This is a genomic window from Streptomyces sp. WAC04114 (assembly GCF_019733245.1).
Classification (GTDB): Bacteria; Actinomycetota; Actinomycetes; order Streptomycetales; family Streptomycetaceae; genus Streptomyces; species Streptomyces massasporeus_A.
On record NZ_JAIGQA010000024.1, the window covers coordinates 1 to 55757 of the forward strand.

The following is a 55757-nucleotide window of genomic DNA, read 5'->3' on the forward strand; positions in this document are numbered from 1 at the left end:
GGGCGGGCGCGGGCGGTGGCCCGGGCGGCGGGGGCACGATCTCCGCCGTGAATCCCCTGGTGTCGCTGCGGGACAGTCTGAACGCGGACGAGGACCAGCAGGTGCTGTCCGTGCGGACCAAGATGGAAGACGTCTCGGACCTGTATCTGCGGATCGTGTCCCTGGACGACTTCGACGGCACCACCTGGAAGCCGTCCCGGCGCTCCATCACCGCCGTCCCCGACGGCACCTTCCCGGACCCGATCGGCCTCAGCCCTGACGTCGAGCGCACGGAGATCGACACCACGATCTCGGCAGCCGACTGGTACGCCCAGGACTGGCTGCCCATGCCGTATCCGCCGAGCGGCGTGCGCATCAGCGGCAACTGGCGGTACGAGCCGCAGGGCATGACGCTGGTCGGCGATCACGGGCAGAACACACGAGGCCTGACGTACCAGGTCAAGAGCCTGGACGTGCGGCCGACGGCGGAGCAGCTCGCCTCGGCGGGACCGCCGCCCGCGGACGTCGAGGGCGACTTCACCGAGCTGCCCGACTCGCTGCCGTCGGTGGTGGGCCGCACCGCCCGCAAGGTCACCGCGGGCGCCGCCGACCCGTACGACCAGGCGGTCAAGCTGCAGGACTTCTTCGCCGTGAACGGCGGCTTCGAGTACGACACGCAGGTGCAGGTCGGCAGCGGCTCGCAGGCGATCGCCCGTTTCCTGAAGGACAAGCAGGGCTTCTGCGTGCACTTCTCCTTCGCGATGGCGGCGATGGCCCGCTCCCTGGGCATACCGGCCCGCGTCGCGGTGGGCTTCGCGCCCGGTTCCCCGCAGGCGGACGGCTCGGTGTCGGTGGGGCTGCGGGACGCGCACGCCTGGCCCGAGCTGTACTTCGAGGGCGTGGGCTGGACCCGCTTCGAGCCCACTCCGAACCGCGGCTCGATCCCGTCGTACACCGTGCCCGACAACGCCGACAGCTCGGCGCCCGACCAGGCGCGTCCGTCCGAGTCGGCGTCCACCGCGCCCTCCGCGGCGCCCTCGGCGCGCGAGTCCTGCACACCGGAGCAGAAGAAGCTGGACGGCGGTTGCGCGAGCGAGTCTCCGCAGGCGGCGCTGCCCTCGGACGGCGACGGCCCGAAGTGGTACGCGTTCCTGGTGTGGGCCCTCGCCGGTCTCGCCGTCCTGGCGCTCCCCCTGGCGCCGATGCTGTGGCGGCTGCGGACGCGCAGGGCCCGGCTCGGGGCGCACGGCCGCGGCGAGGCGGACGCGGCACCGCACACGCTGGCCGTCTGGCAGGAGCTGACCGACACGGCGTGGGACTACGGCATCACGCCGGACGAGTCGCAGACCCCGCGCAAGGCGGCCGCCCGCATCGTCCGCCTCGGCAACCTGGACGCGACGGCAGCGGCCTCGGTGCACCGGGTGGCGAACGCGGTGGAGCAGGTTCTGTACGCACCGCATCCCCGCCCGGTGGCAGGTCTCACGGACGATGTCCGCCGGGCGACGGCGGGCCTCGGCGCGGCGGCCGGCCGTCCGGCGAGGCTCCGCTCGCTGCTGGCTCCCCGCTCCACCGTGCGGGTGGTGTGGTCGGCGTCGGCCTGGTGGACGAGGGTCCGGGAACGGGCGCCGGCGCTGCGGCCGACGTGGCGGAAGGCATCGGGGCAGCAGGGCTGAGCGGGCAGCGGTACACGCGGCGGAGGCCGGTCGGTGGTGCGGGCGCACCGGCCGGCCCTGCTGTGTCCGGGCCAGGCGAGGGCTGCCCGCGACCTGCGCGGGCATGCGTCAGGGGGTGACCACCGGATCGGTGGTCACCCCCTGACGTACGTGTTCACGTAGTCCTGGAGAGGCTGCGCGGAGGGTTAATGGCCGCCCTGCTCGTCGCGGCGCTTCTGCCAGCGCTGCTCGATGCGGTCCATTACCGAGCGGCGCTGCCGACCCTGTCGGCGAGCCTGGTGACCCGCGGCACCGCCGGCCTGTTCGCCCGGCTTGGGGGCCTTGCGCCAGCCGGTCACGGCGAGCACCGCACAGCCCAGCATGACGAGGAAGCCCACGACGCTGAGCCAGACCTGCTTGGCGACCATTCCAGCCATGAGGAGCGCGATACCTACGAGGAAGCCCGCGACCGCCTGGTAGACCCGTCGCCGGGTGTACGTGCGCAGCCCGCTTCCCTCAAGCGCTGTCGCGAACTTGGGATCTTCGGCGTACAGCGCTCGCTCCATCTGCTCGAGCATGCGCTGCTCGTGCTCCGAGAGCGGCACGGAGTCCTCCTCATCGTGCAGTCGCCGGGGGCGACCCGGGGGGTCTCTTCAGGATAGGCAGGGAATCGCCCCCGTGAAACCCGCCCCTCTGCGCCAACTGACCAACCGGAACCCGCCATGGCCGGTCCCGGCTCGCTGAGGCTTCCATTCCCCGGCGGCCGACCCGTCATGCCGGAACGGTCTCCCTCGATCATACGGCGCGCCGCCCCCGTTCGGGGGGCCTGTGGCGTACTCCATGCGCAGCCAAGGCGCTGATCAGCGGCGGTACCTCACGAAGCGGCTCAGGCCTCGGCAGCCCCACCGGTCTCGTCCGCCCCACCCGGCACAGCGGCCTCACCGGTCTCACCCAGCACGTGCAGCTGCGTGGCCACCGAGTGGAACGCGGGGAGCTCGGCCGCGGCCTCCTCCAGCTTCAGCAGCGCGTCCAGGGCTCCGGGCTCGGTGTCCACGAGGACGCCGGGCACGAGGTCGGCGAAGACCCGCACGCCGTGCACGGCACCGACGCGCAGGCCCGCACCCTCGACCAAGCCGGTGAGCTGCTCGGCCGTGAAGCGGCGCGGCACGGGGTCACCCGCGCCCCATCGTCCGTTCGGGTCGTCGAGCGCCTGCCGGGCCTCCTTGAAGTGCCCGGCGAGGGCGCGGGCCAGCACGGCACCGCCGAGGCCGGCGGCGAGCAGGCTGAGGACACCCTCCGCGCGCAAGGCCGCCACCGCGTTGCGGACGCCTTCTGCCGGGTCGTCCACGTACTCCAGGACGCCGTGGCACAGCACCACGTCGTAGCCACCGCGCTCGGCCACGTCGAAGAGGCCGTGGGCGTCGCCCTGGACGCCCTTGACCCGGTCGGCGACGCCGGCCTCGGCGGCGCGGCGCTCCAGGGCGAACAGCGCGTTGGGGCTCGGGTCGACGACGGTGACCCGGTGGCCGAGACGGGCGACGGGCACCGCGAAGTTGCCGCTGCCGCCTCCGGTGTCGAGGACGTCCAGCGACTCCCGACCCGTGGCCTTGACCCGGCGGTCGAGGGCGTCCTGGAGGACCTCCCAGACCACGGCGGTACGGAGTGCGGCGCGGGGGCGCATCGGGTCCGACACGGCAGTTGACTCCTCGGCGCGGCACCGCCTCTTGCACGGCGGCGCGAATGGTGCGTCTCCCCCGGCCCCGGCCTCGGGGAGGGAAGACTTCAGGCGTCCCCCACCCTATTGCCTCGGCCACGGCGTCCGGATGACCCGGCCCCGGGATGCCGCGCGGGTGAGGCGGGCCCGGTCCCGGGATTACCCCGCGGGTCAGGCGGGCCCGGTCCCAGGAACCCCCGCGGGTCAGACCGCCCCGGTCCCAGGAACCCCCGCGGGCCAGGCCGCCCGGGTCCCGGGAGCCCCCGCGGGTCAGGCCGCCGGGCCGCGTTCGGCGCACGTCTCAGCCCGCGTCCGGCATGTCCCTCCCCGTGCCGGGGTCCTCCGGCCGGTCCTGGTCCGGGCGGGGCTGCGGAAGGACCGGCTGGAGGACCAGCATCCGCTCGACGAGGCGCAGGAACATCGCCACGTCCCGTATCAGGTCGTCCGCGTCCCGGCCGGTGGCCGCGTCCTGGATACCGGCCTCGGCCCGGGCACGACGGCGGGCGCCGGAGGCGAACAGCGCGCTCCACTCGGTCAGTTCGGGAGCGATCTCCGGGAGCACTTCCCAGGCGCTGCGGATCTTGGCCCGGGCCCGGGGGGAGGTCTCCGGACGCCCCCGGGCGGCGAGCACCGCGGCGGCGGTGCGCAGGGCAGCGAGGTGGGCCGTGGCGTAGCGCTCGTTGGGCGTCTCCAGGGCGGTGGCCTCGTCGAGGCTCGCGCGGGCCTGGGCGAGCAGGTCGAGGGCGGCGGGAGGGGCCGATGCCCGGCGCAGTACGGGGTGCACGTCGCTCGCCGGGCCGGTCAGTGAGGGGGCAGGGCCGGTGGCGCGGCGCCGACGGGCGGCTGCTGCGTGATAGCTGGCCATGACGAACCTCCTGTCGTCTGGGTGACGGCACGTCCCGTCACGGAGTGCCGTATGTGACCCATCGTGAGGTATGGCACTGACAATCCGTTCTGACCTGCCGTTTTGCTTCGTTCGTAGGTTCGGAGTAGTTTTTGCACTGACCAGTCAGTTCAAATTCAGGGGAGACTCGTGGGGGAACAGGCGGGAGGGGTGCGGATCGTCGCCGACGGCCTCGGGATCAAGGGGCCACGGGGGTGGGCGGTCCGCGGGATCTCCGTCGACGCCGAGCCGGGTGCGCTCATCGCGGTCGAGGGCCCGTCCGGGTCCGGCCGTACGTGCCTGCTGCTCGCGCTGACGGGGCGGATGAAGGTCTCGGAGGGCACGGCCGCCGTGGGCGACGCGCGGCTGCCGAAGCAGATGGCGGCGGTGCGCGGCATCAGCGCGCTGGCGCACGTCCCGGGGGTCACCGACCTCGACCCGGCGCTGACCGTCGCCGAGCACCTGCGGGAACGGGCGCTGCTCCAGCGGCGGTTCGGCGCCTCACTGCGCGGACTGCTGCGGCCCCCCGGCGAGCGGGCGGCCGAGGCCAAACGGCGCGTGGAGGCCGCGCTCGAAGCCGCCGGGCTCGACCTCGAGGCACTGCCCAAGGGGCCGCGCACGGCCGTCCGGGACCTGGAGCGCCTGGAGGCACTGCGACTGTCGGTGGCGCTCGCCCTCGTCGGGGGACCGCGGCTGCTCGGCATCGACGACACCGACCTCAAGCTCTCGGACGGTGAACGCGGGGAGGTCTGGGCGCTGCTCAGGTCACTGACCGACGCCGGGACGACGGTCGTGGCGGTGTGCAGCGAGGCTCCCGAGGGCGCCGTCAAGGTCTCCACCGCGGACAGCCGCGAGGAGCCGCCCGCGCAGGACGAGGCAGACCGGGCCGAAGAGACCGACCAGGCCGAAGAAGCCGACCAGGCCGAAGAAGCCGAACGGGGAGAGGAGAAGGCCGGTGCGTTCACCGAAACTGGCCGCGCTTGAGCTGCGCCGCTTCGGGCGGGGGAAGCTGCCGCGCGCCGCGCTCGTCGCGCTGCTGGTGCTGCCGTTGCTGTACGGCGCGCTGTACCTGTGGTCGTTCTGGGACCCCTACGGCCGCCTGGACAAGATCCCGGTGGCGCTGGTGAACGCCGACAAGGGGGCGACCGCCGACGGGAAGAAGATCACGGCGGGCGACGACATCACCAAGGGCCTGCACGACAGCAAGACCTTCGACTGGCAGGAAGTGAGCGCCGACGAGGCCCGCAGGGGCGTCGAGGACGGCAGCTACTACCTGTCGCTCACCCTGCCCGCCGACTTCAGCGAGCGGATCGCCTCCAGCTCCGGCAACACCCCGGAGACCGGAGCCCTCCAGGTGCGCACGAACGACGCGAACAACTACATCGTCGGCCAGATCTCCCGGACGGTCTTCGGCGAGGTGCGGCAGGCGGCGTCCACGAAGACGTCCCGGTCCTTCCTGGACAAGATCTTCGTGTCGTTCTCCGACATCCACGGCAAGACCGTGAAGGCGGCGAAGGGCGCCGACCGGCTCAACGGCGGCATCGACAAGGCCGAGAAGGGGTCCAAGGACCTCGCCGACGGCCTGAAGGACGCCAAGGACGGCAGCGGCAAGCTCTCCACCGGCCTGAAGAAGCTCCACACCGGCGCGGGCGACCTGGAGGACGGCTCGAAGCAGGTCGCCGAGGGCACGCAGAAGCTCGCCGACCGGGTCAACGGCACCGCCGACAAGGTCGGCCCCTTCCTGAAGGGCAACGAGAAGACCATCGGTGACACCGCCCAACTGGTCGCCGACTCCTCCGGGTTGATCCGCAAGCACCTGGACACCCTGGTGAAGACGGCCCCGACCGCCGCCAAGGGCGCCCGCGCCGCGTCCGGCACGCTGACCGACGTCTACGCCCGGCGCTGCGACGACCCCGCCCTGCCCGACGCGGCCTGCTCCGACCTGAAGAAGGCCAAGGACGCCGCCGCCGACGTGACCACCATCGCGGACGACCTCAACACGCTGATCGCGGACCAGGACGGCGACCTGGACAAGCTCGACAAGAACCTCGCCACCCTCCAGAAGCAGTCGCAGGCCCTCGCGGACCGCGCACCGCATCTCTCGGAGGACCTCGCCGACGCCGTCAAGAAGATCAACAAGCTGAACGACGGGGCGGCCGAGGTCGCCGCCGGTGCGAAGAAGCTGCACAAGGGGATCGGCACGGCCAAGACCGGCGCCGTCGACCTGGACAAGGGCGTCGGCAAGCTGAAGACGGGCGCGGACGATCTCAACGGCGGCATCTACAAGCTCGTCGACGGCTCCGGCAAGCTCGCCGGCGGTCTGCACGACGGGGCGGAGAAGATCCCCGACTACGACGAGCAGGACCGCGACCGGCGCACCGAGGTCATGGCCGACCCCGTGCGGCTCGCCTCGCACGACATGCACAAGGCTCCCAACTACGGCACCGGCTTCGCCCCGTACTTCATCCCGCTGTCCCTGTGGGTGGGCGCGATGGTGGCGTACATGCTGATCGCCCCCATGAACCGGCGGGCGCTCGGGGCGGGCGCACCGGCGTGGCGGATCGCGCTGGCGGGCTGGCTGCCGGTGGTGGCGATCGGGGTGCTCCAGACCGTGGCGCTGATGTCGGTGCTGCACTGGGCGGTCGGTCTGGAGATGGCGCGGGCGGCCGGGACCGTGGGCTTCCTGTTCCTGGTGACGGCGTGCTTCGCGGCGATCGTGCAGTGGCTGAACGCGCGCTTCGGCGCGGCGGGCCGGATCCTCGTCCTCGCGCTGCTGATGCTCCAGCTGACCTCGGCGGGCGGCACGTACCCCGTCCAGACCAGCCCCGGGTTCTTCAACGCGCTCCACCCGTTCCTGCCGATGAGCTACGTCGTCGAGGCACTCAGGCGGCTCATCACCGGCGGTGGACTCGAACCGGTGTGGCACGCGTGCGTGGTGCTGACGGCCTTCACCGCGGGCGCGCTCGCGCTGACCGCCGTGGCGGCCCGCCGGCGCCAGGTGTGGACGCTGGACCGGCTGCACCCGGAGCTGAGCCTGTGAGCCCCACCGTCACCTCCCCTGGAGAGGTTCCTGTGACAATCAGGACCATGGAAAGCAGCAGTGCCGCGTCGGGCGGCAGCACGCGCCGCGAGGCCACCCGGCAAAAGCTCTACGAGGCAGCCGTCACGCTCATCGCCGAGCAGGGGTTCTCCGCCACCACCGTGGACGAGATCGCCGAGCGTGCGGGGGTCGCGAAGGGCACGGTCTACTACAACTTCGCGAGCAAGTCCGTTCTCTTCGAGGAACTGCTGCGGCACGGAGTGAGTCTGCTGACCGCCTCCCTGCGGGAAGCGGCCGACCGCACCGCGCGGGAGGGCGGCAGCAAGGTCGACGCCCTGGACGCGATGATCCGGGCGGGGCTGGTCTTCATCGACCGCTATCCGGCCTTCACCCAGCTCTACGTGGCCGAGCTGTGGCGCACCAACCGGACCTGGCAGTCCACGCTGATGGTGGTCCGGCAGCAGGCCGTCGCGGTCGTGGAGGACGTGCTGCGCGACGGTGTCGAGGGCGGTGAGTTCAGCGAGGAGATCGACATCCCGCTGACGGCGTCCGCGCTGGTCGGCATGGTCCTGGTGGCCGCTCTCGACTGGAAGTCCTTCCAGGCGGAACGCTCCCTGGACGACGTCCACGCGGCACTGTCCCGGCTCCTGCAGGGGCGGGTCAGCGGCTGCCGCTGAGCGGAGCCGCGCCCCACATGTAGAAGCAGCACATGTGAAAGCAGCACATGTGAAAGCGCCGGTCCGATGTGGCCGCGTCCCCCGCGGGCCACCTCGAACCGGCGCCTTCCGTGCTCCCCCGTGCGTCCCCCCGCACGACCCCCGTTCGGTCGTCCCCCGGTTTCCCCCGTGCCTCGCTCCCGCCGACACCGCCGGCGGAAGGAGCGGATCGTGGGCCGGCTCCGTTCCGGCGCCCCGTGTCGCCGGTGCCGGAGCCGTGCCCCTCTCCGTGCCTCCACTCTCTCGTCCGCGCGGGACGTCCCCCATCCGCGCGCGTACTCAACTCAGCGGCTAGGTAGGCGTACTCACTCCTGCGCACGGGGCCCCACGACGCACCGCCGCCGCCTGGTCACGTTCGCCTCCGTGCCCGTACTCGCAAGACCACCGGCCGGGGTTGTCGGTGGCGGCCGATAAAGTCGCCGGCATGGCACGGATTGCGGTGATCGGCGCAGGCATGGGCGCGCTGACGGCTGCCGCCCGGCTGGCCGTGGCGGGCCACCGGGTGGCGGTGTACGAGCGGACGGACACCTACGGCGGTGCGCTGCGCCGCTTCGAGCGCGAGGGCTTCTCCTTCGACACGGGCCCCGGTCTGCTGCCGCTGCCGGCCGTCTACCGCGACCTGTTCGTCAAGACGGGCAAGGAGCCGCTGGAGTCCTGTGTCGATCTGGTCCAGGTCGACCCGTCGTCGCGGCACGTGTTCGCGGACGGCACCGAGGTGTCGCTGCCGAACGCCTCGCGCGCGGGGGTCGTGGCCGCCCTGGACGAGGCGCTGGGCGCGGACGCCGGGAAGCGCTGGGGCGACTTCCTGGTCCGGGCCCGCGAGGCCTGGGACCGGACCCGCCGGCCGCTGCTGGAGGAGCCGCTGTGGCCGAACTGGCAGGTGCTGGCCGCGCGTGAGCCCTACCCGTCGGTGCCCCACAAGCGGCTGCTGCGCACCCGCCGGGCCGCCACCCTCGCCGAGATCGGCGCCTGGGAGCTGCGCGACGCCCGGCTCACGGCGCTCCTGGAGAGTCACGCCCTCGGCCATGGCCTGGACCCCCGGGTCACCCCGGCGAGCGCGGCCGTCCTGCCGTACATGGAGCACGCCTTCGGCACCTGGTACGTGCGCGGCGGCCTGCGCGAGCTGGCGCGGGCGGTGTACGAGCGGTGCCTGGCGCGCAGGGTCGAGTTTCACTTCGGCGCCGACGTCACCGGTGTGCGGCAGAAGGACGGCCGGGCGTCGGGGGTGGAACTCGCCGACGGGTCGGTCGCGGAGGCGGACTTCGTGGTGGCCGGTGTCGCACCGGGCGTCCTGGAGCGGCTGACGGAGGGGACCCCGCTGCGGGGCGACGGCGAGGTGCTGCCGCAGCCCGCCGCGGCCAGCCGGCTGACGGTGCTGCTCGCCCTGCGCGGCGCCCGCCCCGAGGGCACGGCTCACCGCACGGTGGTCCATGCGCGCGACCGTGACGCGGAGCTGGACGCCCTCTTCGGCACGGCGGCGCGGGACCCGCACCCCACGGTCACGGTTCTGCGGCCCGACGACCCGCGACTCGCCCCGGAGGACCACGAGTCGGTCACCCTGACGACGGTGGTGCCCGCCCGGCTCGACCGGTCCGGCGACGATCTGACCGACCATGTGATCACCGTCGCCGAGCGGGCCGTCCCCGGCCTGCGCGACCGGCTCCTGTGGCACGAGGTGCGCACCCCGGCCGACATCGCGGACGCGACGGGCGAAGAGAGCGGGGCGGTACCCGTGCCGGCCCTGGCGGCGGCCGGCGGGCGGCTGCTGCACCCGTCCAACAGCACGCGGGTGCCCGGTCTGTTCACCGTGGGCGGCTGGACCCACCCCGGCGGCGGACTGCCGCACGCGGGCATGTCGGGCGCGCTGGTCGCGGGACTGATCGTGGAGGGGCCGGAGTTCCGCGGCTCTCAGTGAACGTGCCGCCCCAGGGGGGTCCGGGCTTCAGAAACGGTACTGCTCGTCGTAGCCGTTCCCCTGCGGCTGCTGCCCGCCGCCCTGGTACGGGTACGGCTGCTCCGGCGGCAGTTCCTGCCCGTACTCGTCGGTGTTGCGCTGCTGCGGGACCCACACCCCGCCGGGCGGGGTCTCGCCGCCGTAGGTGCCGGTGTACTGGTCCTGGGTGTAGCCCTGCTGGCCGTAGTACTGCTGGTCACCGTACGTGGTGTCGTAGGAGCCCTGGCCGTAGTTCGAGGAGCCGATGTACGGGTCGGAGTAGGCGGCGTACTGCTGCTGGCCCGTGGCGTCGTAGCCCTGCTGCTGGCCGTAGCCGGAGTAGTCGTAGGAGTACGACTGGTCGGCCGCCTGGGTCGCGTACTGGTCGTGGGGCTGCTGGCCCGCGGCCTGGTACCCGTTGCCGTAGACGCCGTAGGAGCCGGTGTCCTCAGGCATGGGCTGCGGCTCGTAGACGGCCGTGGTCTCGGCGGCCGTCGGGTCGTGGGCGGGGCGGGCGGGGGTGAAGACGTCGTCGCGGTCGTAGTCGTCGTCCTGACGGTGGGCGGCAGGGTCGCGGCGGTAGGCGCCGGCGGCCTCGTCGTCGTAGCCGCCCTCGGCCTCCAGGCCGGAGACCTCCAGGGTCGGCTCCTGGCGGCCCCGCTCACCGCGGCGGCGCTTGCTGCCGCCCAGCGCGGGCGCGTTCATCGCCCAGCCGGACGCGAAGCCGCTGCGGAACGACAGGGTGACGTACGTCTGCCCGACCGCGAAGGCGGCCGCGCCCAGTCCGATCACGACGACCGACGGAATCAGGACACCGACGACGACACCGAGGAACCCGGCGAAGGCCAGCAGACGCCAGCGCAGCCGCGCCTTGTACTGCAGCAGCACCTCGCCCAGCAGCCACAGCGCGACGATGCCGAACGCGATGTAGAGGACCGTCCAGCCCATGTACGCCCCTCTCCCAGTGGCCGTTACGCAGTGTGTCGTATACCGGTGCGAACGGTCTAGGCCTGCGATGAGTGGTGCAGGCCCAGGTTCTCGTAGATCTCGAGTGTCGCGGTGGAGTTGTTGAGCGTGATGAAGTGCAATCCGGGCACGCCCTCGGCGAGCAGCCGCGCACAGAACTCCGTGGCGAATTCGATCCCAATGGAGCGTACAGCGGCCGGATCGTCTTGTGCCGCGAGGATCCGCTCTTTCAGGGCGGGCGGGAACGCGGCGTTGGTGAGCGACCCGATCCGCTCCAGCGTCTTCACGCTCGCGATCGGCATGACCTCGGGGATGATCGGGGTGTCACAGCCGGCGGCCGAGACCCGGTCGCGCAGCCGGAGGTAGTCCTCCGGCTGGAAGAACATCTGCGTGATGGCGTAGTCCGCGCCCGCCCGGCACTTGTCGACGAAGTGGCGGACGTCGGCGTCCCAGTCGGCGGAGCGCGGGTGCATCGCCGGGAAGGCGGCGACGCCCACGCAGAAGTCGCCGGAGGCCTTGATCAGCTCGACGAGTTCGGCGGCGTAGGCCAGGCCCCGGGGGTGCGGCACCCAGTCGCCCATCGGGTCGCCGGGCGGGTCGCCGCGCAGGGCGAGCATGTTGCGGATCCCGGCGTCGGCGTACTGGCCGATGATGTTGCGCAGGTCGGCCACCGAGTGGTCGACCGCGGTGAGGTGGGCGATCGGGGTGAGGGTGGTGTCGGAGGCGATCGCCTCGGTCGCCTTGACCGTGCCCGCGCGGGTGGAACCGCCCGCGCCGTAGGTGACGGAGACGAAGTCGGGTGCCACGGCCTCGACCCGGCGCAGCGCGTTCCACAGGTTCCGCTCGCCCTTCGGGGTCTTGGGGGCGTAGAACTCGAAAGAGTAGGTCGTTTTGCCGGTCGCGAGCATGTCGCGGACGGTGCGGGCGTGGTCCGACCTGATGGATGCGGTGCCGAGGGCCATACCGGCAGGTTAGCCAGGGGTGGTCGGTCCCCCAACCGGGGGCCGACATTTGCCCGGATTGTCCGCTTGTTGTCCATCCCTTGGACAAACCGTCGTAACTACGCCCCCCGCAGTCGCTTCGCGAACTCGGCCGCCGCGGCCCCCGGGTCGTCGGCCTCGGTGATCGCCCGTACGACGACCACGCGCCGGGCGCCCGCTGCCAGGACCTGGTCGAGGTTGGAGAGGTCGATGCCTCCGATGGCGAACCAGGGGCGGTCGGTGCCGAGGCCGGCGGTGTGGCGGACGAGGTCCAGGCCGGGGGCGTGGCGGCCGGGCTTGGTGGGGGTCGGCCAGCACGGGCCGGTGCAGAAGTAGTCCACGCCCTGCTGCACGGCGGCCGTGGCGGCCTCGGACTCGGCGTGGGTGGAACGGCCGATCAGGACGTCGTCGCCGAGGATCGCGCGGGCCGCGGGGACCGGGAGGTCGCCCTGGCCGAGGTGCAGGACGTCGGCGCCGGCGGCGTGGGCGACGTCCGCCCGGTCGTTGACCGCGAGCAGCTTGCCGTGCCGGGCGCAGGCGTCGGCGAAGACGGCCAGGTGCTCCAGCTCCTCACCGGCCTCCATGCCCTTGTCCCGCAGCTGCACGATGTCGACGCCGCCGGACAGCACGGCGTCGAGGAACTCCCCGAGGTCGCCCTGCCGCTTGCGCGTGTCGGTGCAGAGGTAGACCCGGGCGTCGGCGAGCTGGGCCCGAGCGGTGGCGGCTGCGGTGCCGGTCATGCGTGTCCCCCAGGGTGTCGGTGGCGTGCGGGTGCGCACGCGCCCGCGGATCGGTGGCTTCCGGGTGCGGGAGCGCCCCTGTTCCGGAGCGCCCCTGTCCTGCCGCGAACGCCTCGGGCACCCTACGCCCGCCCCCGGGCCCGGATACGCCCGGGCGGAAGGGACGCGAGTCACCCCGGGCCGTGACCCCACGGGCCACGGCCCCCACGTCGGGCGGTTGTTCAGGTCCGGCCCCGCACACACGGCACCGGACGGTTGTCCCGTCGCAGCCGGGTCAGACCGCGAGCGCCTGGGCGCGGCGCTTCACCTCCGTGCCGCGATTCTCGCTGAGCGCCTGCGCAGGGGTGCCGGGCAGGCTGTCGTCCGGGGTGAAGAGCCACTCCAGCATCTCTTCGTCCGTGAAGCCGTCGTCCCGCAGGAGCGTCAGGGTCCCGGACAGGCCCTTGACGACCTTGTCCCCGTCGATGAAGGCGGCAGGGACGTGCAGCGCGCGGTTCTCACCACGGCGTACGGCGATGAGCTGGCCGTCCTTGACCAGCTGCCGCACACGTGTCACCTCGACGCCGAACTGTTCGGCGATGTCGGGGAGGGTGAGCCAGGCGGGGACGAGAGCTTCGATCTTTGCGTCAATCTCGGTCACGGGATCCAGCCTGCCATTTACCACTGACAGTCGGAAGTCGGCGCGGTCCGGCCGGGCGGCCGCGCCCCCCCGTCGGCACCGCCCCGCGGCCCCGCGACGGCCCGGTCACCTACGCCGTGGCCGCCTTCAGGGGTCTGGCCGGATCCCTCAGCAGCACCGGGTTCATCGGCACGCCCGAATCGATCAGGCGGCGGCCCTGCGCCAGGTCCCGGGGCCTGCCGACCGCCAGCAGCGCGACGAGCCGCTCCCCGCGCAGCCAGCACACCGTCCAGGCCGGTCCGGAGGGGTCGCCCCGCCACAGGGTGGTGTCCGCGTCCGCGTGGTGCCCGGCGTACTGGACGAACCGCCCGAACTGCTCGGACCAGAAGTACGGCACCGGGTCGTACACCGCCGGCGCCTCCCCCGCGGCCCGGCCGACAATGTTCCGGGCCACCGTGCGCGGCCCCTGGAGGGCGTTGTCCCAGTGGTGGACCAGCAGCCGCTCGCCGTAGCGCCCGGAGGGGAACGAGGCGCAGTCGCCGACCGCGTACACGTCCACAGCGCTGGAGCGCAGGTGCTCGTCGGCCACGATCTCGCGATGGGCGCCCAGCTCGACCCCGGAGCCCGCCAGCCAGGCCGTCGCGGGACGGGCGCCGATGCCGACGACGACCGCGTCCGCGGGCAGTCGCGAGCCGTCGTCGAGGAGAACGGCGCCGGGCTCGACGTGCGCCACGCGCGCGTGCGTCCGCAGGACCGCGCCCGCGTCGGCGTACCAGCCGGCCATCGGGGCGGCGACCTCGGCGGGCAGTGCCCCGGCGAGGGGCCGTTCGGCGGCCTCGAGGACGGTCACCGCGCAGCCCGCCTCGCGCGCGGCCGTGGCGAACTCCGCGCCGATCCAGCCCGCGCCGACGACCACGATGTCGTGCCGGCGGGCCAGCACCGGCCGCAGCCGCTCGGCGTCGTCCAGGGTGCGCAGCAGGTGCACGCCGGGCACGCCCTCCGCGCCCGGCAGCCGGACCGGTTCGGCGCCGGTCGCCACGACCAGGACGTCGTAGGGCACGGGCCCGTCCTCGGTGTCGAGCTCGTGGGCGGCGGGGCGCAGGCCCAGTACCTCGCAGCCGAGCCGCAGTTCGATGCCGAGGGCTTCGAAGTCGACGTCGAAGGCGGAGCCCTCGGACTTGCCGAGCAGGACGGCCTTGGACAACGGGGGCCGGTCGTAGGGCTGGTGGGGCTCGGCGCCGATCAGGATCACGTCCCCGGCGAAACCCTGCTCGCGCAGGGCGACGGCGGTCTGCACCCCGGCCATGCCCGCGCCCGCCACGACGACGCGCCGCGGCGCGGACGAACCTGGTTGCTGCGTCTGCTCGCTCACCTGATCACCATAGACACCTGACGAATTGTCAGTCAGTGCTCATGCGCCGTGACCTGCTCCACAACGCTCGTGCCCTCACCCCGCTGGGACTCCCACTCCCAGGTCTCCTCCAGCCGCACCCGCCCGTCGGGCAGCTCCACGACCGTCGAGACGCAGTGCCCCGAGGACGTGGTGCCGTCCCGCTTGAGCTGGACGTACCGGAAGTCCAGCCGGTCACCCTTCCGGGTACCCACGAGATGCCCGCGTACGACGTCGCCGCCCGTGTACTCGGCCCAGATCTCGCCCTGCCGCTCGTGGTAGGTGAAGCGGGTGCGGGTGCCCACCTGACCGGGTGCCTGGTCGGCGACCGGGGCGAGGACGAGACCGTCGAGGGATCGGGCCATGGTCGGAGGCTCCCTTACTGCGGGATACGGCATCGGGCTAGGGTGGCCAACGTAAAGCACTCGCGGGAGCCCGGACGCACCGGGCTGAGAGGGAGGCTGGCGGCCTCCGACCGTACGAACCTGATCCGGGTCATGCCGGCGAAGGGAGGGGCTGGACGCCCATGTCGCCTACGTCCACGTCCGCACCGTCGGACGTCCTCGTCATCGGGGGCGGGATCATCGGCCTGGTCACGGCCTGGCGGTCCGCGCAACGCGGGTTCACCACCGCCGTCGTGGACCCCGAGCCCGGCGGCGGAGCCGCACAGGTGGCGGCCGGCATGCTGGCCGCCGTCACGGAACTGCACTACGGCGAGCAGACCCTGCTCGGCCTGAACCTCGTCTCGGCCCGCCGCTACCCGGACTTCGCCGCCGAGCTCACCGAGCTGACCGGCCAGGACCTCGGCTACCGCCGCTGCGGCACGCTCGCCGTGGCCCTGGACGCCGACGACCGGGCCCACCTGCGCGAACTGCACGCCCTGCAGCAGCAGTCGGGGCTGGAGTCGCAGTGGCTGTCGGGCCGCGAGTGCCGACGCCTGGAGCCGATGCTCGCGCCGGGCGTGCGCGGCGGGCTGCGGGTCGACGGCGATCACCAGATCGACCCGCGGCGGCTGGCCGGGGCGCTGGTCGCCGCGTGCGAGCGGGCCGGCGTGGTCTTCCACCGGACGTGGGCGGAGCGGCTGACCGTCGTCCGGGACCGGGCCACGGGTGTCGTCCTGGCCGACGGGAGCGCGGTGGCAGCCGGGCAGGTGGTGCTCGCTGGGGGCAGCCTCAGCGGGCGGCTCGCGGGCGTTCCGCAGGACGTGCTGCCTCCCGTGCGGCCGGTGAAGGGGCAGGTCCTGCGGCTGACCATGCCGCGGCGGCACGGGCCGTTCCTGAACCGGACCGTGCGCGCGGTGGTGCGCGGCAGCCACGTCTACCTGGTGCCGCGCGCGAGCGGCGAGCTCGTCGTCGGGGCGACCAGCGAGGAGCTGGGCTGGGACACCACCGTGACCGCGGGCGGCGTGTACGAGCTGCTGCGGGACGCGCACGAACTGGTCCCGGGCATCACCGAGCTGCCGCTCACCGAGACCCGGGCCGGGCTGCGGCCCGGCTCACCCGACAACGCGCCGCTGCTGGGCCCGACCGGTCTGGAAGGGCTGCTGCTGGCCACCGGCCACTACCGCAACGGCGTCCTGCTCACACCCGTGACCGGCGACGCCATGGCGCACGTCCTGGCGACGGGCGAACTCCCCGAGGAGGCGCGCCCCTTCACGCCGAAGCGCTTCAGTCCCGCCACCGCACTCTCGGAGCAGCCCGCATGAACATCTCCGTCAACGGGGAGCCCCGGGACGTCCGGCCCGGCACGGCTCTCGACACCGTCGTGAGGTCGCTCACCGCCTCGCCCTCGGGCGTGGCCGCCGCCCTCAACGAGACCGTCGTCCCGCGCACGCAGTGGCCCGCCACGCCCCTGGCCGAGGGAGACCGCGTGGAAGTCCTCACCGCCGTCCAAGGAGGCTGACCATGGCCGACGATCCGTTCTCCCTCGGTGGTACGTCGTTCAGCTCCCGTCTGATCATGGGCACGGGCGGAGCGCCCAGCCTGGATGTGCTGGAGCGGTCGCTCGTCGCCTCGGGGACGGAGCTGACGACCGTCGCGATGCGCCGGGTGAACGCCTCGGTGCACGGCTCGGTGCTGTCCGTCCTCGACCGGCTCGGTATCCGGGTGCTGCCCAACACGGCGGGCTGCTTCACCGCCGGCGAGGCCGTCCTCACGGCCCGTCTGGCGCGCGAGGCCCTCGGCACCGACCTGGTCAAGCTGGAGGTCATCGCCGACGAGCGCACGCTGCTGCCGGACCCGATCGAGACACTGGAGGCGGCCGAGACCCTGGTCGACGACGGGTTCACGGTGCTGCCGTACACCAACGACGACCCGGTGCTGGCCCGGAGGCTGGAGGACGTGGGCTGCGCTGCGATCATGCCGCTGGGGTCGCCGATCGGCTCCGGCCTGGGGATCCGCAACCCCCACAACTTCCAGCTGATCGTGGAGCACGCGCGCGTGCCGGTGATCCTCGACGCGGGCGCGGGTACGGCCTCGGACGCGGCGCTGGCGATGGAGCTGGGGTGCGCGGGTGTGATGCTCGCCTCGGCGGTGACGCGGGCGCAGGAGCCGGTGCTGATGGCCGACGCGATGCGGCATGCCGTGGAGGCGGGGCGGCTGGCCTATCGGGCCGGGCGTATTCCCCGGCGGCACTTCGCGGAGGCGTCGTCGCCGACGGAGGGAATGGCCGCCCTGGACCCGGAGCGGCCCGCTTTCCAGTAGGGGCCCGTCCACACGTCACAGGTCGGCTGCAGTCGCGCCCCGAAATCGGGCGGGGCGGGAGAGCTGTCGGTGTCGGCTCGTACACTCGCCTGCGTGGACACGACCCTTCAGGACCCCTTGGTCGGGCAGGTGCTCGACGGCCGGTATCGCATCGATTCGCGGATCGCGGTCGGCGGGATGGCCACGGTCTACCGGGCCGTGGACACCCGGCTCGACCGGGTCCTCGCGCTCAAGGTGATGCACCCCGCGCTCGCGGTCGACGCCTCGTTCGTCGAGCGGTTCATCCGCGAGGCGAAGTCCGTGGCCCGGCTGGCCCACCCGAACGTGGTGCAGGTCTTCGACCAGGGCACCGACGGTTCGTACGTGTACCTGGCGATGGAGTACGTGGCGGGCTGCACCCTGCGCGACGTGCTGCGCGAGCGCGGGGCCCTGCAGCCGCGCGCCGCGCTGGACATCCTGGAGCCGGTGCTGGCCGCGCTGGGCGCCGCGCACCGCGCCGGGTTCGTGCACCGCGACATGAAGCCCGAGAACGTCCTGATAGGGGACGACGGCCGGGTGAAGGTCGCCGACTTCGGGCTCGTCCGGGCCGTGGACACGGTGACGAACACCACCGGCACCGTCCTCGGCACGGTCTCGTACCTCGCGCCGGAGCAGATAGAGGACGGCACCGCCGATCCCCGCGTCGACGTGTACGCGTGCGGCGTGATGCTGTACGAGATGCTGACCGGGGACAAGCCGCACGACGGGGACTCACCCGCCGTGATCCTCTACAAGCACCTGCACGAGGACGTGCCCCCGCCCTCGGCCGCCGTGCCCGGCATGGCGTACGAGCTGGACGAGATGGTGGCCTCGGCGACGGCCCGCACCCCGGCTGTCCGCCCCTACGACGCGGTGGCGCTGCTCGCGCAGGTCCGTGACGGACGCGGCCGGCTGAGCGAGGACCAGCTGGACGCGATGCCGCCGCAGGCGCTCGCCGTGGACCACGACAACGGCGACGACCGGACGACCGTGCTCCCGCGTGCCCTGACCACCCCGCGCCCGCTGCCGGTCGACGAGGACGACGAAGCCTCCGGGGCCGCCCTCAACCGCACCAGCCGCCTCGCGTCCCCGCCGCCGCCCCCGCCGGCCCGGCGCCGCCCGGGCTCCCGGCGCGGCCCGGCGGCGATCGTCGTCGCCGTCCTGCTCGTGCTCGGCCTCGGCGCCGGCATCTGGTACATCAACTCCGGCCAGTTCACCGAGGTCCCCCCGCTGCTGGCGAAGACCCAGGAGCAGGCCGAGGACCGGCTGCAGGACGCCGGTCTCGAGCTCGGCAAGGTGAAGCACGCCTACAGCGACACCGTCGAGCGCGGCCAGATCATCAGCACCGACCCCAAGGCCGGGACGCGCATCCGCGGCAACGACGCGGTGGGCATCACCGTCTCCGACGGCCCAGAGACCGTGCGGGTGCCCGCCCTGGCCGGCCAGAAGCTGGACAAGGCGCGCGGCCTGCTGAAGGAGGACGGGCTGGAGCCGGGCATGATCACCCGGGAGTTCAGCGAGGACGTGCCGCGCGGCTCGGTGATCACCGCCCGCCCGGCGGACGGCACGAAGGTGCGCGCGGGCACGGGTGTCGCGCTGGTCGTCAGCAAGGGCGCCCGCATCGACATCCCCGACGTCACCGGCTCGGACGAGGCCGACGCGAGGTCCGAGCTGACGGAGGCCGGCCTGAAGGTGAAGATCGCCACCGAGCGGGTCACCTCCTCCGAGTACGACAAGGGCCAGGTCGTCCGCCAGTCGCCGGCGTCCGGCGGCCCCGCGGCCGAGGGCGACACCGTGACGCTGACGCTGTCCAAGGGCCCCGAGATGATCGAGGTCCCGGACGTGGTCGGCGACAGCGTCGACGACGCCCGGCAGGCGCTGGAGGGCGCCGGGTTCGAGGTCGACGAGGACCGCGGGCTGTTCGGCATCTTCGGCGACGAGGTCAAGAGCCAGTCCGTCGAGGGTGGCCAGAGCGCGCCCAAGGGCTCGACGATCACCATCAAGATCAGGTGACGACGGCGGGCGGGAGCCCGTGGACGGAGCAGGGCCGGACGCATGACACCCTGAACGGGTGAACAGTCAGCTGTCCGGCGCCTCCCGCAACCCGGTGGGCGGCCATGTCCCCGTGGCCGGTGGGCTCCATTCCGTAGGCCTGTCGTACGCCCGTGACCTCAAGGCGGAGGCCGTCCAGGTCTTCGTGGCCAACCCGCGCGGCTGGGCCACGCCGACCGGAAACCCCAAGCAGGACGAGGCGTTCCGCGCGGCGTGCGCGGCCGAGTCGGTCCCGGCCTATGTGCACGCTCCCTACCTCATCAACTTCGGCTCGCACACCGAGGCGACCGTGGAGCGGTCGGTGGAGTCGCTGCGGCACTCGCTGCGGCGCGGGCGGGAGATCGGCGCGCTGGGCGTGGTCGTGCACACCGGCAGCGCGACCGGCGGCCGGGAGCGGTCGGTGGCGTTGAAGCAGGTACGGGAACACCTGCTGCCGCTGCTGGACGAGCTGACCCACGACGACGACCCGTTCCTGCTGCTGGAGTCGACCGCGGGCCAGGGAGCCTCGCTGTGCTCGCAGACGTGGGACTTCGGCCCGTACTTCGAGGCGCTGGACGCCCACCCGATGCTCGGCGTGTGCCTGGACACCTGCCACATCTTCGCGGCCGGGCACGACCTGACCGGCCCCGCCGGCATGCACCGGACGCTGGACCTGCTGGTGGACACGGTCGGCGAGGGCCGGCTGAAGCTGATCCACGCCAACGACTCCAAGGACGTGGTCGGCGCCCACAAGGACCGGCACGAGAACATCGGCGTCGGCCACATCGGCGAGGACCCGTTCCGGGCCCTGATGACGCACCCGGCGACCGAGGGCGTGCCGCTGATCATCGAGACGCCGGGCGGCAAGCAGGGGCACGCGGCCGACGTGGAACGGCTGAAGAAGCTGCGCGACGGCTGAGACCGTCAGCGACGGCAGAGCCGTCAGAGGTCGGGGCCGTCCCCGGGCAGCTCCTGGTAGGAGTAGCGCTGCTCCTGCCAGGGGTCGCCGATGTTGTGGTAGCCCCGTTCCTCCCAGAACCCACGCCGGTCGGCGGTCATGTACTCCACGCCGCGCACCCACTTGGGGCCCTTCCAGGCGTAGAGGTGGGGAACGATCAGGCGCAGCGGGAAACCGTGCTCGGCGGTGAGCAGCTCGCCGTCCTTGTGGGTGGCGAAGAGGACCTGCTCGCCGGCGAAGTCGGACAGCCGGAGGTTGGAGCTGAATCCGTACTCGGCCCACACCATCACATGGGTGACGTCGTCCGCGGGCGGGGCGAGGTCGAGGAGCGTGCGCGCGGGGATGCCACCCCACTCGGCGCCCAGCATGCTGAACTTCGTGACGCAGTGCAGATCGGCCACGACGGTGGTGTGGGGCAGGGCCGTGAACTCCTCGTGGGTCCAGCAGTGCTTGCCGCCGTCGGCGGTGGCGCCGAAGACCCGGAACTCCCAGCGCTCGGGCCGGAACTTGGGGACGGGGCCGTAGTGCGTGACCGGCCAGCCGCGTTGCAACCGCTGTCCCGGGGGCAGGTCGGGCTGCGTCGCTCCTGCTGGATCGCGCCCTTCTCCCGATTCGTGTTCCAGCGGCTGACCCATGACTCCATCCTGACAGACCCCGGGTGATGCCCCTGACCGGGCCCACTCCGAAATGGGACAAACTCGACTAAGCATGCCCTTACTTACTAAGTGGAGACTTACTGGACGATCTTCTTCACCAGTGGAATCATGCGGCGCAACCTGCCAGTTCCCCCGCGCGGAAGGAGCCTCTGCGATGCAGGGCGACCCCGAGGTCCTCGAATTCCTCAACGAGCAGTTGACCGGCGAGCTGACGGCGGTCAACCAGTACTGGCTGCACTACCGGATCCAGGACAACAACGGCTGGACCAAGCTCGCCAAGTACACGCGTGAAGAGTCCATCGATGAGATGAAGCACGCGGACAAGATCACCGAGCGCATCCTCATGCTGGACGGCCTGCCGAACTACCAGCGACTTTTCCACGTACGGGTCGGCCAGACGGTCACCGAGATGTTCCAGGCGGACCGGCAGGTCGAGGTCGAGGCGATCGACCGGCTCAAGCGCGGCATCGAGGTGATGCGCACCAAGGGCGACATCACGTCCGCGAACCTCTTCGAGTCGATCCTCGAGGACGAGGAGCACCACATCGACTATCTGGACACGCAGCTGGAGCTGATCGACAAGCTCGGTGAGGCGCTGTACATCGCGCAGCAGATCGAGCAGCCGAGCTAGCCGGGGTCAGGCGGCGTCTTCGAGGTCCGAGAGCACCGGCCGGCCCTGGTCGGCCAGGTCACGGCGAGGGCAGGCTCCCCTGCCCAGGATCGCCTGGATGCGGCGCACACAGGACCCGCAGTCGGTGCCCGCCTTGCAGGCGGAGGCTATCTGGCGGGGGGTGCAGGCGCCGCCGTCCGCGTGCTGCTTGACCTGCTGCTCGGTGATACCGAAGCAACTGCAGACGTACACGCGGTCCACCTCCCGACGGGTCGTTCTCGGATGTGCCGTCCCCGTTGATCGGTGAGGCTAACCTAACCTTACCCGTCGGGTCCGGAGCGCAAAAGTGGCCAGGGGCGCGGATCGTGTGATCCGCGCCCCAGTCCATGCTCCGGTAACAGGCGGACCCGTTACTGGTCCCTGTACATCTCGGCCACGAGGAACGCCAGGTCGAGCGACTGGCTGCGGTTGAGCCGCGGGTCGCAGGCCGTCTCGTAGCGCTGGTGCAGGTCGTCGACGAAGATCTCGTCGCCGCCGCCCACGCACTCGGTGACGTCGTCGCCGGTGAGCTCCACGTGGATGCCGCCCGGGTGGGTGCCGAGGGCCTTGTGGACCTCGAAGAAGCCCTTGACCTCGTCGAGCACGTCGTCGAAGCGGCGGGTCTTGTGCCCGGAGGCCGCCTCGTAGGTGTTGCCGTGCATCGGGTCGGTGATCCAGGCGACGGTGGCACCGGAGGCGGTGACCTTCTCGACCAGCTCCGGGAGCTTGTCGCGGACCTTGTCGGCGCCCATGCGGACGATGAAGGTCAGCCGGCCCGGCTCGCGGTCCGGGTCGAGACGGTCGATGTACTGCAGCGCGTCCTCGGCCGTCGTCGTCGGACCCAGCTTGATGCCGATCGGGTTGCGGATCTTCGAGGCGAACTCGATGTGCGCGTGGTCCAGCTGCCGGGTGCGCTCACCGATCCACACCATGTGCCCGGAGACGTCGTACAGCTGCCCCGTGCGCGAATCGACCCTGGTCAGCGCGGACTCGTAGTCGAGCAGCAGCGCCTCGTGCGAGGCGTAGAACTCGACCGTCTTGAACTCCTCCGGGTCGGCCCCGCAGGCGTGCATGAAGTTCAGCGCCTGGTCGATCTCGCGGGCGAGCTGCTCGTAGCGCTGGCCGGACGGGGACGACTTCACGAAGTCCTGGTTCCAGGCGTGCACCTGGCGCAGGTCCGCGTAACCGCCGGTGGTGAAGGCGCGCACCAGGTTCAGCGTGGAGGCGGACGCGTGGTACATCCGCTTGAGCCGCTCGGGGTCCGGGACGCGCGCGGCCTCGGTGAAGTCGAAGCCGTTGACGGAGTCGCCGCGGTACGTCGGCAGCGTCACGCCGTCGCGGGTCTCGGTCGGCTTGGAGCGCGGCTTGGAGTACTGGCCGGCGATCCGGCCGACCTTCACCACCGGCACGGACGCGGCGTACGTGAGCACGGCGCCCATCTGGAGCAGCGTCTTCAGCTTGTTGCGGATGTGGTCGGCGGACACCGCGTCGAAGGCCTCGGCGCAGTCGCCGCCCTGGAGCAGGAACGCCTCTCCCTTGGCGACGGACGCCAACCGGGCGCGCAGCTGGTCGCACTCGCCCGCGAAGACGAGCGGCGGATACGACTCCAGCTCCGCAACGACTGCGCGCAGAGCCTCGGTGTCGGGGTACTCGGGCTGCTGCGCCGCGGGCAGGTTTCGCCAGGTGTTGCCAGCACTCGCGCTGGTCTTAGCGTTCACGGTCACGACCTCAACATTACGGGGTCGTGTCGGGCGTCCTGACCCATGCCCAGCAATTGAGACACGGCGTACGTTCCTCGGACGTGGGGTAGGGTGCGTCGCATGTTCGCGCATTCGACCCAGACCTGGTGGTGGACCGCTCATCCGGCGGCCCGCTGACTGCGCGTACTCAAGACTTCGCGAAGGCCGCCCGAGGGGCGGCCTTCGGCGTTTCCCGGGGTCCGTTCCTCTCTCACCGAGATGGAGTACGGACCCATGAACCTGCTCGGCTTGCTGGACGACCCCCGTCCGTTCGCCCTGCTGCGCCGGCGCACCCCGGGCCACGACCAGGAGCTGGTCGAGGTCCTGGTCGGCCCGGTCGCCCCGCACGACCGGCTCGCCGACCTGCCCGACCGGAGCCTCGCCCTGGTGCCCTTCCGGCAGATCCGTGAGCGCGGCTTCGACGTCCGCGACGACGGCACGCCCCTGCTGGCCCTCACCCCCGAGGAGTCGTACGGGGTCTCGCTGGCCGAGGCCCTGGAGCAGCTCCCGGCGCACGAGGTGCGCGTCGAGGACGGCGGTTTCGATGTCGCCGACGAGGAGTACGGCGAGATCGTCGGACGCGTGCTGCGCGAGGAGATCGGGCGGGGCGAGGGCGCGAACTTCGTGATCCGGCGGACCTACGAGGGCGAGATCCCCGGATTCGGGCGGGCCGACGCGCTGGCGCTGTTCCGGCGGCTGCTGGAGGGCGAGCGGGGTGCGTACTGGACGTTCGTCGTGCACACCGGGGACCGCACGCTGGTCGGGGCCAGCCCCGAGGTGCATGTGCGGATGTCCGGCGGCACGGTCGTCATGAACCCGATCAGCGGCACCTACCGCTACCCCGCCGAGGGGCCCACCCCCGAGCACCTGCTCGGCTTCCTCGCCGACGGCAAGGAGATCGAGGAGCTGTCGATGGTCGTCGACGAGGAGCTCAAGATGATGTGCACCGTCGGTGACATGGGCGGCGTCGTGATCGGTCCCCGGCTGAAGGAGATGGCGCACCTCGCGCACACCGAGTACGAGCTGCGCGGGAAGTCCTCGCTGGATGTGCGGGAGGTGCTGAAGGAGACCATGTTCGCCGCGACCGTCACCGGCTCGCCGGTGCAGAACGCCTGCCGGGTGATCGAGCGGCACGAGAGCGGCGGGCGCGGGTACTACGCCGGGGCGCTGGCCCTGATCGGCCGGGACCCGGGCGGGTCCCAGACCCTCGACTCCCCCATCCTGATCCGCACCGCCGACATCGACGCGGGCGGGCATCTGCGGGTGCCGGTCGGCGCGACCCTGGTGCGCGGCTCGGACCCGGCGGGCGAGGTGGCCGAGACGCACGCCAAGGCGGCGGGGGTGCTGGCGGCGCTGGGCGTGCGGCCAGGAAGGGCGCGCGAGGAGTCCGTGCGACCCCGGCTGGCCGACGACCCCCGGGTGCGTGCCGCGCTCGACGGACGCCGGGCGTCGCTCGCGCCCTTCTGGCTGCGGATGCAGGAGCGGTCCGAGAGGCTCACCGGGCACGCCCTGGTCGTCGACGCCGAGGACACCTTCACGGCGATGCTCGCGCACGTGCTGCGGTCGGGCGGCCTCGAGGTGTCCGTCCGGGGTTACGACGAGGACGGGCTCCGGGAGGCGGTGCTCGCGCACGAGGGGCCCGTCGTGCTCGGCCCGGGGCCAGGGGATCCGGCCGATCTCACCGATCCGAAGATGCGGTTCCTGCGCTCGCTCACCGCCGAGGTGATCCGCGGCGAGAACCACGGCGTGCTCGGCGTCTGCCTCGGGCACGAGCTGATCGCCGCCGAGCTGGGGCTGGACATCGTGCGCAAGGACGTGCCGTACCAGGGGGCGCAGACGGAGATCGAGCTGTTCGGGCGGCGGGAGACCGTCGGCTTCTACAACAGCTTCGTGGCGCGTTGCGACGACGAGGAGGCGCGGGAGCTGGCCGCGCACGGGGTCGAGGTCAGCAGGGCCGCGAGCGGGGAGGTGCATGCCGTGCGAGGGCCGGGGTTCGCCGGTGTGCAGTTCCACCCGGAGTCGGTCCTGACACTGAACGGCACGGCTGTGGTGCAGGAGTTGACGGTCCGGGTGCGCAACACGACCGTGTAGTCGTCCGGGGGCTGTCGCCCCCGGACACCCCCCTTCCCGGTCAGCCGAAGAAGACCCCGACCTCCTCGTACAGCGCCGGGTCCACCGTCTTCAGACGGGCCGTGGCGTCCGCGATGGGGACGCGGACGATGTCCGTGCCGCGCAGGGCGACCATCCGGCCGAAGTCGCGGTCGCGGACGCAGTCGATGGCGTGCAGCCCGAAGCGGGTGGCGAGCCAGCGGTCGAAGGCGCTCGGGGTGCCGCCGCGCTGGACGTGCCCGAGGACCGTCGTGCGGGCCTCGTTGCCCGTGCGCTTCTCGATCTCCTTGGCGAGCCACTCGCCCACCCCGGACAGCCGGACGTGCCCGAAGGAGTCCAGGGACTGGTCCTTGAGGACCATGTCGCCGTCCCTGGGCATCGCCCCCTCGGCGACGACCACGATCGGCGCGTACGACGCCCGGAAGCGGGAGGTCACCCAGGTGCACACCTGCTCGACGTCGAAGCGCTGCTCGGGGATGAGGATGACGTTGGCGCCGCCGGCCAGGCCCGAGTGCAGGGCGATCCAGCCGGCGTGCCGGCCCATCACCTCGACGACCAGGACCCGCATGTGGGACTCGGCGGTGGTGTGGAGCCGGTCGATGGCCTCGGTCGCGATGCCGACGGCGGTGTCGAAGCCGAAGGTGTAGTCGGTGGCGGACAGGTCGTTGTCGATCGTCTTGGGTACGCCCACACAGGGCACGCCGTGCTCGTCGGACAGCCGGGCGGCCACGCCCAGGGTGTCCTCGCCGCCGATGGCGATGAGCGCCTCGACCTCGAGAGCGGCGAGGGTCTCCTTGATCCGGCGGATGCCGTTCTCCACTTTCAGCGGGTTGGTCCGCGAGGAGCCGAGAATGGTGCCGCCGCGCGGCAGGATGCCGCGCACGGCGGGGATGTCGAGCCGGACGGTGTCGCCTTCCAGGGGTCCTCGCCAGCCGTCCCGGAAGCCGGTGAAGTCATAGCCGTACTCCTGCACGCCCTTGCGGACGACGGCCCGGATGACGGCGTTGAGTCCGGGGCAGTCGCCGCCTCCGGTCAGTACTCCGACGCGCATGGAACAGTCCCTTCGCCGCAGATGTCTGACGAAGGGTCAGTGTGACGTGCGCCTCACTCGTCGTCGAGGCCACGCTCTATCGCGTACCTGACGAGTTCCACGCGGTTGTGCAGCTGGAGCTTGCCGAGGGTGTTCTGGACGTGGTTCTGCACCGTGCGGTGGGAGATGACCAGGCGCTCGGCGATCTGCTTGTAGCTCAGGCCCTTGGCGACCAGGCGCAGCACCTCGGTCTCGCGGTCGGTGAGCCGGGGCGCCTTGGGTTCGTCGGTGTCGGGGGCGGGGCCCGGCTCGGAGGCCAGCCGGCGGTACTCGCCGAGGACCAGTCCGGCGAGGCCGGGGGTGAAGACCGGGTCGCCGACGGCCGTGCGGCGGACCGCGTCCTGGAGCTCTCCGGTGGAGGCGGACTTGAGCAGATAGCCGGTCGCGCCGGACTTCACGGCCTCCAGGACGTCGGCGTGCTCACCGCTCGCGGAGAGCACCAGGACGCGCAGGGCGGGGTTCGCGGCGACGACCTCCTTGCAGACCTGGACGCCGGGCTTGGCAGGCAGGTTCAGGTCGAGCACGAGGACGTCGGGTGCGGCGGCCTTGGCGCGGCGTACGGCCTGGTCGCCGTCGCCGGCGGTGGCGACGACCTCGAAGCCCGACTCGGCGAGGTCGCGGGCGACGGCGTCGCGCCACATGGGGTGGTCGTCGACGACCATGACCTTGATCGGCTCCTGCCGGTCCGCGCTGGTCTCCGTCATCGCTGCTCCGCCTTCCCCCGTGTGTCCGTGGCGTCCTTCGGTACCTTCAGCTCGACCTCCGTGCCCTGGCCGGGCACCGAGATCAGTTCCGCGCTGCCGCCCAGGTCGCGCAGCCGGCCGCGGATCGACAGGGCGACGCCGAGCCGTCCCTCGCCCTCGGCCTGCACGAGCCGCCCCTCCGGGATGCCGGGTCCGTCGTCCCGGACGGTGACGATCACCTCGTCCGGCTCGTCCTCGACCAGGATCCAGGCGCGGGCGTCCTCACCGGCATGCCGGCGGACGTTGTCCAGGGCCGCTCCGACGGCGGCGGCCACCTCCCGGGCGGCGGCCGGTGCCAGCGACACGGGCGCGCCGGGCTCGGCGAGGCTGACGCGGGCACCGGCGTACGGCGCGAGCAGGGCCCGCAGGTCGACGGGGCCGCCCGGCTCCGGCTCCGGCTCCTCCTCGACGGCCCGGACGAGGGCGCCTTCGGCGGCGTCCTCCGAGACCCGCGAGACCGGGACGAGCCCGCCGGAGACCAGGGTGCGCAGCGCGACCTCCTGCTCACCGGCCATCCGGCCCAGCTCGGCCGCCTCTCCCCCGATCACGGCCCCGCGGCGCTGCACCATCGCCAGCACCTGGAGCACGCTGTCGTGGATGTCCCGGGCCAGGCGCTCCCGCTCGCGCGTGGCGGCCTCGATCTCCAGGGCGCGGGCGAGGGTGCGCTCGGAGGCGCGGGCGACCTCGACCACGTAGCCGATGGCGACGGAGGCGATGCAGACCAGGATGACGTTGTGGACGGTGTCGCGGGCCGGGCTGCCGCGCTCGGCCAGGTTGGCGACGGCGACCAGGGAGGAGGCCAGGGCCGCCCAACGCCAGCCGCCCTTGAGGGCGAAGGCCAGGACGGAACCGGCGGTCCATATCGACGGCAGGGTCGGGCCGCCCGCCTGGACCCGCTCGTGCGCGTCGGCGACGGTCGTGAGCAGGATGCCGGTGACGGCCATGGTGAGGTCGGCGGCGAGGAACGGCTTGGTGCAGCGGGCGGCGTTCGCGACCCGGGGCAGGGTGGCCAGGGTCCAGCCGCACAGCACGGCGAAGTAGGCGACCGCAACCCAGGGGCGGACGAACTCGTCGTAGGCGGTGGCGAACAGGCCGACCGCGTACAGCATCGTGAGCACCCGGTAGGCGGTGAGCGCACGCCACAGCGGCTGCTCGACCGACATCCTCATGACACGCTCGCGCTTGGCCATCTCCCCCTGCCCCCCGGCGAAGCCCCGGCTAGGGCTCGGACCGCCGCTGCTCCGTCTGCTGTTCCTTCTCGGCCCGTTCCTTCTCGGCCTGTGCCTTCCGGGCCTTTTCCTTTTCGGCCTGTTCCTTCTCCGCCCGCGCGAGAGCGGCCTTGGCCGCCTTCTCGGCTTCCTTCTCCGCCTTCGCCGCTTCCGAGAGCTGCCGCTTCATGGCCGTCGCGTACATGTCGACGTACTCCTGGCCGGAGAGCTTCATGATCTCGTACATGACCTCGTCGGTCACCGCGCGCAGCACGAACCGGTCGTGCTCCATGCCCTGGTAGCGGCTGAAGTCCAGGGGCTTGCCGATGCGGATGCCGGGGCGCATCAGCTTCGGCATGACCTTCCCGGGCGGCTGGATCTTCTCCGTGTCGATCATGGCGACGGGGAGGACGGGCGCGCCGGTCGCGAGCGCCACGCGCGCGAGGCCGCCCGGCTTGCCCCGGTAGAGCCGCCCGTCGGGCGAGCGCGTGCCCTCCGGGTAGATCCCGAACAGCTCACCGCGCTCCAGCACCTCTATGCCGCTCTTGATGGCGGCCTCACCCGCGCCGCGCGCACCGGAGCGGTCCACGGGGAGCTGCCCGACTCCCTTGAAGAAGGCGGCCGTCATCCGGCCCTTCACCCCGGGAGTGGTGAAGTACTCGGCCTTCGCGATGAAGGTGACCTTGCGGTCGAGGACGGCGGGCAGGAAGAAGGAGTCGGAGAACGACAGGTGATTGCTCGCCAGGATCGCCGCGCCCTCGGCGGGTACGTTCTCCAGGCCCTCCACCCAGGGCCTGAAGGCGAGCTTCAGCGGACCCCCGATGGTGACCTTCATCGCGCCGTACAACAACCGAGTGCCTCCTGTATGTGTCGATCAGACCATAACCCGGAGCGCCGTCAAAGGCTCCGACGGCCCTGGTCGGTGTCAGTGCGGTCGCGTACGGTGAAGGTCCCGCGAACGACGTGCGACCCCTTCCATGACGTTCCGTGACATTCCGTGATCGTGTCAGTCCCTTCTCACGACCAGGAGGCCGAAGGTGCCGGTCCTTGCCGGAGCCGAGCCGTTTCACCACGAGGGCGGAGAGGTCGCCGTCCTCCTCTGCCACGGCTTCACCGGATCACCGCAGTCGCTGCGCCCCTGGGCGGAGCACCTCGCCGAGCACGGCATGACCGTCTCCCTGCCGCTGCTGCCCGGGCACGGCACGCGCTGGGAGGACCTGCGGATCACGGGCTGGCAGGACTGGTACGCGGAGGTGGACCGTGAGCTGCGCCTGCTGTGCGAGCGCCGCGAGACGGTCTTCGTGGCCGGTCTGTCCATGGGCGGCGCGCTGGCCCTGCGGCTGGCCGCGAAGCACGGCGACGCCGTCCGCGGTGTCATGGTCGTCAACCCCGCCAACAAGGTGCACGGCCTGGCCGCGCACGCCCTCCCCGTGCTGCGCCACCTCGTCCCCGCGACGAAGGGCATCGCCAGCGACATCGCCAAGCCGGACGGCAGGGAGCTCGGCTACGACCGGGTGCCACTGCACGCGGCGCACTCGCTGCGGCAGTTCTTCCAGGCCACGGACCGCGAGCTGCCGCAGGTGACCCAGCCGGTGCTGCTGATGCGCAGCCCGCAGGACCACGTGGTGCCGCCCGTCGACTCCGCCCGGATCCTCAGCCGCATCTCGTCGACGGACGTGAAAGAGGTCATCCTGGAACAGAGCTACCACGTGGCCACGTTGGACCATGACGCGGACCGGATCCACGAGGAGAGCCTCGCGTTCATCGGCCGCATCGCGTCCGGCCTCGGCAAGGAGCCCGGGCTCGGCAAGGAAGGGACGACCGCAGGTGGCTGAGCACGACTCCGACCGCGAGGGCCGGGAGCCGGACGAGAAGGGCGTCCCCTTCGACGAGGAGGCCGCCTGGGCGGCGATCGTCGCCGGGTACGGCGAGGAGCCGCCGGACCCGCCGGGCGCCAAGCCGTTCAAGTCGATCGAGGACCTGGCCCTGCCGGCGAGCGGGCCCAACGAAGCCGGGATCGACGGCGACCGGGGCGACACGGCCGTGAAGTCCGGGGACGCCGTCAAGCCCGCCGAGCCGCAGGAGGCCGAGAGTCCCGGGGACGCGCCCGTGAAGCCCCTGGGCGGGTCGGTGTCCTTCGCGCCCGGCGTCGGTCCGCGTGACTACACCACGCCCGAGCCCGCCGAGGACGACTTCGACGAGGACGACGAAGGCCACTTCGTGCCCCCGGAGCCGCCCCCGCTGCCCACCGCCGACCCGACCTCGAAGTTCGCCTGGCTCGGCGTGCTCGGCGGTCCGGTGCTGCTCCTGCTGGCCGTGCTGCTCGGCTGGGACATGACGTGGTGGCTGACCACGCTGGGGATCGGCGGGTTCCTCGGCGGGTTCGCGACGCTGGTGATGCGGATGCGGACCGACGACGAGGACGACGACGACCCCGGGCGGGGTGCGGTCGTCTAGGCGCCTTCTGCGGAGATCGTCAGGAGGCCCCCGATGAAGCCGGCACCCTGAGGGCGGCCAGGACCGGAAGGTGGTCCGTGGCCGCCCTCAGGTCTGCGTCGGACACCCCCGGCTGCCCGGACGGCACGCCGCAGCCCAGCACCTCGATGCCGGCGGTCGCGAAGATCGCGTCGATGCGCTGGTAGGGGTCGGCGGGGGTCCAGGTGTGCTCACCGCCCCAGGGCGCCGCGGCCCGGCAGTCGGTCAGCCGGCCGGCCAGCCGGCGGAAGGCCGGGCCCTCGGGGCGTTCGTTGAGGTCTCCGCCGGCGATCGCGTGCTCCACGCCCAGGCCGGCGAGCCGGTCCAGCAGCATGCCGGACTGCTCGTAGCGCTCGTCCTTCTGGAGGGACAGGTGGCAGCTGAGCACGCCGAGGCGGGCGCCGGCGATCCGGAGGACCGCGGTGGCGAAGCCGCGGCGGTGCAGGCCGGGGGTGGGGGGCAGGAGGATGTCCTCCGTGCGTTCGACGCTCGCGCGGAGCGAGCTGAGGATGGCCGGGCCCGTGGTGGTGGCTCCGCCGGTGACGATGACGAGGTCGGAGGCATGGGCCAGGCGGGCGAGTTTCTTGCGCCAGCGGAAGAAGCGGGGGGCTTCCTGGACGAGGACGAGATCGGGCTCGCAGGCCTTGATGACGCGGGCCAGGGCGTCGGTGTCGTCCCGCATGGAGCGGATGTTGTAGCTGAGGACCCTGATGACTGCGGAACCGTCGGGTTCTGTACGCGAGTTGGGGAGCAGCGACATGTGATCAATTTACGCCCAAAGGGACGGGGCGCGGGGATCGTGCGCGAGTGCCGGTTGTTCGTGGCTGGTCGCGCCCACGCGGCATAGCCGCACGTTGATACAGCCCCGCGCCCCTGAAGCGCGTCTGCATGAACAGGTCGTCTACATGATCGGGTCGGGTTCCCTCGCCAGGTCCGCCGCGCCCACCAGGCCCGCCTTGTTGCCCAGTTCCGCCGCGCGGACCTCGGCCACCGGGCGCCAGTTGCCGCCGACCAGCCAGCGCTTGTAGGACTTGCGGATCGGGCCGAGGACCAGTTCGCCCTCGTCGGAGAGGCCGCCGCCGACGATGAAGGCGGAGGGGTCGAAGAGGGAGGCCAGGTCGGCGAGGCCCGCGCCGACCCAGCGGGCCAGTTCGCGGTAGGAGTCGACGGCCACCCGGTCGCCCTGGCGGGCCGCCACGGAGATGTGCTTGCCTTCGATGCCGTCGGGCGCGCCGTTGCCGAGGGCCAGCAGGGTCTCGGCGTTCTCGGGGGTGGCGTTGGCGCGCTGCTTGGCGTACCTCACCAGCGCCCGGCCCGACGCGTACTGCTCCCAGCAGCCCTGTGAACCGCAGCCGCACATCAGGCCGTCCGGCACCATCCGGATGTGGCCGAACTCCGCGGCCACACCGAAGTGCCCGCGGCGCAGCTTGTTGCCGATGATGATGCCGCCGCCGAGGCCGGTGCCCAGCGTGATGCAGATGACGTTGCGATGGCCCTTGCCCGCGCCGAACTTGTACTCGCCCCACGCCGCGGCGTTCGCGTCGTTCTCCACGACCACCGGGAGGCTCACGCGAGCCTCGACCTTTTCCTTGAGCGGCTCGTTGCGCCAGTGGATGTTGGGCGCGAAGTAGACCTCGGAGCGCTGCCGGTTCACGTAGCCGGCGGCACCGATGCCCACGCCGACGATGTCGTGACCGACGCGTGCGCCGTCCACCGCCGAGGCGATGGCGTCCACGATGCCCTCAGCCGTGCCCGGGGTCGGCACCTTGTGGGTCGAGAGGATGTTGCCTTCCTCGTCGACCACGCCGGCCGCGATCTTCGTGCCGCCGATGTCGACGCCGATGGTGAGTCCCATGAATCCCTCAGTTTCGGTCGAGCCCCGCTACGGCCAACGGTACCCGAGCCCTGCCCCGGGGTTCGCTGTCGTCCGCACGGTGGGCACCCTGGGCTGCCGCACCGGGGCCGCCGCTCGGCCGGGGGCCGGCGACTCAGTCCAGGTCGATGCGCTCCCCGGGGCCGGCGTCGTCGCCGCCGTCCCGGCGTCCGCCCTGGTCACGGGGGTCGCCCTGGTCGTCGCGGCCGGTCCAGCGCCGCTCCTGGGCCTGCACGGCGGAGCGGTAGGCCGCGAGCAGTTCGTTGCCGGCCGCCGCCAAGTGGTCGAAGACGTCCGGATTGCGTTCGATGACGGGTTCGACGGCGTCCTTGGCCTGCTGGACGACCTGGCGTACGACCTGCTGGGCAGCGGGCCCCGCGACCGCGCCGAGCAGGGGGGACTGGACGCCGGACAGCTTCTCCGCGACGGCGTCGACGAGCTTCTTCAGTTCCTCGGCGGCCGACCCCGGGGGCGTGCCGTGCTCGGCGCGGCGGCGGGCCTTTTCCGCCTGGAGGTCCTCGGCGCATGCGGTCGCCCAGGCGTCGGCGTCGCTCGCCCGCACCTCGTCCGCGGCCTCTTCGCGGGCGGCGTCGGACGGGGGGAGCTCTTCGCTCATGACGGACTCCTGACTACGGTTCGTCCCTACGACGTTACCCGAACGGGCGTACCTGGTTCACGGGCCGGGAGCGGCCGTGTCCGCCCGGTTCCGCCCCGCTGTCTCACCGGCCCTGCGGCCACAGCTTCGGGTCGGGCGCGAAGCGGATCCGCAGCTCTCCGTCGCGCAAGGCGGCTCCGTCGACGGTGCAGCGGCGCAGCACGGAGGGCAGGGGGACGACCCGGCGGAACCGCCCCGCCGTGACGACGAGTTCGTCGCCGCGCCGGACGAGGTCCAGTTCCTCGCGTATGGCGCCGGGCAGCGGGATCTGCCAAACGAGCACGCCGTCCTCGCCGAGCCGGTCGGTCACCGGCCAGTCGGCGGCGGGGGCCGCCTGTGCGACGCCGGGCACGGCGAGGGCGGTGAGGTCGTCGGCGCCGCGCGGGTCGTGTCCGAGGTGGGCGACGGAGCACACGTCGTGGGACTCCCGCCACTCCTCCAGCGTCTTGCGCTGCTGGGCGACCGGGCCGGCGAGCCAGGTGTCCGGGGACGCCTCGGGCAGGACACGGTTGGCGACCACGACGTCGGTGGCCAGACCGCGCAGGGCGAGGCCGAGGCGGGCGGTGCGCAGCGCGTCGGCACCGGCCGGGCCGGGCTCGGCGACCAGCCGTACGACGGTGCCGCGGTCGGCGACGACCGCCTCGACGGCGGCCAGTTCCAGGTCCCAGCGGGCCGCCGTCTCGTAGAGCCACTCGGCGGGCATGGGGACGCCGGCGAGGCGGCCGAGGACGGGGCGCAGGGCGCGGGCGGCCTGCCGTTCGGGCGGGAGGAGGCGGCGCAGGTAGCGGCGGAGTTCCTCGGGCAGGGCGAGGAGGGCGAGGGCCTGCGGGGCCGGGGGGAGGTCGACGACGAGGGTGTCGTACTGCTCGGACAGCGCGGCGTCCCTCAGGGCGCGCAGCAGGGCGAGTTCCTCGGCGCCGGGCAGGGGGGTGAGTTCCTCGGGGTCGAGGCGGGAGGCGCCGAGCAGGTCCAGGGCGGAGGAGGCGCGGTCCTGGAGGGCGACGAGGTCCCGGCGGAAGTCCTGCGCGGCGTCGGGGCGCCAGGCGGTGAGGTGCGGGGCGGCCTGGACCGGGGCCGGGCCGGTCGTCACTCCGAGGGCGGCACCGAGGCTGTCCGTGCGGTCGGTGCCGAGGACGAGGGTGCGGTTGCCCTCGGCCGCTGCGGCCAGGGCGGTCGCGGCCGCGAGGGTGGTACGACCGCTGCCGCCGGGGCCGGTGATCAGGATGGTGCGCATGGGGCTGAACGGTACCCGGGGGTTGCCGATCCGGGAGTGCGGGGAACTGCGCGACCAGCCACGACGAGCCCGCACCCAGCACGGGATGCGGGCCCCTGCGGCGCGGCTCCTACCTGCCCGCTTCGACCCGCTTCTTCAGCCCCGCCAGCGCCCGGTCGATGATGACCTTCTCCGCCTTGCGCTTGATCATGCCGAGCATCGGGATCTTCACGTCCACGGTCAGCAAGTACGTGACCTCCGTGCCGCCCGCGCCGGACGGCTTGAGGATGTAGGAGCCGTCGAGGGACCGGAGCATCTGGGACTTCACCAGCGTCCAGGACACCTCGTTCTCGCCGGTCCAGGTGTAGCCGAGGACCTGGTCGTCCTTGATGGCGCCCGCGTCCATGACCAGGCGGACCTGCTCGGCGCGGCCCTGGGCGTCGGTCTTGAGGACCTCGGCCTCTTTCACCTCACCGGTCCAGTCCGGGTAGCGGGCGAAATCGGAGATGACCGCCATGACGTCGGCCGGGGCCGCCTCGATGGTGATGCTCGAGCTGGTGTGTTCCGCCATCGCCGTGGCTCCTCCAGATGCGGGCCGGTATGAGGTCGTGCGCAGGTGCGTGCAGCGTGAAGGCTACCGCGCACGGGACCCGTGGATCTCACCCGACCTGGGGCGTCCTCACCACTCCAGTGCCCAGGGCGTTCCGGTCGACGCGAAGTGCCCCACGTTCACGCACTCGGTCGCCCCGATCCGCATCCGCTTCACCAGCGGCTGGTGGACGTGCCCGAAGAGGGAGTAGCGGGGCCGGGTGCGGCGGATGGCGTCCAGCAGGGCGCGGCTGCCGCGCTCGAAGCGGCGGGCGACGGTGTCGTAGACGAGCTCGGGGACCTCGGGCGGGATGTGCGTGCAGAGCACGTCGACCTCGCCCACGGCCTCGATCTTCGCCGCGTACTCCTCGTCGCTGATCTCGTACGGTGTCCGCATCGGTGTGCGCAGGCCGCCGCCGACGAAGCCGAAGACCCGGCCGCCGATCTCGACGCGCTCGCCGTCGAGGACGGTGGTGCCGGGGCCGGCGTACTCCCGCCACAGGGGCGGCATGTCGACATTGCCGTAGGTGGCGTACGTCGGAGTGGGGAACGCGGCGAACAGTTCGGCGTACTGCTTGCGCACCGCCTCCTCGATCACGGTGGCGCGGTCTCCCTGGAGGCCGGCCCACAGCGAGGCCCCGAGCACCCGGGCCTCCTCGAATCGGCGGGCGGTGCGCAGCGCGACGATGCGGTCGGCGTTCTCGACGCCGAACAGGTCGGGGAAGATGCCGCGGGAGTGGTCCGCGTAGTCGAGGAAGAGGACGAGGTCGCCCAGGCACACCAGGGCGTCCGCGCCCTCACCGGCCCTGGCCAGGTCGCGGGCGTTGCCGTGCACGTCGCTCACCACGTGTACGCGCGTCCGGTGGTTTCGGGCTGGTGTGGGTGCCATGACGATCAAGCGTAGGCGTGTGCGGCAAAGGTGAACAGTGGCGGCCGGGCCTGCGGTTACTGGCCAGTAAGTTAGTCCGTGGACTACTGTGCGCGAAGGAATACCCAACTGTGTGACGCAGCGAACATCTCGACGGGACCCCCTGTCGGAGAGCCATACCGGCGGGTAACGTCCGGGCAGTCCAGTCGTGCTCTGCATTTCAACAAGTGAATGCCTGAGCACCTCCCCGAGCCTTGGACCGCACCGTCGCAGCACACACCGTCGTGGCGCCGGCGCCCTATGAGGAGCAGCAGTCTTGCGCGAGTTCAGCCTTCCGGCTTTGTACGAGGTCCCTGCGGACGGAAATCTGACCGACATCGTCCGCAGAAACGCCGCGCAGCACCCGGACGTCGCCGTCATCGCCCGCAAGATCGGCGGCACCTGGCAGGACGTCACGGCCACCGAGTTCCTCGCCGAGGTGCACACGGCCGCGAAGGGGCTGATCGCCGCCGGGGTCCAGCCGGGCGACCGGGTGGGCCTGATGTCCCGCACCCGCTACGAGTGGACGCTGCTGGACTTCGCGATCTGGAGCGCGGGCGCGGTGACCGTGCCGGTGTACGAGACCAGTTCGCCGGAGCAGGTGCAGTGGATCCTCGGCGACTCGGGCGCGACCGCCTGCGTCGTGGAGTCGGACGCCCACGTGGCCGCGATCGAGTCGGTGCGCGACTCGCTGCCGGCGCTCAAGCACGTGTGGCAGATCGACGGCGGCGGCGTCGACGAGCTGGGCCGGCTCGGCCAGGACGTCACGGACGAGACGGTCGAGGAGCGCGGCTCGTTCGCCAAGGCCGACGACCCGGCGACCATCGTCTACACCTCGGGCACCACCGGCCGCCCCAAGGGCTGTGTGCTCACCCACCGCAGCTTCTTCGCCGAGTGCGGCAACATCGTCGAGCGGCTGCGTCCGCTGTTCCGCACGGGCGAGTGCTCGGTGCTGCTCTTCCTGCCGCTCGCGCACGTCTTCGGCCGGCTGGTGCAGATCGCGCCCATGATGGCGCCGATCAAGCTCGGCACGGTCCCGGACATCAAGGACCTCACCGACGAGCTGGCCGCGTTCCGCCCGACGCTGATCCTCGGTGTGCCGCGCGTCTTCGAAAAGGTCTACAACTCGGCGCGCGCCAAGGCGCAGGCCGACGGCAAGGGCAAGATCTTCGACAAGGCCGCCGACACCGCGATCGCCTACAGCAAGGCGCTGGACACCCCCTCGGGCCCGTCCTTCGGCCTGAAGATCAAGTACAAGGCGTTCGACAAGCTCGTCTACAGCAAACTCCGCGCGGTCCTCGGCGGCCGCGGCGAGTACGCCATCTCCGGCGGAGCCCCGCTCGGCGAGCGCCTCGGCCACTTCTTCCGCGGCATCGGCTTCACGGTCCTGGAGGGCTACGGCCTGACCGAGTCCTGCGCGGCCACCGCGTTCAACCCCTGGGACCGGCAGAAGATCGGCACGGTCGGCCAGCCGCTGCCCGGCTCGGTGGTGCGGATCGCCGACGACGGCGAGGTGCTGCTGCACGGCGAGCACCTGTTCAAGGAGTACTGGAACAACCCCGGCGCGACCGCGGAGGCGCTGGCCGACGGCTGGTTCCACACCGGTGACATCGGCACTCTCGACGAGGACGGCTACCTGAGGATCACCGGCCGCAAGAAGGAGATCATCGTCACCGCGGGCGGCAAGAACGTCGCCCCGGCCGTGATCGAGGACCGCATCCGGGCGCACGCCCTGGTCGCGGAGTGCATGGTGGTGGGCGACGGGCGGCCGTTCGTGGGCGCGCTGGTCACCATCGACGAGGAGTTCCTGGGCCGTTGGTGCGCCGACCACGGCAAGCCGGCGGGTTCCACCGCGGCGTCGCTGAGCGAGGACCCGGACCTGCTGGCCGCGATCCAGGCGGCGATCGACGACGGCAACGCCGCGGTGTCGAAGGCGGAATCGGTGCGGAAGTTCCGCATTCTGTCCTCCCAGTTCTCGGAGGAGTCGGGCCACCTGACCCCTTCGCTGAAGCTGAAGCGGAACGTGGTGGCGAAGGACTACGCGCACGAGGTCGAGGCGATCTACGCGAAGTGACCTCCCGGTCGCCCTATGGCGCGGTGTCCTCGGCGAGGACCCGCGCCATCGTGCGTTCGGCGAGCGCGGTGATGGTCACGAAGGGGTTCACCCCGAGCGACCCGGGCACGAGCGAGCCGTCGGTGACGTACAGCCGGGGGTATCCCTTGACCCGCCCGTAGTCGTCCGTCGCCCTGCCCAGCACGCAGCCGCCCAGCGGGTGGTAGGTGAAGTCGTCGGCGAAGACCTTGCTCTTCGAACCGAACAGGTCGTAGCGGTAGATCGTCGCGTTGGCCGCGTTGATCCGGTCGAAGAGCTTCTTGGCCATGGCGACGGAGACCGCGGAGTGCGCGGCCGTCCAGCCCAGCCGCAGCCGGCCGGAGGCCGTGTCGTAGGAGAAGGACGCCCGTTCCGGGTTCCTGGTGATCGCCAGGTACAGGCTCACCCAGTGCTCCAGTCCCGTCGGCAGCGGGGCGATCTCGGCGAACACCGGGTTGGCGGTGTTGGCCCAGTCGTCGATGCCCATGACCGGCATGGTCGACTGGTTCGCCCCGACCGTGTCCCACAGGTGGTTGGCCCGGCCCAGCATCACGTTGCCGTTGGTGCCCCAGCCGGCGCCGACACTGGCGTCGAGGCCGGGCAGGGTGCCCGTCTCCCGGGCGCGCAGCAGCAGTTCGGTGGTGCCGAGGCTGCCGCCGCCGAGGAAGAGGTACCTGCAGCCGTACTCCTTGGCCTGGACGACCCGGCCGGTCTCGTCGACGCGGTCGGCCGTCAGGACGTAGCTCCCGTCCGGCGCGCGGCTGACGGCGCGCACCTTCTCCAGGGTGTGGATGGTGACGTTGCCGGTGCCGAGCGCGGCGGCGAGGTAGGTCTTGTCGAGGCTGCGTTTGCCGTGGTTGTTGCCGTAGATGACCTCGCCGCCGAGTGCCGACCTCGGGGCGGTGCCGGCCGCCTCGCGCTGCATGTGGCCGAAGTCGTAGACGCTCGGCACGAAGGTGGTCCGCAGACCCGTCCTCTCGGCGTGCTTGCGGGAGACGCGGGTGAAGCGGTACCACTCCGTCGACTCGAACCAGGCGGGGTCGACGGTGTTCACACCGAGGGCGGCGCGGGCGCGCGGGAAGAATGTGCCGTACATCTCGTCGGCGTCGACGGTGGGGAACTGCTCGGTGAAGTACGACCGGGGCGGGGTGACCGCCATGCTCCCGTTGACCAGCGAACCGCCGCCGACGCCCCGGCCGACGTACACGGACATCTGGTCGAAGTGCACGCGGTCCAGGACCCCGGGGTAGGGGTCGATGTCCCGGTTGACCACGTCCAGCCACAGGAAGCTGGACAGGGGTGCCTCGGTGCGGGTGCGGAACCACATGGACCGCCGGTCGGGGGCGCTGGTGGTGCAGAAGACCTTGCCGTCGGGGCCGGTGGTGTTCCAGAGGCGGCCCATCTCCAGGACGATCGTGCGGATGCCGGCCTGGCCGAGACGGAGGGCGGCGACCGCTCCGCCGTAGCCGGAGCCGACGACGATGGCCGGGGCGGTGTCGACTGCGTCGGGCTGGGAGGCTCGGGCGCTGTCGAGGCCGATGCGGGTGAAGCCGAGGGTGGCTGCGGTCTGGAGGGCTGCCATGCCGAGGATTTGACGTCTTGTCAGCTGACGCTGCATCAGTTTTACTGTCATGCGCGCAGCATCGGCGGAATTTGCGGTTCCGCCTAGTGGGGTGCGCCTAGATCCTTGACGGCGGGTGCAGGTGGTCCGTGGTTGTTCGCGGTTGTTCGCGCCCACGCGGCGGAGCCGCACATCGATACAGCCCCGCGCCCCTGAGGGGCGACTGCACTACAGCAGGTCCTTGAGGCGCTCCGCGAGCAGGTCCCAGCGCCACTTCTCCTCGACCCATTCCCGGCCCCGCTCCCCCATCCTGCGGCGCAGCTCGGCGTCGCCGAGGAGGGCGGTGATGCGGTCGGCTGACTCCTCCGGGGAGCCACCGCGCACCACCCAGCCCGTTTCGCCGTCCAGGACCGCGTCCGGGGCGCCGCCCGAGTCGCCGGCCACGACCGGCAGGCCCGTCGCGGAGGCCTCCAGGTAGACGATCCCGAGGCCCTCGACGTCGAGGCCGCCGCGGCGGGTGCGGCAGGGCATCGCGAAGACGTCGCCCGCGCCGTAGTGGGCGGGCAGCTCCGACCAGGGCACGGCGCCGGTGAAGCGGACGGCGGAGGCGACACCCGTCTCGTGCGCGAGCCGCCGCAGGTCCTTCTCGTAGGGGCCGCCGCCGACGATCAGCAGGACGGTGTCCGGCTCGGCGGCGAGGATGCGGGGCAGGGCCCGGATCAGGGTGTCCTGTCCCTTGCGTCGCACCAGCCGGGAGACGCAGACCACCACGGGCCGGTCCGTCAGGCCCAGCCGGGCCCGCACCTCGTCGCCGCCCGAGCCGGGATGGAAGGTCTTCTCGTCGACGCCGGGCGGCAGCTGCGCCATCCGGTCGGCGGCCCCGGGCGTCAGGGCGGGGGCGATGCGCGAGCGGGTGTACTCGCCGAGGTAGGTGATCGTGTCCGTGGCGTCGCCGATCCGGCGCAGCAGCTGCCGGGCGGCGGGCAGCTGGGCCCAGCCGGCCTCGTGGCCGTGCGTGGTGGCGACCAACCGCTCGGCGCCCGCACCGCGCAGCGCCGGGGCCATCAGGCCGAGCGGGGCAGCCGCCCCGAACCACACCGAGGCGCAGCCGTGCTCCCGCAGCAGACCGACGGCCCGCCGGGTGGCGCCCGGCGTCGGCAGCAGCATGGTCGTGCGGTCCCGTACGACCGTGAAGGGCTGCTCGGCGTCGAAGGCGCGGGTGGCCTCGACGCCCTCCCGGGTCCGCTTCCAGGTCGAGGCGTAGACGACCAGCTGCTGCGGGTCCAGCCGCAGCGCCATGTTGTGCAGGAAGGCCTGGATGCCGCCGGGCCGGGGCGGGAAGTCGTTCGTCACGATCAGGGTCTTGCGCACGCCGCCGACCCTACCGAACCGCCCTCCTCGCCCTGTGCGGCAGCGCGTATGGCACGCTCACAGCTGACGGGCCCATCATGGCCCCCTCGACACGGCAGGCGAACGGGCAGGGATCACGACGTGAAGACGACGGGCACGGGGCGGCCCCTGGTATGGCTGCCGGTCCTCTGGTGTCTCACGAGGCTGGTGCTGCTGCTGTTCGTCCTGAAGGTGTACGTCTTCCCGGGCCCGGACGTGACGAGCGACGTACAGGTGATCTACCAGGGCTGGTTCGACGTCCTGAGCACCGGAACGTTCCCGCTGAACGACGTCACCTGGCAGTACCCGCCCGCCGCCGCGCTGGCGATCCTCTCCCCCGGCCTGCTGCCCTTCCTGGACTACGCGACCGCGTTCTACGTCCTGGTCTGCGTCACCGACCTGGCCGTGCTTGCCCTGATGACGTACGCGGGCCGCCGCCCGGGCCGGTCGCTGCGCGGCGCCTGGGTGTGGGTGATCGGCGTCCCGCTGCTCGGGCCGACGGTGTACGCCCGCTACGACGTGATGGTCACGGCCGTGGCGATGGCGGCGCTGCTCGCGGGCGCCCGGCACCCCAAGGCGATGGGGGCCCTGGCCGCCTTCGGTGCGCTGCTGAAGGTGTGGCCCGCGATGCTGCTGCTCGCCGCGCGCCGGCGCAGCGCCTGGGTGTCGGCCCTGGTGACCGGCCTCGTGGTGACGGGGGTGTTCGCGCTGGCCATGCCGGGCGCGTTCGCGTTCCTGACCTTCCAGCGCGACCGGGGTACCGAGGTGGAGTCGCTGGGCGCGCTGGTCTTCCACGTCGCCCGGCACTTCGGCTGGCAGGGCGAGGTGAAGCTGAACTACGGATCGATCGAGTTCCTCGGGCCGTACGTGAGCGAGGTGAGCACCGGCGCGCTGTTCCTGACCGGGGCGGCCTTCGGCTGGCTGGTGCTGTGGCGGCTGCTGGCCCGGCGGTTCGAGGAGCACACACTCGCCGACGCGGCCTTCGTCGCCGTGCTGATGTTCACCACCACCAGCAGGGTGATCAGCCCGCAGTACATGGTGTGGCTGGTCGGGCTGGCGGCGGTGTGCCTGTATTTCCCGGGCAGCCGGATGCGGCTGCCGGTCGCCCTGGTGCTGGTGGCGTGCTTCGTGACGGTGCTGGAGTTCCCGTACTACTTCGCCAACGTGGTGGCCAGTGACGGCCTCGGCCTCACCCTGCTGTTCCTGCGCAACGGCCTGCTGGTGGTCGCCACCCTCCTCGCGGCCCGCGCCCTGTGGAAGGCGACGGTGCCGCGCACGGTCCCCGCCCGCCTGCCGTCTCAGTCTGCCGCCCGCGCCGGGGAGACCCCCGTCTCCTCCTGAGCCGGGTCCCGCCGGAACAGCACCCCCGCCAGGGCGCACTGCACCGCCGTCGCGAGCGCCAGCGCGAGGCACACCCCCGGCAGCCCGAGCCCCGTCAGGCCGTACGCGAGGCCCAGCTGCACCGCGGTCCCGAGCACGGTCACCCGCAGCAGCACCGCGGCGCCCCCACTGCCCTCGAAGACCCCGCCGAGCGCGATGAGACAGGCCATCAGCACCAGGTAGGGCCCGACACAACGCAGGAACAGCACCCCCTGGTGCGCGACCCCGGGCCCGGCTCCGAAGGCGGCCATGAGCCACGGGGCGCCGACGGCCAGCAGTACGGCCGCGCCGAGGCCGAGGGCGCCGGAGAGGAGCACGGTCTGCCTCCCGATCGCCCGCCGTCCGTCCTCTCCCGCGCCCCGCGTGTGCGCGGTGTGGATGGCGGCGGCCTGACGGACTGCGTAGAAGGCCATGGTCGCCACGTACATGACCTTGTAGGCGATCGCGTACCCGGCCACCGCCGTCACCCCGAGCCGCGCCACGATCGCGACCAGGACCAGGGCTCCCGTCTGCCGCACGGTGAAGTCGGCGGACATGGGCAGACCGGTCGACAGGGTCCGGCGCAGGGAGGCGGCCGGGGACTCGCCCGGCGCGGCCCCGCGGGCCTCGCGCAGCAGGGCGTTGCGCCGGATTGCGAGGAGCCCCGCCCCGAGCGCCACGCACCGGGACAGCACGGTGGCGGCCGCGGCGCCCTGGACGCCGTGGAGGTGGATGAGGAGCGGGTCCAGGGCCAGGATCAGGCCGCCTGCCAGCAAGGCGAGCCGCATGGGGGTCCGGGTGTCGCCGGTGCCCTTGAGGATGCCGTCGACGAGCTGCTGGGCGAAGAAGACGGCCATGCCCGGCATGGACAGGGTGAAGTAGGAGACGGCGAGCGGGAGGGCGGCGCCGTCCGCCCCGCCGAGCACCAGCCGGGCCAGCGGTTCGCCGGCGATCAGGCCGCCCGCCACCACCAGGGGGGTCACCAGCGCCCACAGCGCCCATCCGCCCCGTACGGCGGCGCGCACCGCCCCGGGGTCGCGGGCACCCCTGGCGTGCGCCACCAGCACGGTCGTACCGGAACCGAAGACCAGGGCGATGCCGAGCAGCACGTTCTCGGTGTTGGTCGCCACGGCCACGGCAGCCACGGCCGGACCGCCCAGCCGCGCGACCCAGACGGTGTTGATGATCCCCGCGGCGACGGAGGTGAGCAGCGAGAGGTAGACGGGGCCTGCGAGCAGCAGGAGGTGCTTGCGATGGGCGTTCACGATGACGGTCCCCCCAGTTGTGATCATCGAAACGAGCTATATCGATTCGAGGTATCTCGTTAAGAGGTAGCATGCGGTGTCGACCACCCGCAAGGAGGACCATGCTGGAGCTGTCGATCCTGGGCTTCCTGGCCGAGGAGCCCCTGCACGGCTATGAGTTGAAGGAGCGCATCAAGGCGCTGACCGGCCATGTCCGGCCGGTGAGCGACGGCGCGCTCTACCCGGCGATCACGCGCCTGGTCGGGGCGGGCCTGCTCGACCAGCGCACCGAGCCGGGCGCGAGCGCCGCCCCGCGCCGGATCCTCGCCCTCACCGGAAAGGGACGCGAGGAACTGCTGGAGCGGCTGCGCCACCCCAAGCAGACCGAGATCACCGACCAGGTCCGCTTCAACACGGTCCTCGCCTTCCTGCGCCATCTGCCGGACCGGCACGAACAGGCCGCGGTGCTGCGCCGGCGGCTGGAGTTCCTTCAGACCCCGACGAGCTTCTTCTACACGTCCGGCAAGCCGGTCCGCGCCGAGGAGGCCGAGGACCTGTTCCGCCAGGGCATGCTCCGGGTGGCCCGGGCGACGGGCGAGGCGGAGCGGGCGTGGCTGCGGGAGGCCGTCGAGGTGCTCGACCGGCCGGAGTGAGGCGGGGACCGGCCGGAGTGAGGCGGAGACCGGCCGGAGCAAGGCCGTCGGCGACTCGGGCCCGGGTCAGCCCAGTTGCTCCCGCAGGTACGCCCGCCACTCCCGCGTGAAGGTGTCCGGCGTCGTCCCCAGCACCTCCCGCATCGCCTCCTCCACCGCCCCGGCCCGCTCCCGGTGCTCCCCGACGGCCCGGTAGAACGCGCCGAGCCGGGCTTCACCCCAGCGGTCGGAGATCATCCGGCAGGCCGTCCAGCCGCTCTCGTAGGAGCGGGCCAGGCGGTTCGCGTCGCCGGTGAAGCCGAAGTCCTCGTCGTCCGGGAGGGCGGTCGGGACCCGGTCCTCCGCGACCGCCCGGGACAGTTCGGGCGCGGCCTCGACGGGGGTGCGGCCGACGGCGCGGTAACCGACCCAGTCGGCGTACCCCTCGGAGAGCCACAGGGGCGTGGCGGCCGTGGTGCGGGCGCGGGTGGCGACATGGGTGGTCTCGTGGGTGACGACGACCTGTTCGCCGAGGCCCCCGAGGAGCGCGAACGCGTCCGGGTTGACGATGATCCGGTCCGCCGGCGACCGGGTCCGGGGCCCTGTCTCTCCGGTGGTGACCGCCGCGATCCCGCGGTAGGAGGAGGCGGGCGAGCCGAGCAGACCGGCCATCCCCTCCAGGGACTTCGGCACGAGCAGGACCACCCGCCGGTTCCAGTCCGTGCCCCACGCGTCCGACACGGCCGGCACCGCACGGTCGGCCAGGTCCGCGAAGTCCCGCAGCGACTGTCCGGACTGACCGACGCCGAGCACGAGACTGCGCCGGCCCCGCACAAGGTGTACCGCCCCCTGGTCCCACAGCTGCTGCGCGGACTTCTTCGCGGGCCGGTCGGTGACGACGGACCACCGCCCGTCCGCGTCCCGGCTCATCCGCAGGGTACGCCCGGTGGTCACCGGCGCCTCGTCGTACCCGGCGACGCGGTAGGACAGTTCGGCGTCGGCGGTGGCGGTGTCGCCGGTGCGGCGCACCGCGGTCACCCGGTACGACCAGGCGGCCACGGGCACCTCGCGCAGGTTGGCGAAAACCGTTCCCGCGCCCGTCCGTTCGTAGGCCCGCGCGTCGCGGTCGACGACCGCTTCGGCCCGCCGGTCCAGGAGCCGCTGCACGTCGGCCGTGGCACTGTCGGCCGCGGACCGCCCGCCGCACCCGGCCAGGGCGACGAGCAGCACGACGAGCGCCACCAGCGCGGACCCCGACCTTCGACCAGCCACGTTCCCGATCGTACGGGCGCCGGGCCCCGCCGGTCAGACCCTGGTGACCGACGAGACGGGCATCATCCCGACCGGGTCGTAGCGCACGGGCGCACCGGGGTAGGGCGCGTGGATGACCTGGCCGTTGCCCATGTACATCCCGACGTGACTGGCGTCGCCCCGGTAGACGACCAGGTCACCGGGGCGCGCCTCGGACAGCGGAACCTGCCGGCCCGCGTAGCGCTGGGCCTGCGAGGTGCGTGGCAGGGAGACCCCGGCCTGCGCGTACGACCACTGCATCAGGCCCGAACAGTCGAAGCCGGAGGGCCCGTTGGCGCCCCAGACGTAGGGCTTGCCGAGTGCGCTGCGGGCGGCTGCGACGGCGGCCGAGCCGCGTGCCGAGGCGGCGGTGGCGCCGCCGAGGTCGGGCATGCCGGGGCGGCCGGCTCGGGAGGCGCGGCCGTAGGCGTCGCGTTCGGCCTCCGGCAGGGAGTTGAGCAGCCGCCGGGCCGTGGCGAGCTTGTGCTCCACCGTCTTCTTGTGGGCCGCCACGGCCTTGCGGCTGGTCTCCAGTTCGCGGAGCTTCCCGGCGGCCTCCTCGCGGTCCTGGGCGAGTTCGCGCAGGGCGCCCTGGAGTGCCTTCAGCTCACCGGCCTGGTGGGCGGTGAGACGGTCGAGCCGGGAGGCGTGGTCGAGGTAGTCGTCCGGGTCGTCGGACAGCAGCAGGGCGAGGGACGGGTCGATGCCACCCGAGCGGTACTGGGCGCCGGCGAGCGAAGCGAGGGACTCCCGCAGGGAGTTGACGCGCTCCTGCTGGCGGGCGATGCGGTCCCGGGCGATGCCGGCCTCGGCACGCAGCTCGTCGGCGCGCTCGTCGGCCTGGTTGTACGCCTCGGTGGCCTTCTCGGCCTGCTCGTAGAGGCGGTCCACCGTGGCCCGGGTGTCGTCGTGCGGTGCGGCGGCGACCGGTACCGCGCCCAGGGCGGCGGCCGTGACGGACAGGATGCTGACCGCGGCACCGGCGCCCCGGTCGAACCCGGACGGTGCAAGGCGGCGATGGGACCCCACGGGAAGCCGCTCTCCTTCCGCTGGCGGACATGGAACGCGGCAGACAGTAGCCCCGCGACCGGGGGCCGCCAACGACCATCCGTGGGTATCCAGCAGTGCGCCCCGCCGCTGACGCAGGTCAGCGGCGGGGCGTGGCCTCACTCGGGGCTGCCGTGATTCGCCCGAACGGCGGACACAGTGTCCTGATCTCGAGGGCTCCTGGAGCCGGTCGTCAGACGCGGACGCCGAACATGAACGGGCCGCCGATGGTGTCCATCGACTCGTAGCGGACGACCGTGCCGGTACGCGGGGCGTGGATGATCTGCCCGTTGCCGGCGTAGAGGCCCACGTGGTGCAGGTCGTTGAAGAAGAAGACCAGGTCACCGACCTTGAGCTGGCTGACCGAGTAGATCTTGGTGCCGGCCCCGGTCTGGGCCTCGGAGGTGCGCGGGATCTGGACACCGGCCGCGGCGTACGCCCGGGAGGTGAGGCCGGAGCAGTCGTAGGAGCTCATGCCCGTGGCGCCGTAGACGTAGGGCTTGCCGAGCTGGCTCTGGGCGAAGGCGAAGGCGGCGGCGGCGCGGCCCGAGCCGGGCGGGGCGTCGGCGGTGAGGGCGTCGCGCTCGGCGGCCCGGCTGGCGCGGTTCTCCTCCTCCTTGAGCTGCGCCTTCTCCGCGGCGGTGAGGGTGTTGAGCAGCTTCTGCGCGGAGGCGAGCTTGCCCTGGACTTCCTTCTTCTTCTTGCCGAGTTCGGTGCGGGTGGAGGCAAGGTCCTTGAGCTTCTCGGAGGCCTCGGCGCGCTGCTGGGCGAGTTCGCGCTGCTTGTCCTGGACCTTCTTCAGCGCCTCGACCTGCTGGCTGCTCAACTGGTCGAGCGTGGAGGCCTTGTCGAGGTAGTCCTCGGGGTCGGCGGAGAGGAACAGCTGGACGGAGGGGTCGATGGAGCCGGTGCGGTACTGCGACGCGGCGGCGAGGCCCAGGCTGTCGCGGAGCTCGTTGAGCTCCTCCTGGCCGCGGGCCACGTTGTCCTGGATGGTGGAGATCTCCTTCTGGAGCTTCTCCTGCTTCTCCTTGGCCCCGTTGTACTTCTCGGTGGCGTGCTCCGCCTCTTCGTAGAGCTTGTCGACCTTGGTCTTGACCTCGTCCTTGCTCGGCTTCTCGCTGGGGGCCGCGTTGGCGGCCTGCGAGCTGAAGGCGACGGCAGCGGCGGCGGCGGTGGTCAGCACGGTCACACGTGCGCGGCTCGGCTGCTTGGGACGACGGTGGGACGCCACGGGTGAAAAGCTCCTTCTGGCCCCTCCGCCGTCTCTCCCGATGAGTGATCACCCGAGCGGAGGTTCGGCCCGACCCTAGTGACCTTCCTGTGATCAGTTCAAATCCTCAGATGAAAAATTGCGTCACGGTAGGCCATCTTTTCATCTGGACTCACAGGCGGTGAGACCCACTTGACGCACCGTGGCTCACAGGTCACACCAATTCGGGCATCACACCCGGAGGTTACGCATGGTGCGTAAGGCCCCTAGGCCCGTGAAAGCCGCCGGAGCAGCATCGCGGAGGCGACCGGGCGGGCGCCGGCCCGGGCCACGCCGTCGGCGACCTCGCGGTCGGTGGACGCCACGATGACCGGGCGGCCCGGCGGTTCGGCGCGCACCAGCTGGCGGATGAGCTCGTCGGCGGTGACGCCCGGCTTCGAGAACAGCACCCGCACACCGCGCGGCGGGGCCAGCAGCACCGGCGCGGCCAGCTCCGCGCCGTCGAAGACACAGGTCACCTCGGCGCCGCTCTGCGCGGCCAGCTGGGAGAGCTGCCCGAGCAGCCGCAGGCGCTGCTTCTCCAGCGGCATCTGCGGATAGCCGGTCTTGGTGACGTTGTAGCCGTCGACGACCAGATGGGCCTGCGGCAGCGCCAGCAGCTGGTCGAGGACCTGCGGGTCGTCCTCCGACAGGGCGCGGGCGGCGATGTCCTTCGGGGTCATCCGGCCCGGCTCGACGGCGTCGACGGTCTCGGCGGGCCGCACCGACACCGGCGGCAGGGCCAGTTCGCGGCGGAGCCCCTGGGTGGCGTCCAGCAGGGTGTCCAGCAGCAGCCGGACCCGCATGTCCTCGACGCTGCGGCCCTCGCGGGCGGCCCGGCGCGCGGCCTCCAGCGCGGCCTCGCTCTCGCCCAGCCGGGACTTGAGGCGCCGGGTCTCGCTCTCGGCGGCGGACACCTGTGCGTGCCCCTCGGCGCGAATGGCCTCGATCTCGCTCTGCACCTTGCGCAGGGCGGCCTCGCCGCGCTTGACGTCGCTGAGGGCGGCACGCAGCTTGCGGTGCAGCGACTCGGCTTCCTTCTTGGCCGATTCCAGCTCCGTGCGCAGCCGCTCGGTCTCGGCCCGGGTGTGGTCACGGGCCCGGTCGAGCTCGGCGCGCAGCCGCTCCAGCTCGGCCCGGCTCTCCTCGTCGGCGCGCTCGGCGTCGGCCCGCTGGGCCTCCTCGCCGGCGGCGGTCACGAGCTTCACCCAGCCGAGGGGCCGCAGTACGTAGGCCGCGGCCGCCACATCGAGCGGGTCCGCGGCCGGGGGCGGGGAGCCTGAGTCGAGGGCGCCGGTCAGCTCCGGCTGGGCTTCTCTGAGCTTCTCCCCGATGCGCTGCCGGAACAGCGGATCGGTCTCCAGCGCGGCCGCCATCGCGTTCCCGGCGAACTTCGCCCGCCGGTTCGGGGCGAACCGGGCGTACTGCCTCAGCTGCGCGGGCAGCTCGCCGACCGTCAGCGAGCCGAAGCCGTCGGAGACGATCTGCACCACTCTGCGGCGCACGCCGTCGGGCAGCGGACGGTCGAGCACCTCGGCGGCGCCGTCGCCCGGCCCCCCGCCCGTGGTCTCCACCATCCGTCACACCCCAATGCTGTGCGGGGCCTGCTCCCGTCAGGAGCCGGCGCCCGGCCTGTCCACGAGTTCCACCTGGTCCACCGCGTTACACCAGCGGCAGCGCACCGACTCGATGGTCTCACTGAGGACCTCGCGCTCCTCGACCTTCGGCTCTCCGGCCAGGTCGAGGTGGACGTACTCGACGACCTTCGAGGAGCGGGTCACGTCGAACCTCGTGAGGTTGCCGCAGAGGGTGCAGCGCCAACGCGTCTCGGCGGTCGGCAGGGGAACCGTCATCGTGACCTGTTCTCTTTCCTTCTAGTGTCCGTGATGCGACCGGCATCCCCGGTGCGTGTGGTCCGTAACCCTAAGGCCTGGCGGGTACCCGCCGCCCGCGTGTCCACGGCGGCGAGGCGGTCTGGGCGGTTGCGTCCGGTTACGTCATGCTCTGTATTCATGATCCGCAAGTGGAGTGCCTCGATCGTCCGGGCCGGCAGATCGGTCAGGGGGTCGTCGGCGCCGGTGACGTACACCCTGATCGCCCTGTGCTGCCTGGCCTTCCTGGCCGGACCCGCCTCGGGCCTGAACCCGGCGTACGGCACGGGCGACGAGCTGCTCGCCGTGCAGCGGGCCTACTTCCGGCGCTGGGGCGTGATCCCCGCAGAACTGTTCGAAGGGTCCGGGAGACCGGCCCTCACCCCCGCGACCGCGCTCTTCGTCCACGGCAGCTGGGTCCACCTGCTCGGCAACATGCTCTTCCTCTACGTCTTCGGGGCGATGACCGAGGAGCGGATGGGCCGAGTGCAGTTCACCCTGTTCTACGTCGGCTGCGGCTACCTGGCCCTGCTGGGCTACGCCGTCGCCAACGCGGACTCCGAGCAGTCCCTGGTCGGCGCCTCGGGGGCGATCTCGGCGGTCCTCGGCGCGTTCCTGTACCTGTTCCCCCGTGCCCGGGTGACCAGCCTCCTGCCGTTCCTCTTCTTCCTGCCGGTGCGCTTCCCGGCATGGGTCGTGCTGCCGTTCTGGGCGGCGCTGCAGTGGCTGGCGGCCGGGCGGGCCCCGGACGGGCCGGGGGTGGCCTACCTCGCCCACCTGATCGGATTCGGTCTGGGCTTCGGCTATGCGTCGGTCCGCTACGGCCGCCCCACCAGCCCTACTAGAGTGAAGGCCGCCCCTGCTCCGGCCCCCGAGGGAGAGAACCAGCCGTGATCACCGCGATCGTCCTGATCAAGACCAGCGTGGACCGGATCCCCGAGATCGCCGAGTCGATCGCGGCGCTGGACAGCGTCAGCGAGGTCTTCTCCGTCACCGGCACCTATGACCTGATCGCGATGGTCCGGGTGAAGGAGCACGAGGACCTGGCGGAGGTCATCCCGGGCCGGATCAGCAAGATCCCCGGTGTGGAGGGCACGGACACGCACGTGGCGTTCCGTACGTACTCGCAGCACGACCTGGAGGCGGCGTTCTCGATCGGGCTGGACAACTAGCCCCCCTCCCCCGGCGTGGACCGCCTCAGGCGGAGGTGTCCGGCACGCAGCGGCCGTCCTCCGTGCGGTAGGTCCACTTCGCGCCGTTCGCCACGAGCTCCTTCACCGCCCGCACGAAGCGCTCCACGTGCTCGTCCGGCGTGCCGGCGCCGAAGCTGACCCGGATGGCGTTGAGCGACTTCTCCCCGGGCGCGGCTTCCGGCGCCCCGCACTCCCCCTGCGCCTGTGGGTCGCTGCCGAGCAGGGTGCGCAGCAGCGGATGGGCGCAGAACAGCCCGTCCCGTACGCCGATGCCGTACTCGGCGGACAGGGCGGCGGCGAAGTGGGAGCTGTTCCAGCCCTCGACGACGAAGGAGAGCACCCCGACGCGCGGCGCGTCGTCCCCGAAGAGGGACAGGAACCGCACCTCGGGGACGTCGGCGAGTCCGTCGCGCACCGCGCGGACCAGGTACTGCTCACGGGCGACGAGGGTGTCGAAACCGGCCTCGGTCAGCGCCTTGCAGGCCGACGCGAGGGCGTAGGCGCCGATGACGTTGGGCGACCCGGCCTCGTGGCGGGCGGCGCTGTCGTGCCACTCCACGTCCACGCCCCCGTCCTCCCGCCGGCCGACCTTGCGGCTGGCGCCGCCGCCCGCGAGGTACGGCTCGGCCGCGCGCAGCCAGTCGACCCGCCCGGCCAGGACGCCCGAGCCGAAGGGCGCGTACAGCTTGTGCCCGGAGAAGGCGACCCAGTCGACGTCGAGGTCGGCGACGGACACCTCGTGGTGCGGGGCCAGCTGCGCGGCGTCCAGCACGACGCGCGCACCGTGGGCGTGCGCGGCCGCCGTGAGCTCCCGTACGGGCCACAGCTCACCGGTGACGTTCGAGGCGCCGGTGACGCACACCAGGGCCGGTCCGTGAGGGTCACGGTCGGTGAGGGCGCGCTCCAGGGTCTCGACGGCCTCGCGGGGGCTGCGCGGGGCGTCGAGGTAGGTGACCTGGGCACCGCGCCACGGCAGCAGCGAGGCGTGGTGCTCGGTCTCGAAGACGAAGACCCGGCAGTCGGCGGGGAGCGCGGCGGCGAGGAGGTTGAGGGAGTCGGTGGTGGACCGGGTGAACACGACCTGGTCGCCCTCGCGGCAGTCGAGGAACTCCGCGACGGTCCGGCGGGCGTTCTCGAACAGGTCGGTGGAGAGCTGGGAGAGGTACCCGGCGCCGCGGTGGACGCTGCCGTAGTACGGCGCGTAGGCGGCGACGTCGTCCCAGACCCGCTGGAGCGCCGGGGCGCTGGCGGCGTAGTCGAGGGCGGCGTAGGTGACCTCGCCACCGGTCACGAGCGGCACGGTGACATCCCGGCCCAGAACGGGCAGGGGGGCACAAACGGACTTGTCGGCGGCAAGGGTGGAGACGGACATGACGGAACTCCCGTGAAGGCAGGTGGAATCCGCCCGCAAGCCGGTACGGCTACCAGCGGGGGGTGAAGGAAAGAGGGATGCGGAGGCGGGGCTCTGCGGCCCTATCGCATTCGCTGATTCACGGGAGAACTCCTCGACGACCAGGACCCCTGGCCCCACACTTTTCAAAAGCGTGCGAGGGGTCCGCGCTTGCCGCAGACCTCGCTGCCTGCGGCCTGGTCTTCACCCGGGGCACCCCGCCACGGACGGAGGGTTGCCGGACAGTCGGCCGGGGCCTCATGACTGTCACTCATGACCTGCTCAGGAACGTACGCGAAAAGATCGGCGGCCCGCAACCCGGGTCCGGATCGCGGGACGCCGTCCGTGGTTCCCTACTTGTTGCTGGCTGCCACCCAGCGCTCCAGGGTGCGCTTCGCCGCGCCCGAGTCGATCGACTCGGCCGCCTTCGTCATCCCGGCGCGGATCTGCTCGGCCAGCGGCGCTTCCGTCGGCTCCAGGGCCACCAGGGCCGCCGCCGAGTTCAGCACCACCGCGTCCCGCACCGGCCCCGTCTCCCCGTCCAGGAGCCGCCGTGCGACCTCGGCGTTGTAGGAGGCGTCCGCGCCGCGCAGCGCCTCCACGGGGACCAGTTCGAGGCCCACCTCTCGCGGGTCGAAGGCCTCCTCGGTCACTTCGCCGCCCCGGACGATCCAGACCCGGGAGGTGGCCGTGGTGGTCAGCTCGTCCAGGCCGTCGTCGCCCCGGAAGACCAGGGAGGAGTTGCCGCGCTCGGCGAAGACGCCCGCGACGATCGGCGCCATGCGGGGATCCGCCACGCCGACGGCCTGGGCGCGGACCCGGGCCGGGTTGGTGAGCGGGCCGAGGGCGTTGAACACCGTGCGGATGCCCAACTGGCCGCGGGCGGCGCCGGCGTGCCGCAGCGCCGGGTGGAACTTCACCGCGAAGCAGAAGGTGATCCCGGCCTCCTCGGCGACCTCCGAGACGCGGTGCACGGGCAGCTCCAGGTTGACGCCGAGCTTCTCCAGCACGTCGGAGGCCCCGGACGCCGAGGAGGCGGCGCGGTTGCCGTGCTTGACGACCTTCGCGCCGGTGCCGGCCACGACGATCGAGGACATCGTGGAGATGTTGACCGTCTTGGCGCCGTCGCCGCCGGTGCCGACGATGTCGACCGTCGCCCCGGGCACCTCGATCACGTTGGCGTGCGCGTACATCGTGCGGACCAGGCCGTTGATCTCCTCGACGGTCTCGCCCTTGGCGCGCAGGGCCACGACGAACCCGGCGATCTGCGCCTCGGTCGCCTCGCCCCGCATGATCCGGTCCATCGCCCAGGCGGTGTCGTCCGCGCTCAGGTGCCTGCCGTCCAGCAGGCCGTTCAACAGCAGGGGCCAGGAGCGGCCCGCCGCGGTGTCGCCTCCAGCGGGGGTCACAGCGCTCATAAGCCGCTCCAGGGTCAGGCGTCCCGCACTGCGGGACGAGAGTCTCAACGGGTCCACCCTATCCAGCCCCGGGCACGGGGAAGGGCCCCGTCCGGCGATCGGACGAGGCCCCTCTGTGGTGTGGCGAAGCAGTGATCAGTGGTGGCCGTGGCCGCTCGTGATCTCCCGGTACTCCTCGGCGGTGGGCTTCGGGATCTGGGCACCCTCGCCGTAGTAGGCGTCGCTGAGCTTGGCGCGCAGCTTCTCGGAACCCTTCACCTTGCGCTCGACACCGTTCTCGTCGACCGTCGGGCCGATCTCGGCCGGCTTGTACTGCTCGTGAGCCGTGAGCGTGTACATCTGCTCCTGGCTGAGCGGCTCGTGCACCTCGATGAACTCACCGTGCGGCAGGCGCTTGATGATGCCCGACTCGCGGCCGTGCAGCACCTTCTCCTTGTCCCGGCGCTGCAGGCCGAGGCAGATGCGCTTGGTGACGACGAAGGCGAGGACCGGTCCGAGGAAGAACCCGATCCGGACGAACCAGGTGACCGAGTTGATCGACAGATGGAAGTGCGTGGCGACGATGTCGTTGCCACCGCCGATCAGCATGATGATGTAGCCGGTCACCCACGCGACACCGACACCGGTACGGGTCGGGTTGTTGCGCGGACGGTCCAGGATGTGGTGCTCGCGCTTGTCCCCGGTGACCCACGACTCGATGAACGGGTACATGGCGATGATGCCGAGGAACACGCCGAACAGCACCAGCGGGATGAACACGCCCAGGACGAGCGTGTGACCCCAGAAGTTGACCTCCCAGCCGGGCATCGCGCGGATGAGACCCTCGGCGAAGCCCATGTACCAGTCGGGCTGGGCACCGGTCGAGACCTGGTCGGGCCGGTAGGGACCCAGGACCCAGATCGGGTTGATCGTCGCGATGCCGGCGAGGGCCGCGATGACACCGAAGACCAGGAAGAAGAAGCCTCCGGCCTTGGCCATGTAGACCGGCAGCAGCGGCATGCCGACGACGTTCTTGTTGGTCCGGCCGGGACCCGCGAACTGGGTGTGCTTGTGGTAGAAGACCAGGATCAGGTGGCCGACCACGAGCCCGAGCATGATGCCCGGCAGCAGCAGGATGTGGATCGAGTAGAACCGGGCGACGAAGTCGGTACCCGGGAACTCCCCGCCGAACAGGAACATCGAGATGTACGTGCCCACGATCGGCACGGACAGGATCGCGCCCTGCGTGAAGCGGACACCCGTACCGGAGAGCAGGTCGTCCGGGAGCGAGTAGCCGGTGAAGCCGGTGAACATGCCCAGGACGAACAGCAGGAAGCCGAACATCCAGTTGATCTCACGCGGCTTGCGGAACGCGCCGGTGAAGAAGACGCGCATCATGTGCACGAACATGCCGGCGAGGAAGATGATCGCCGCCCAGTGGTGGATCTGCCGGATGAGCAGACCGCCGCGGACGTCGAAGCTGATGTCCAGCGTGGAGGCGAACGCCTCCGACATCAGCTGCCCCTGGAGCGGGACGTAACTGCCGTGGTACTCCACCTCGTTCATCGACGGGTGGAAGAACAGCGTCAGGTACACACCCGTGAGGATGATGATGATGAAGCTGTAGAGGCAGATCTCACCGAGCATGAAGGACCAGTGGTCCGGGAAGATCTTGCGCATGTTGGCCTTGGCCAGGGAGTAGATCCCCAGGCGGCCGTCGGCCCAGTCGGCGACCCGCTCTCCGGCGGGTGCCTTGCGGCGGTCGTCCTTGTTACTCATCCGCGCTCCCAGAAGGCAGGACCGACGGGCTCTTC

General features: G+C 72.0%; 54 protein-coding genes and 2 riboswitches (1 of these 56 running past the window's edge). Of the genes, 20 read left to right on the forward strand and 34 right to left on the reverse strand.

Going from position 1 to position 55757, the window contains the following annotated elements; genetic code table 11:
• A partial coding sequence (locus tag K4G64_RS09720; RefSeq protein ID WP_221755619.1) for a DUF3488 and transglutaminase-like domain-containing protein occupies window positions 1-1652 on the forward strand: 1652 nt, incomplete at its 5' end.
• Between the two features lie 185 nt (window positions 1653-1837).
• Here K4G64_RS09720 and K4G64_RS09725 read toward each other — a convergent pair.
• From K4G64_RS09725 to K4G64_RS09735, 3 genes are all read right to left on the reverse strand, one after another.
• The gene (locus K4G64_RS09725) at window positions 1838-2236 is read right to left on the reverse strand and encodes a DUF3040 domain-containing protein (protein ID WP_190898107.1); all 399 of its coding nucleotides are present in this window, start codon (window positions 2234-2236) and stop codon (window positions 1838-1840) included.
• A 281-nt stretch (window positions 2237-2517) separates the two neighbouring features.
• A complete protein-coding gene (locus K4G64_RS09730) occupies window positions 2518-3324 on the reverse strand; it encodes a methyltransferase (protein WP_221755620.1) in 807 nt (268 codons plus the stop codon).
• A gap of 322 nt (window positions 3325-3646) precedes the next feature.
• Window positions 3647-4210: an SAV_6107 family HEPN domain-containing protein gene (locus K4G64_RS09735; protein WP_221755621.1), complete on the reverse strand. Its 564-nt coding sequence runs from the start codon at window positions 4208-4210 to the stop codon at window positions 3647-3649.
• Between the two features lie 168 nt (window positions 4211-4378).
• Here K4G64_RS09735 and K4G64_RS09740 point away from each other — a divergent pair, with 168 nt between their 5' ends.
• From K4G64_RS09740 to K4G64_RS09755, 4 genes are all read left to right on the forward strand, one after another.
• Entirely contained in the window at window positions 4379-5212 is an 834-nt protein-coding gene (locus tag K4G64_RS09740) for an ATP-binding cassette domain-containing protein (protein ID WP_308122303.1), read from the forward strand.
• Window positions 5184-7268 carry a YhgE/Pip domain-containing protein gene (locus tag K4G64_RS09745; protein WP_221755622.1) on the forward strand — a complete coding sequence of 695 codons (2085 nt, stop codon included), beginning with the start codon at window positions 5184-5186 and terminating at the stop codon, window positions 7266-7268. The genes K4G64_RS09740 and K4G64_RS09745 overlap by 29 nt, the downstream gene beginning before the upstream one ends.
• A gap of 47 nt (window positions 7269-7315) precedes the next feature.
• On the forward strand, window positions 7316-7945 hold the full coding sequence (locus K4G64_RS09750; RefSeq protein WP_221755623.1) for a TetR/AcrR family transcriptional regulator: 630 nt from the start codon (window positions 7316-7318) through the stop codon (window positions 7943-7945).
• A gap of 463 nt (window positions 7946-8408) precedes the next feature.
• Window positions 8409-9899 carry an NAD(P)/FAD-dependent oxidoreductase gene (locus K4G64_RS09755; RefSeq protein WP_221755624.1) on the forward strand — a complete coding sequence of 497 codons (1491 nt, stop codon included), beginning with the start codon at window positions 8409-8411 and terminating at the stop codon, window positions 9897-9899.
• A 27-nt stretch (window positions 9900-9926) separates the two neighbouring features.
• On the opposite strand, the gene K4G64_RS09760 is transcribed toward K4G64_RS09755, so the two are convergent.
• The 6 genes from K4G64_RS09760 to K4G64_RS09785 form a co-directional block, all read right to left on the reverse strand.
• Window positions 9927-10865: a hypothetical protein gene (locus K4G64_RS09760; RefSeq protein ID WP_221755625.1), complete on the reverse strand. Its 939-nt coding sequence runs from the start codon at window positions 10863-10865 to the stop codon at window positions 9927-9929.
• Window positions 10866-10921: 56 nt separating this feature from the next.
• Window positions 10922-11845, reverse strand: a complete 924-nt coding sequence (gene metF / locus K4G64_RS09765; RefSeq protein WP_221755626.1) for a methylenetetrahydrofolate reductase [NAD(P)H] — start codon at window positions 11843-11845, stop codon at window positions 10922-10924.
• A 98-nt stretch (window positions 11846-11943) separates the two neighbouring features.
• On the reverse strand, window positions 11944-12603 hold the full coding sequence (thiE, locus tag K4G64_RS09770; RefSeq protein ID WP_221755627.1) for a thiamine phosphate synthase: 660 nt from the start codon (window positions 12601-12603) through the stop codon (window positions 11944-11946).
• Between the two features lie 274 nt (window positions 12604-12877).
• Window positions 12878-13243 carry an Rv2175c family DNA-binding protein gene (locus tag K4G64_RS09775; RefSeq protein ID WP_221755628.1) on the reverse strand — a complete coding sequence of 122 codons (366 nt, stop codon included), beginning with the start codon at window positions 13241-13243 and terminating at the stop codon, window positions 12878-12880.
• 109 nt (window positions 13244-13352) lie between these two features.
• A complete protein-coding gene (locus tag K4G64_RS09780; RefSeq protein ID WP_221755629.1) occupies window positions 13353-14594 on the reverse strand; it encodes an NAD(P)/FAD-dependent oxidoreductase in 1242 nt (413 codons plus the stop codon).
• A gap of 32 nt (window positions 14595-14626) precedes the next feature.
• On the reverse strand, window positions 14627-14977 hold the full coding sequence (locus K4G64_RS09785; RefSeq protein WP_185010236.1) for a hypothetical protein: 351 nt from the start codon (window positions 14975-14977) through the stop codon (window positions 14627-14629).
• Between the two features lie 52 nt (window positions 14978-15029).
• A riboswitch (TPP riboswitch) is annotated at window positions 15030-15141 on the forward strand.
• On the opposite strand from K4G64_RS09785, the gene thiO reads away from it, so the two are divergent.
• From thiO to K4G64_RS09810, 5 genes are all read left to right on the forward strand, one after another.
• Window positions 15139-16317 (forward strand): glycine oxidase ThiO, encoded by a 1179-nt coding sequence (gene thiO, locus K4G64_RS09790; RefSeq protein WP_221755630.1) that lies wholly within the window; start codon window positions 15139-15141, stop codon window positions 16315-16317. It overlaps the preceding riboswitch by 3 nt.
• Window positions 16314-16514, forward strand: coding sequence for a sulfur carrier protein ThiS (thiS, locus tag K4G64_RS09795; RefSeq protein WP_189589673.1), 201 nt, complete (start codon window positions 16314-16316; stop codon window positions 16512-16514). The genes thiO and thiS overlap by 4 nt, the downstream gene beginning before the upstream one ends.
• 2 nt (window positions 16515-16516) lie before the next feature.
• Window positions 16517-17314 (forward strand): thiazole synthase, encoded by a 798-nt coding sequence (locus tag K4G64_RS09800; RefSeq protein WP_221755631.1) that lies wholly within the window; start codon window positions 16517-16519, stop codon window positions 17312-17314.
• A 93-nt stretch (window positions 17315-17407) separates the two neighbouring features.
• Window positions 17408-19345 carry a Stk1 family PASTA domain-containing Ser/Thr kinase gene (gene pknB, locus K4G64_RS09805; protein ID WP_221755632.1) on the forward strand — a complete coding sequence of 646 codons (1938 nt, stop codon included), beginning with the start codon at window positions 17408-17410 and terminating at the stop codon, window positions 19343-19345.
• A 58-nt stretch (window positions 19346-19403) separates the two neighbouring features.
• Entirely contained in the window at window positions 19404-20282 is an 879-nt protein-coding gene (locus tag K4G64_RS09810) for a deoxyribonuclease IV (RefSeq protein ID WP_221755633.1), read from the forward strand.
• Between the two features lie 23 nt (window positions 20283-20305).
• Here the strand turns inward: K4G64_RS09810 and K4G64_RS09815 are convergent, their stop codons facing one another.
• Window positions 20306-20956: a sulfite oxidase-like oxidoreductase gene (locus K4G64_RS09815; RefSeq protein WP_030848127.1), complete on the reverse strand. Its 651-nt coding sequence runs from the start codon at window positions 20954-20956 to the stop codon at window positions 20306-20308.
• A 175-nt stretch (window positions 20957-21131) separates the two neighbouring features.
• Here K4G64_RS09815 and bfr point away from each other — a divergent pair, with 175 nt between their 5' ends.
• Entirely contained in the window at window positions 21132-21608 is a 477-nt protein-coding gene (gene bfr / locus K4G64_RS09820) for a bacterioferritin (protein WP_221755634.1), read from the forward strand.
• 6 nt (window positions 21609-21614) lie between these two features.
• On the opposite strand, the gene K4G64_RS09825 is transcribed toward bfr, so the two are convergent.
• Window positions 21615-21839 carry a bacterioferritin-associated ferredoxin gene (locus K4G64_RS09825; RefSeq protein ID WP_185010252.1) on the reverse strand — a complete coding sequence of 75 codons (225 nt, stop codon included), beginning with the start codon at window positions 21837-21839 and terminating at the stop codon, window positions 21615-21617.
• A 158-nt stretch (window positions 21840-21997) separates the two neighbouring features.
• On the reverse strand, window positions 21998-23350 hold the full coding sequence (locus K4G64_RS09830) for a class II 3-deoxy-7-phosphoheptulonate synthase (RefSeq protein WP_221755635.1): 1353 nt from the start codon (window positions 23348-23350) through the stop codon (window positions 21998-22000).
• 96 nt (window positions 23351-23446) lie between these two features.
• Between K4G64_RS09830 and K4G64_RS41360 the strand changes: the two genes are divergently transcribed.
• Entirely contained in the window at window positions 23447-23503 is a 57-nt protein-coding gene (locus K4G64_RS41360) for a trp operon leader peptide (protein WP_078625594.1), read from the forward strand.
• Window positions 23504-23599: 96 nt separating this feature from the next.
• Window positions 23600-25456 (forward strand): anthranilate synthase family protein, encoded by a 1857-nt coding sequence (locus K4G64_RS09840; RefSeq protein WP_308122304.1) that lies wholly within the window; start codon window positions 23600-23602, stop codon window positions 25454-25456.
• Between the two features lie 40 nt (window positions 25457-25496).
• Here the strand turns inward: K4G64_RS09840 and K4G64_RS09845 are convergent, their stop codons facing one another.
• The 4 genes from K4G64_RS09845 to K4G64_RS09860 are packed head-to-tail and all read right to left on the reverse strand — an operon-like array spanning window position 25497 to window position 29350.
• Window positions 25497-26525, reverse strand: coding sequence for a 6-phosphofructokinase (locus tag K4G64_RS09845; protein ID WP_221755637.1), 1029 nt, complete (start codon window positions 26523-26525; stop codon window positions 25497-25499).
• Between the two features lie 53 nt (window positions 26526-26578).
• Complete coding sequence (locus K4G64_RS09850) at window positions 26579-27268, reverse strand: response regulator transcription factor (RefSeq protein WP_221755638.1); 690 nt, start codon at window positions 27266-27268, stop codon at window positions 26579-26581.
• Window positions 27265-28497, reverse strand: a complete 1233-nt coding sequence (gene macS, locus K4G64_RS09855) for a MacS family sensor histidine kinase (protein ID WP_221755639.1) — start codon at window positions 28495-28497, stop codon at window positions 27265-27267. Before macS ends, K4G64_RS09850 begins: the two co-directional genes overlap by 4 nt.
• A gap of 28 nt (window positions 28498-28525) precedes the next feature.
• A complete protein-coding gene (locus tag K4G64_RS09860; RefSeq protein ID WP_221755640.1) occupies window positions 28526-29350 on the reverse strand; it encodes a 1-acyl-sn-glycerol-3-phosphate acyltransferase in 825 nt (274 codons plus the stop codon).
• A 202-nt stretch (window positions 29351-29552) separates the two neighbouring features.
• On the opposite strand from K4G64_RS09860, the gene K4G64_RS09865 reads away from it, so the two are divergent.
• Together K4G64_RS09865 and K4G64_RS09870 are read left to right on the forward strand one after the other, a co-directional pair.
• Window positions 29553-30350, forward strand: coding sequence for a carboxylesterase (locus tag K4G64_RS09865; protein ID WP_221755641.1), 798 nt, complete (start codon window positions 29553-29555; stop codon window positions 30348-30350).
• A complete protein-coding gene (locus K4G64_RS09870) occupies window positions 30343-30972 on the forward strand; it encodes a hypothetical protein (protein ID WP_221755642.1) in 630 nt (209 codons plus the stop codon). Before K4G64_RS09865 ends, K4G64_RS09870 begins: the two co-directional genes overlap by 8 nt.
• 19 nt (window positions 30973-30991) lie before the next feature.
• Here K4G64_RS09870 and K4G64_RS09875 read toward each other — a convergent pair whose 3' ends face one another.
• From K4G64_RS09875 to K4G64_RS09900, 6 genes are all read right to left on the reverse strand, one after another.
• Window positions 30992-31750, reverse strand: a complete 759-nt coding sequence (locus tag K4G64_RS09875) for an endonuclease/exonuclease/phosphatase family protein (RefSeq protein WP_221755643.1) — start codon at window positions 31748-31750, stop codon at window positions 30992-30994.
• 141 nt (window positions 31751-31891) lie between these two features.
• Window positions 31892-32845, reverse strand: a complete 954-nt coding sequence (locus K4G64_RS09880; protein WP_221755644.1) for an ROK family glucokinase — start codon at window positions 32843-32845, stop codon at window positions 31892-31894.
• Between the two features lie 133 nt (window positions 32846-32978).
• Complete coding sequence (locus K4G64_RS09885; RefSeq protein ID WP_221755645.1) at window positions 32979-33479, reverse strand: DUF5304 domain-containing protein; 501 nt, start codon at window positions 33477-33479, stop codon at window positions 32979-32981.
• Between the two features lie 103 nt (window positions 33480-33582).
• Entirely contained in the window at window positions 33583-34752 is a 1170-nt protein-coding gene (locus K4G64_RS09890) for an ArsA family ATPase (RefSeq protein ID WP_221755646.1), read from the reverse strand.
• A 109-nt stretch (window positions 34753-34861) separates the two neighbouring features.
• Window positions 34862-35302 (reverse strand): SRPBCC family protein, encoded by a 441-nt coding sequence (locus K4G64_RS09895; RefSeq protein WP_221755647.1) that lies wholly within the window; start codon window positions 35300-35302, stop codon window positions 34862-34864.
• 108 nt (window positions 35303-35410) lie between these two features.
• Window positions 35411-36208, reverse strand: coding sequence for a metallophosphoesterase (locus K4G64_RS09900; RefSeq protein ID WP_221755648.1), 798 nt, complete (start codon window positions 36206-36208; stop codon window positions 35411-35413).
• A 295-nt stretch (window positions 36209-36503) separates the two neighbouring features.
• On the opposite strand from K4G64_RS09900, the gene K4G64_RS09905 reads away from it, so the two are divergent.
• Entirely contained in the window at window positions 36504-38300 is a 1797-nt protein-coding gene (locus K4G64_RS09905; protein ID WP_221755649.1) for a long-chain fatty acid--CoA ligase, read from the forward strand.
• 13 nt (window positions 38301-38313) lie between these two features.
• On the opposite strand, the gene K4G64_RS09910 is transcribed toward K4G64_RS09905, so the two are convergent.
• Window positions 38314-39900, reverse strand: coding sequence for a GMC oxidoreductase (locus tag K4G64_RS09910; protein WP_221755650.1), 1587 nt, complete (start codon window positions 39898-39900; stop codon window positions 38314-38316).
• Between the two features lie 207 nt (window positions 39901-40107).
• On the reverse strand, window positions 40108-41250 hold the full coding sequence (locus K4G64_RS09915) for a glycosyltransferase family 4 protein (protein ID WP_221755651.1): 1143 nt from the start codon (window positions 41248-41250) through the stop codon (window positions 40108-40110).
• Window positions 41251-41370: 120 nt separating this feature from the next.
• On the opposite strand from K4G64_RS09915, the gene K4G64_RS09920 reads away from it, so the two are divergent.
• The gene (locus K4G64_RS09920; protein WP_221755652.1) at window positions 41371-42609 is read left to right on the forward strand and encodes a glycosyltransferase family 87 protein; all 1239 of its coding nucleotides are present in this window, start codon (window positions 41371-41373) and stop codon (window positions 42607-42609) included.
• Here the strand turns inward: K4G64_RS09920 and K4G64_RS09925 are convergent.
• Window positions 42567-43892 carry an MATE family efflux transporter gene (locus K4G64_RS09925; RefSeq protein WP_221755653.1) on the reverse strand — a complete coding sequence of 442 codons (1326 nt, stop codon included), beginning with the start codon at window positions 43890-43892 and terminating at the stop codon, window positions 42567-42569. The two genes, K4G64_RS09920 and K4G64_RS09925, sit on opposite strands and share 43 nt — an antisense overlap.
• Window positions 43893-43993: 101 nt before the next feature.
• Here K4G64_RS09925 and K4G64_RS09930 point away from each other — a divergent pair, with 101 nt between their 5' ends.
• The gene (locus K4G64_RS09930) at window positions 43994-44524 is read left to right on the forward strand and encodes a PadR family transcriptional regulator (RefSeq protein ID WP_221755654.1); all 531 of its coding nucleotides are present in this window, start codon (window positions 43994-43996) and stop codon (window positions 44522-44524) included.
• Window positions 44525-44590: 66 nt separating this feature from the next.
• On the opposite strand, the gene K4G64_RS09935 is transcribed toward K4G64_RS09930, so the two are convergent.
• The 5 genes from K4G64_RS09935 to K4G64_RS09955 form a co-directional block, all read right to left on the reverse strand.
• On the reverse strand, window positions 44591-45775 hold the full coding sequence (locus K4G64_RS09935) for a hypothetical protein (protein WP_221755655.1): 1185 nt from the start codon (window positions 45773-45775) through the stop codon (window positions 44591-44593).
• A 33-nt stretch (window positions 45776-45808) separates the two neighbouring features.
• On the reverse strand, window positions 45809-46822 hold the full coding sequence (locus tag K4G64_RS09940; RefSeq protein ID WP_221755656.1) for an NlpC/P60 family protein: 1014 nt from the start codon (window positions 46820-46822) through the stop codon (window positions 45809-45811).
• 211 nt (window positions 46823-47033) lie between these two features.
• Window positions 47034-48074, reverse strand: coding sequence for a C40 family peptidase (locus K4G64_RS09945; protein ID WP_221755657.1), 1041 nt, complete (start codon window positions 48072-48074; stop codon window positions 47034-47036).
• A gap of 245 nt (window positions 48075-48319) precedes the next feature.
• The gene (locus K4G64_RS09950) at window positions 48320-49669 is read right to left on the reverse strand and encodes an NYN domain-containing protein (RefSeq protein WP_221755658.1); all 1350 of its coding nucleotides are present in this window, start codon (window positions 49667-49669) and stop codon (window positions 48320-48322) included.
• Window positions 49670-49705: 36 nt separating this feature from the next.
• Window positions 49706-49945 (reverse strand): hypothetical protein, encoded by a 240-nt coding sequence (locus K4G64_RS09955; protein WP_003989675.1) that lies wholly within the window; start codon window positions 49943-49945, stop codon window positions 49706-49708.
• Between the two features lie 159 nt (window positions 49946-50104).
• Here K4G64_RS09955 and K4G64_RS09960 point away from each other — a divergent pair, with 159 nt between their 5' ends.
• Together K4G64_RS09960 and K4G64_RS09965 are read left to right on the forward strand one after the other, a co-directional pair.
• The gene (locus K4G64_RS09960; protein ID WP_221755659.1) at window positions 50105-50857 is read left to right on the forward strand and encodes a rhomboid family intramembrane serine protease; all 753 of its coding nucleotides are present in this window, start codon (window positions 50105-50107) and stop codon (window positions 50855-50857) included.
• A complete protein-coding gene (locus K4G64_RS09965; protein WP_030848030.1) occupies window positions 50854-51135 on the forward strand; it encodes an Lrp/AsnC family transcriptional regulator in 282 nt (93 codons plus the stop codon). The genes K4G64_RS09960 and K4G64_RS09965 overlap by 4 nt, the downstream gene beginning before the upstream one ends.
• Window positions 51136-51160: 25 nt before the next feature.
• Here K4G64_RS09965 and K4G64_RS09970 read toward each other — a convergent pair whose 3' ends face one another.
• The 4 genes from K4G64_RS09970 to K4G64_RS09985 all read right to left on the reverse strand — a co-directional run.
• The gene (locus tag K4G64_RS09970) at window positions 51161-52528 is read right to left on the reverse strand and encodes an aminotransferase class V-fold PLP-dependent enzyme (RefSeq protein ID WP_221755660.1); all 1368 of its coding nucleotides are present in this window, start codon (window positions 52526-52528) and stop codon (window positions 51161-51163) included.
• A 180-nt stretch (window positions 52529-52708) separates the two neighbouring features.
• Window positions 52709-52825, reverse strand: a riboswitch (SAM riboswitch).
• A gap of 74 nt (window positions 52826-52899) precedes the next feature.
• The gene (trpD, locus tag K4G64_RS09975; protein WP_221755661.1) at window positions 52900-53964 is read right to left on the reverse strand and encodes an anthranilate phosphoribosyltransferase; all 1065 of its coding nucleotides are present in this window, start codon (window positions 53962-53964) and stop codon (window positions 52900-52902) included.
• Window positions 53965-54099: 135 nt separating this feature from the next.
• Window positions 54100-55722, reverse strand: a complete 1623-nt coding sequence (locus K4G64_RS09980; RefSeq protein ID WP_221755662.1) for a cytochrome bc complex cytochrome b subunit — start codon at window positions 55720-55722, stop codon at window positions 54100-54102.
• Window positions 55719-55757 carry the 3' portion of a ubiquinol-cytochrome c reductase iron-sulfur subunit gene (locus tag K4G64_RS09985; protein WP_221755663.1) on the reverse strand. Its footprint extends 1035 nt past the window's final position, so only the last 39 of its 1074 coding nucleotides appear in the window; its start codon lies off the right edge, out of view; the stop codon is at window positions 55719-55721. Before K4G64_RS09985 ends, K4G64_RS09980 begins: the two co-directional genes overlap by 4 nt.

Excerpts from the sequence above, each read along its gene's own strand:
- K4G64_RS09860 (WP_221755640.1), bottom strand. The coding sequence starts at position 29,350 with ATGAAGGTCACCATCGGGGGTCCGCTGAAGCTCGCCTTCAGGCCCTGG.
- K4G64_RS09875 (WP_221755643.1), bottom strand. The coding sequence starts at position 31,750 with ATGTCGCTGCTCCCCAACTCGCGTACAGAACCCGACGGTTCCGCAGTC.
- trpD (WP_221755661.1), bottom strand. The coding sequence starts at position 53,964 with ATGAGCGCTGTGACCCCCGCTGGAGGCGACACCGCGGCGGGCCGCTCC.
- K4G64_RS09845 (WP_221755637.1), bottom strand. The coding sequence starts at position 26,525 with ATGCGCGTCGGAGTACTGACCGGAGGCGGCGACTGCCCCGGACTCAAC.
- K4G64_RS09880 (WP_221755644.1), bottom strand. The coding sequence starts at position 32,845 with ATGGGACTCACCATCGGCGTCGACATCGGCGGCACGAAGATCGCGGCC.
- thiO (WP_221755630.1), top strand. The coding sequence starts at position 15,139 with ATGTCGCCTACGTCCACGTCCGCACCGTCGGACGTCCTCGTCATCGGG.
- K4G64_RS09960 (WP_221755659.1), top strand. The coding sequence starts at position 50,105 with ATGATCCGCAAGTGGAGTGCCTCGATCGTCCGGGCCGGCAGATCGGTC.
- K4G64_RS09950 (WP_221755658.1), bottom strand. The coding sequence starts at position 49,669 with ATGGTGGAGACCACGGGCGGGGGGCCGGGCGACGGCGCCGCCGAGGTG.
- thiE (WP_221755627.1), bottom strand. The coding sequence starts at position 12,603 with ATGACCGGCACCGCAGCCGCCACCGCTCGGGCCCAGCTCGCCGACGCC.
- K4G64_RS09755 (WP_221755624.1), top strand. The coding sequence starts at position 8,409 with ATGGCACGGATTGCGGTGATCGGCGCAGGCATGGGCGCGCTGACGGCT.
- K4G64_RS09930 (WP_221755654.1), top strand. The coding sequence starts at position 43,994 with ATGCTGGAGCTGTCGATCCTGGGCTTCCTGGCCGAGGAGCCCCTGCAC.
- K4G64_RS09785 (WP_185010236.1), bottom strand. The coding sequence starts at position 14,977 with ATGGCCCGATCCCTCGACGGTCTCGTCCTCGCCCCGGTCGCCGACCAG.
- K4G64_RS09955 (WP_003989675.1), bottom strand. The coding sequence starts at position 49,945 with ATGACGGTTCCCCTGCCGACCGCCGAGACGCGTTGGCGCTGCACCCTC.
- K4G64_RS09890 (WP_221755646.1), bottom strand. The coding sequence starts at position 34,752 with ATGCGCACCATCCTGATCACCGGCCCCGGCGGCAGCGGTCGTACCACC.
- K4G64_RS09850 (WP_221755638.1), bottom strand. The coding sequence starts at position 27,268 with ATGACGGAGACCAGCGCGGACCGGCAGGAGCCGATCAAGGTCATGGTC.
- K4G64_RS09840 (WP_308122304.1), top strand. The coding sequence starts at position 23,600 with ATGAACCTGCTCGGCTTGCTGGACGACCCCCGTCCGTTCGCCCTGCTG.
- metF (WP_221755626.1), bottom strand. The coding sequence starts at position 11,845 with ATGGCCCTCGGCACCGCATCCATCAGGTCGGACCACGCCCGCACCGTC.
- K4G64_RS09900 (WP_221755648.1), bottom strand. The coding sequence starts at position 36,208 with ATGGCACCCACACCAGCCCGAAACCACCGGACGCGCGTACACGTGGTG.
- thiS (WP_189589673.1), top strand. The coding sequence starts at position 16,314 with ATGAACATCTCCGTCAACGGGGAGCCCCGGGACGTCCGGCCCGGCACG.
- K4G64_RS09895 (WP_221755647.1), bottom strand. The coding sequence starts at position 35,302 with ATGGCGGAACACACCAGCTCGAGCATCACCATCGAGGCGGCCCCGGCC.
- K4G64_RS09815 (WP_030848127.1), bottom strand. The coding sequence starts at position 20,956 with ATGGGTCAGCCGCTGGAACACGAATCGGGAGAAGGGCGCGATCCAGCA.
- K4G64_RS09970 (WP_221755660.1), bottom strand. The coding sequence starts at position 52,528 with ATGTCCGTCTCCACCCTTGCCGCCGACAAGTCCGTTTGTGCCCCCCTG.
- K4G64_RS09750 (WP_221755623.1), top strand. The coding sequence starts at position 7,316 with ATGGAAAGCAGCAGTGCCGCGTCGGGCGGCAGCACGCGCCGCGAGGCC.
- K4G64_RS09885 (WP_221755645.1), bottom strand. The coding sequence starts at position 33,479 with ATGAGCGAAGAGCTCCCCCCGTCCGACGCCGCCCGCGAAGAGGCCGCG.
- K4G64_RS09800 (WP_221755631.1), top strand. The coding sequence starts at position 16,517 with ATGGCCGACGATCCGTTCTCCCTCGGTGGTACGTCGTTCAGCTCCCGT.
- K4G64_RS09760 (WP_221755625.1), bottom strand. The coding sequence starts at position 10,865 with ATGGGCTGGACGGTCCTCTACATCGCGTTCGGCATCGTCGCGCTGTGG.
- bfr (WP_221755634.1), top strand. The coding sequence starts at position 21,132 with ATGCAGGGCGACCCCGAGGTCCTCGAATTCCTCAACGAGCAGTTGACC.
- K4G64_RS09910 (WP_221755650.1), bottom strand. The coding sequence starts at position 39,900 with ATGGCAGCCCTCCAGACCGCAGCCACCCTCGGCTTCACCCGCATCGGC.
- K4G64_RS09980 (WP_221755662.1), bottom strand. The coding sequence starts at position 55,722 with ATGAGTAACAAGGACGACCGCCGCAAGGCACCCGCCGGAGAGCGGGTC.
- K4G64_RS09735 (WP_221755621.1), bottom strand. The coding sequence starts at position 4,210 with ATGGCCAGCTATCACGCAGCAGCCGCCCGTCGGCGCCGCGCCACCGGC.
- macS (WP_221755639.1), bottom strand. The coding sequence starts at position 28,497 with ATGGCCAAGCGCGAGCGTGTCATGAGGATGTCGGTCGAGCAGCCGCTG.